A 57,671-nucleotide genomic window follows, 5' to 3' on the forward strand; every position below is an offset into this window, starting at 1 on the left:
TTTTTGGCTCCTCCTGCTGGGCTCGAACCAGCGACCCTCTGATTAACAGTCAGATGCTCTAACCAACTGAGCTAAGGAGGAATGTCCTTTGTTTTAAGTGGTGCAAATATAAAAGTAATATTAATATCAGTCAAGTTTTATCGCCTCTTCTCAATCATTTTAAACTAAATGTATTGAAATTCAATAAGAAATATTTTCAATATTTTTTTTGATAAATGAGAATTGCTCCCCAAAATATCAGCAAAGGGGTACTTAGAAAAGCCGAAAGCCTTTCCTTACCATATATAAATGCATCCTTCCAGTAACCGAACTGATGAATCTTTTGAGGCTGCCTCTTACTGTGCATCTAATAGTTTGTAATGTAATACCCTATAAGGAGTGTTGCTGTTATCGTCAAAAAAATTTTCTTTGTATGGGATCTTTAGATGATCTAATAACCGTAACATATTAAAACCTGTTGAGTAAAAATAACGGACAGAACTGCTTTGATACATCCATGGCTTATCTTCCAGCTTAAACGCTTTTAATAGGGATGGATCATAATAGCGGTCGGTTTCAGCAAGTTCTTTGTCGACTGGGATATTTTTGAATGCAAGATAAAGCTGGTACTCTATATATCTCGCGCTGCCTTCCATTTTTTCCATAAATTCTTCCTGGTGGGTAAGGTCAAATTTTTCCTCCTGACTAAATCTTAACAGGCGTTGACTTCGCTTTAACGCATATTGAGCAAAAAGAGCCTTGATTTGGGGCAGTCTATTCTTGCTCAGACATTCCAATAAGAGCTGATTTTCTTGCTCAATACTTTCCCTGAACCAGGGATAGCGCTCATAATAGGATTGCAGTTTGGTGATGCTAAGCGTTATCGAATCGTTGGCGAATCGGATAAATTCCGGATGCCTGAACTGAAAGCCGTGAAAATATTCGTGAAGAATAACAGTTGCCCAGGTCTGGGTATCAGAGACCTCTTCAATATGTTGACGGGTGGACTCAAAATCACTGCAAAGTACAACGGGATACTGGTACCATAGCTTACTGCTGTCCGTGCTTTCGTAAGCGGTGGCCATATGAAATTCATCAGTATCCAGGCGTTGTGTTTCTTCAATGAGCAAACTTCCTTTTTTGTAAGTTTGCTTAGGTGACTTTTTTAAGGTTTTGGAAATAGGACGTCCTGTAATGAATGTGCTTGTAGGAGTGAAAAGGGCAATATCAGCAGCATACTTTTGTGAACTGAATTCCGGCCATGCCTTGTCAACATGCTTTTTAAGACTGTGAAGATATTCGATGCGCCGAACCTCAAGATTGTTGTTTTGGGCATGAAAATATGATGTAAATGTGAATAGAGTGCTAAAGAGCAGTATCCTGAATAATGGTATCTCCATGCCTTTTTTTGCTAATATAATAAAGATATAGTGAATCAAGTGCAAAAGTTGTGGATTAAGGATTCAATTATGGAGGAACAGGTAGGAAAACTAGTAGTGCATATCTTTTTAGCGTCTGGTCCTTTACAATTTTGTCTAATTGCAGTACTGCTAAATAACAGAAATAAAAAAAGACCTACATTTCTGTAAGTCTTTTTTGGCTCCTCCTGCTGGGCTCGAACCAGCGACCCTCTGATTAACAGTCAGATGCTCTAACCAACTGAGCTAAGGAGGAATGTCCTTTGTTTTAAGTGGTGCAAATATAGGACGAATATTTATACCCTACAAATATTTTTTAGAAAATTATCGAAAAAATTATAATTTCCCTGCAAAGATCTTGAAAATATCACTTCCGAAAATCAGTAACATCAAACCTAACAGGAAGATAACTCCAATCATCTGTGCGTTTTCCAGCACCTTTTGCGGCACCGGTTTTCCTACAATTATTTCATATAATGTAAACAATACGTGTCCACCATCAAGTCCCGGGATTGGTATAAGGTTAAGGAAAGCCAACCATACCGAGAACATTGCTGTAAAGCTCCAGAAAGCTGTCCAGTCAATAGAAACATTACCTTTTGCGTCTTTACTCACGGGCATGTTTTTAACAATGGCGATAGGTCCCCCCACATTTTTATATCCCTGGATTTTGGAGTTAAACATGATCTTGAACTGTTTTACCTGTGTAGTCAGTGCATCGATAGATCTTGTAAACCCTCTTGGAATAGCCTCTCCGAACGAATATTTCTTAGTCGTTACAATAGATTTCGCGATACCCTTAGCATCAATAGCTACACCTAGTTTTCCGTTTTTATCTACTGAAACTGAAGGTAAAGTCTGTACAGTGCCATTTCTCTCGACATCTACAGTAATTGTTTTTCCTTTATTTTCACCTAAAAGTGTACTTACCTCATCAAAGAATGCTGCTTTTTTTCCATTGATTCCAATAATTTTATCTCCTTTAGCCAATCCTGAAGACTGGGAAGCCGGAGTGGCTAGCGAGTCAATCACCATTGGAACTCTCGGAGTAATATATAGTCTGGCTTCCTTCTGCTTAAGAACATCTGCAACACCGTCTGCATTTACCGGGAATGTTACTTCCTGACCATTTCTCATTACAGTAACGTTATCGCCCAAAAGGATGTTGATGGATGTGCTTTCTAACCGTTCTGCCGGTTTTCCGTCGACACTGATGACTTTGTCTCCATTCTGAAAGCCCATTTTCTTTCCTGCATCTGTCGCTTCAATTCCATTGTTGAATTTGGTGATGTCGGTATAGGTCTCCCCATTGAAGAATGACAAGCCACTATAGATTAACCATGCCAGAAAAAAGTTCACAGTAACACCTCCCAGCATAATAATCAATCTTTGCCATGCCGGTTTTGATCTGAATTCCCATGGTTCTGCCGGTTTTTTCATTTGAGCAGTGTCCATGCTTTCATCTACCATTCCTGCAATTTTTACATAGCCTCCAAAAGGAAGCCATCCGATGCCGTATTTGGTTTGTTCTGGATGTTTTCTCCAATCACTGTCCGGAAGTTTAGATATATCGATAGGCACTTCTTCTTTCTTTCCATTGACCTCTATCACTTTAGAATCCGGCAGATTTGGGGAGAAAAACTTATATTCCCATTTTCCATTGATTTTTTTCATTGAAAAAATGGAAAACCATGGATCAAAAAACAGGAAAAATTTCTCTGCTCTGGTCTTAAACCATTTTGCCGGTAAAAAGTGCCCTAGCTCATGAAGAAGCACAAGTATAGAGATGCTCAGAATGAACTGAAAGAGTTTGATTGCTATTTCCATTAATAAATTTTAGATTTTAATTTGCAAAGGTAACAATTATCAAAACTATGCCAAACAAAAAAGCCTCCCGATACGAGAAGCTTTGTCATATTTAAAGACGATTTGATCATAAATTGAAAGAAACTCCAAGGCTTCCGTTATTCCCTACCTCAGCAAATACTCCAATTTTTTCAGTGAAAAAGTATCTTGCACCGATATGGGCTCCAATCCCGAAATCTTTTCCCAGAACACCCAGATCGACTCCTGGATAAATATCCCATTTTGCCGGTAGATTCAGAGCTTCCTGTAAATGGAAATTCAGCCTTCCAAAAATGAAAACACGATTATCCTTATCGTTGTCTTTATAATTGCTGAAATAGGCATTCAGACCGGCACCTACCGATATAAGCTTGTTAAGGCCATAATCATAAGTTCCCGTAACTCCTGTTCCGTATCCCCATGCACTCAGACCAAGCTGCACTTTCTGATCTCCCTTTCCTGTCCATGCCTGCGCATTGGCCATGCTTCCGAAAAAGAATATCATCACCATAAAAACCAGTTTCTTCATAAATTTTTTAAATTTTTAGTGATCGTAATAAAAAGTATCTGTATCAAAAATGAAACCGAAAGATATTCATTTCTACAAAAATAAAATACTTTAGTAAAACATTATGAAAATAAGTCGTCAGAGAAAACCTGTTCAGCTGCCGGGTTTTCTTTTTTGCAGATAAAGGTGTATTTTTATATGATAATTTTAAAAAAAGAGAAGATGAAAGTTGTAGGACTTAATTTGGATATCATCTGGAAAAATAAGACTGAGAATTTTAAAATAATTGAGCATGAGCTCCGGGATGTGGAAGCAGATCTGATTGTACTGCCTGAAATGTTTTCCACAGGCTTCTGTATGGATGCTTCTGAAGTCTCTGACCGCCATGATGAATCGCTGGATTTTTTAAAAAAGATCGCTAAAGAAAAAAATGCAGCTCTCTGTGGAAGTGCTCCGGTAGAGCAGAATGAACACTTTTATAACAGGATGTATTTCGTGCAACCGGATGGTGAAACATTATTCTATGACAAAAGGCATTTGTTCTCTTTTTCAGGAGAAGATAAGGTATATACGCCGGGTAAAGACCGGGTGATTGTGGAATACAAAGGGCTGCGATTTCTGCTTCAGGTTTGCTATGATCTACGCTTTCCGGTCTTTGCAAGAAATAATAATGATTATGATGCCGTTTTGTATGTTGCCAACTGGCCTGAGAAGAGGGTGGGTGCCTGGGAGCATCTTCTAAAAGCAAGAGCGATTGAAAATCTGGCTTATGTTTTTGGCTTAAACAGAATAGGGACCGACGGAAATAATCTGTTGTATCAGGAAAGCTCTCACTGCTTCTTTGCGGACGGAACAGAAATCTCTCAAAAACAAGGAAACCTTGTATCTGCAGAATTGAATAGAGATGAATTGAAAGATTTCAGAACCCATTTTCAGTTTTTGAATGACAGAGATTCTTTTTCAATTGAATTTTAGGTTTTTCCCACAGATTTCGCAGATTTTCACAGATGTTTAATTTTTATACAAAAAAATAGGTGCAGTTATCTGTGGAAATTCGTGTGATCTGTGGGGATGTAAAAACAAAAAAAACTGTGAAAAATCACAGTTTTAAGCATATTCTTGTAAAAGTTGTGTGAGGGTATTCACATCATGCACACCACTTTCTTTCCATAACAGTTCTCCTTTTTTGAAAACCGCCAGTGTAGGGACTCCGCGCACTCCATATTGAGCGGCCAGTGCAGGATATTGATCTACATCTACCTTAATGATTCTGGCTCCCTCACCAATATTTTCTTTTACAGTATTTAAAACCGAAGACTGTACTTTACATGGTTGGCACCATGTGGCAAAAAAGTCAATAAGTACCGGTCTGTCAGAATCAATGATTTCCTGAAATTTTTGTGACATAATTGTGGTTTTACAGTTTATTTTTTATCCGTTTCTTCCTGAATGGCTTTTACATTTTTCCAGCTGGTCCCATCGTAAGCCTCCACTCCGTTTTTCTTTAAGATTTCCATTGCCTGGTCTGCCTGTACGCCTTTATTGCAGAAAACAACCACTTTCTTTCCTTTTAGGGATTCCATATTGCTTTTAAGCTCTGCCAAAGGAATATTGACAGCATTCCTTGCAGAACCTGCTGCATATTGTTCGGGGATTCTTACATCTACAAGCATTGTTTCGCTATTGTTGACGGTCTCTCTGATAGAATGTGCAGGAATATCTGCAGTATGCGCCGTTTTACAGGCGTTGATGATCAGCATTGAAGCTAAGAGGCCACCTAAAAGTTTAACTTTCATGGTTTTAAGAAGTTTTAGATTGGCATACAAAATCCGTTGTTGGAAGTTTTTCTGTCTTTTTTATTCCGTTGAAACCGCCTTCTATTTCGGTGAAATTTCTGATACCGTGTGAGTTAAGGATACTTGCGGCAATCATGCTTCTGTATCCTCCTGCACAGTGAAGGAAAAAGTGTTCGGAGTTATCAATTGTACGGGCCCAGTCACTGATAGCATCCAACGGCTTGTTGTAGGCATTATCAATATGTTCTGCTGAATATTCGGTCAGTTTCCTTACATCAATTACTTTAGCCTCTTTTGTAAATTGCTCTGCAAATTCAGCAGGAGAAATTCTTTTGATTTCGTCTGTTTCTTTACCAGCGTTTTTCCATGCGGCGAAACTTCCTTTAAGATAGCCAACCACATGATCAAAACCTACGCGGCTTAATCGGGTAATCACTTCTTCTTCTGTCCCTTCGTCTGCTATCAGTAATAAAGGATGCTTTACATCTACAATAAGAGTTCCTACCCAAGGGGCGAAATCTCCTTTCAGTCCTATATTGATCGAATTTGGAACAAAACCTTTGTGAAAGTCGGCAGCCCCACGGGTATCTAAGATCAATGCGCCGGTTTCTTCTGCCAGAGCTTCAAAATCTTCTGGAGCAACTGGGTGTAACCCTTTATCCATCACAACATCAAGGCTTTCATAGCCTCCTTTGTTCAGGGCTACATTCATTCCGAAATATTTCGGTGGTGCCGTAAGCCCGTCAAGAACTTCTCTGATGAAAGATTCTTTGTCAGGTTGGTTCAATGCATAATTTGTTCTTTTCTGATTTCCTAAAATATCCACGGTCTCTTTCTGCATATTTTTTCCGCATGCCGAACCGGCACCGTGAGCCGGATAAACGGTAAGACTGTCATCTAAAGGCATTATTTTATTCTGAAGACTGTCGTACAGGATGCCGGCAAGATCTTCCTGCGTAAGATCGGTGGCTTTTTGTGCCAGATCCGGTCTCCCAACATCTCCAAGAAATAAAGTGTCTCCTGTGAAAATTGCAGTTTCAGTGCCGTTTTCATCAATCAGAAGGTAAGTGCTGCTTTCCATGGTATGTCCCGGAGTGTGCAGTACTTTTATCTTTACTTTTCCAATGTCAAAGATTTGATGGTCTTCCGCAATGATTGTTTCAAATTCGGGAGCAGCGGTGGGTCCGTAAACAATCGGAGCACCGGTTTTCTTGCTAAGGTCCAGATGTCCTGAAACGAAATCAGCATGGAAATGGGTTTCAAAAATATATTTTAAAGTGACATTGTCTTTCTCCAGACGATCCAGGTAAGGTTTTACCTCTCTCAAAGGATCAATAATAGCCGCTTCATTTTCTGATACAATATAATAGGCTCCCTGAGCCAGACAGCCCGTATATATTTGTTCAATTTTCATTGGGTCTTTTTTTAATGAGTTAAAGATACAAAGTATTAGATGAAATCTAAATGAAATGTTAAATCCCATTGATAGTTTCTTTCAATACTTTGCTAAACGATTGTTTAGTGTTTTTTACTTTGAGCAAAAAGAATGCCTTGCCAAAAATGAATTTGCAATTGCTGTTTTTTATCATGTTTGGTAGCGTGAATAGAGGTTACAGGCGTCATATATAATATCGGATAAGTGGTTTGAAATTTGCAGGTGCTGTTCCAGAGTCCTTTCACAGGATAATGTAAGAAGTTCTGTGGGATATCATTAAATATTTTATAAAAACCTTTATATTTATCAGGTAAAAATCAATCAGATGGCAGATAAAACACAATTTATTGAAGAACTAAATGCAAGATACACTCCTAAGGGAGATCATATTATATTAGGAAAGGGAATGCTGGATGGGGAGGTAGTTCCGGAAGTTAATGTAACCATTCCTCTAAAAACAATCAACCGCCACGGCCTTATTGCCGGTGCCACCGGAACCGGAAAGACCAAAACATTACAGGTCTTTGCAGAGCAGCTTTCACACGCCGGAATTCCCTCTCTTGTGCTGGATATCAAGGGAGACTTCTCCGGAATTGCAGAGGCAGGACAGATGAATGCCATTATTGAAGAGCGGTATGCAAAAACACAGCTTCCTTACAATCCACAAGGATTTCCGGTAGAGCTGATGAGCATTTCCGGAGGAAAAGGGGTAAAGCTAAGAGCAACAGTTACAGAATTCGGACCTGTTTTATTAAGTAAAATTCTTGGGCTTAATGATACCCAGCAAAGCATCATGTCCATTGTTTTCAAATATTGTGATGATAAAGGCTTACCACTGATTGATCTGAACGATTTGAAAAAAGTCCTGCAATATGTAACAGATAACGCTCAGGGAAAAGCAGAACTTGCAGCCAATTACGGATCTATAGCCCCGGCTTCTTTGGGAGCTATCTTAAGATCTATTGTGGCTTTGGAACAGCAGGGAGCGGCCGATTTTTTCGGAGAACTGAGCTTTGACGTTCAGGACCTTCTGGAAACCAGGGACGGAAAAGGAGTGGTCAATATATTAAGAGTATCGGATATTCAGAATAAGCCACAGCTGTTCTCCACATTTATGCTTTCACTTTTTGCTGAAATTTATATGACGTTTCCGGAAGAAGGAGACAGTGGAAAACCGAAAATGGTCCTGTTCATTGATGAGGCTCACCTGATTTTTGATGAAGCTTCGAAGGCACTGCTCTCCCAGATCGAAACCATGGTAAAGCTGATTCGTTCTAAAGGAGTGGGGATCTATTTCATCACACAGATTCCCGGGGATGTCCCTGAAAATGTACTTTCCCAGCTAGGACTGAAAATTCAGCATGCCCTTAGAGGTTTTACAGCAAAAGATAAAAAGGAAATTTCCAAAGCCGTGGAAAACTATCCGACTACGGAATATTATAATGCTTCCAGCCTTATTCAGAATCTGGGAATCGGAGAGGCTTTTGTAACGGCGCTGGACGAAAAAGGAATTCCAACACCGTTGGTACATACCTATCTGATCTCTCCCGAATCGAGAATGGATGTTTTGAATGAAACGGAGATTTCAGAACTAACCGGTAAATCTGCTTTAGTAGCAAAATATGAAAATGCTGTGGATAAAGAATCTGCGTATGAAATTCTGACCAGCAGAATGGAACAGGCGGCACAAAACCCGACAGCTGCTCAAAAGACAAGACCGGTAAAGCAAGAACCTGGAATGTTTGAGCAGGTTTTGCAGAGCAAAGCAGGTCGAACTTTTACGTCTACATTAATGAGAGAAGGAGCGAAAGCAATTCTCGGAATGTTCGGACTGGGAGGAAGAAGAAGATAACTCTGAAGGTAAACTAAAGGAATCTGCTATGCTTTTTTTATTTTTTTTATTATTTTAGCAGGTTATCTTTACCGGCAGAGGAAAATAGGGTTAGATTTTTCGAGCGAAAGTTTCGGGAAAGAAAAAACAAATACAATTAAAAAAACAGCAGTTAACGGGAAATCAATGTATTCAATTATAGATATAGAAAGTAATGGTGCAGGTTATAGACATGAATGCATTATCGATATTGCCATCTACAGGTATGATGGTCAGAAAATTACTGACCAGTTTATATCTCTTGTCAACCCAGAGGGTGATATTACCCCTTTTGTACAAAAACTGACCAGTATCACCCCGAAAATGGTTAAAACGGCTCCTAAATTTCATGAAATAGCCAAGAGGGTCATCGAAATCACACAAAATACAACTCTTGTGGGGCATAATATTGATTTTGATTACAGAATGCTCCGCCAGTCCTTTAAAAGGCTTGGCTATGATTTCAAGATCAATACTTTAGATACAATTCCGTTAGCGAAAAAGCTGATCCCTGATGAGGTTAGCTATTCATTGGGTAAGCTGGTGAAATCACTGGGGATCCCGCTTACCAATCATCACAGGGCTGATGGTGATGCAAGGGCGACACTGGAGCTGTTCAAACTATTGGTGATCAAGGATACTGAAAATGAAATTATTCAGAAACAACATGATGAATCTAATGCGAAAACCTATATCAATAAAATAAAGGAACTCACGCAGGATCTTCCGAATGACAAAGGATTTGTCTATTTTCAGGACGAAGCAGGACGTATTCTTTTCTCCGATTATGTACAGGATATCAATAAATTTTCGAAAAAAGTATTCAATTCAAAATCCCAGAAATGGGAAAGCGTTCAGAAAGGTGTGACGCAGATTAATTTCGAGCTTACAGGTACGGATACCATTGCCAAACTGATTCTTAACTCGAAAAATATTAAAAAGAAAGAGGTTCTGCCTTTCGGGCTTTATTTCAGAAACGGCAAATATATTGTTGAAAAGAATAATCTCAACAAGACGGAAAAACCTGCTTTGAAATTCAGATCTTTTACCCAGGGTACAAAAGCGGTGCAATTTATCAGTGCATTGGAGGAGTTTAAAGATTTTACAGTCCTGAAACAGAAAATAGACTTCAAAAAGAGAAATGAGCTCTGGCTGGGAACAGGAAGGAAATTAGGAGAAAAACTGTTCTTAATTATTGATAATGGAAAGGTGGTTTCGTTTGGTTTTTATGAATTGTTTACGCAGATTCAGACTATGAGCAAGCTGGCAAAACTTAAAATTGATCTACCTATGTCCTCAACTGATTTGAATAACGAATTGCAGCTGGCCCTGCTTCGCGGTGATTTTGAGACTTTACCCTTACCAAAATAAAGGAAAAATATAGAGATTGGGTTGTGATACGCAGGAAGGTGCGTTTCAAATCAATTTTTCTGGAATAAAAAATAAATAGTACTTTTGCAAAAAATAAATAGAAGCAATGCAAAATTTTAAACAAATTAAAACTGGTAAAAAGGGAGCTGTAAAGTTCTCTAAGGTTTGGAATATTTAAAAGACTTGTCTTGCATAAAAAATAATTAATGTGGCAGGCTCTTTTTCGAAGAATCTGCCTTTTTTTATGTTAAAATGAAATTATGAATTCAAAAGAATTATTAAAGATTGCCCAAGAGTTTGGCACACCGGTGTACGTTTATGATGCTGAATCCATCAAAGTTCAATACGAAAAACTTACATCCTCTTTTTTAAAACACACAAAGTTTTTCTATGCGGCAAAGGCGTTGACGAACATCAATATCCTTAAATATGTAAAGAACTTGGGTGCCTCTTTGGATTGTGTATCTATTAATGAAGTTAAACTTGGATTAAAGGCAGGATTTCCGAAGGAAAAGATTTTGTTTACTCCCAATTGTGTTGACTTGGCAGAAATAGAGGAAGCAATGACTTTTGGAGTTCATATAAACATTGATAACATTTCTATTCTTGAGCAATTCGGGAACAAATACGGAAATTCGTACCCGATTTTTGTAAGAATCAATCCACATATTTTTGCCGGAGGAAACTATAAGATTTCAACGGGGCATATCGACAGCAAGTTTGGGATTTCTATCCACCAGCTTCGTCACATTGAAAGAGTGATGAAAAGTACAAACGTTAATGTTGAAGGACTTCACATGCATACCGGAAGTGAAATCAAAGATCCTGAGGTATTCCTTCAGGCTTTGGATATCATGCTGGAGCTTTCAGAGCATTTCCCGAATCTGAAATATCTGGATATGGGAAGCGGCTTCAAAATCCCTTATCAGGATAATGAAGAGGAAACAGACGTGAAAACTCTGGGAAAAAAAGTAGAAAGAGTCTTGGGAGAATTCTCAAAATCGACAGGAAGAAAATTTGAACTATGGTTCGAACCTGGAAAATTCCTCGTAGGGAAAAGCGGCTATTTGTTGGTGAAAGCCAATGTGATTAAGCAGACAACCGCAACAGTTTTTGTAGGGGTAAACTCTGGTTTCAACCATCTGATCCGTCCGATGTTCTACGATTCTTATCACATGATTGAAAACTTGTCCAATCCGAAAGGAGCGGAGAGAATTTATACTGTAGTGGGGAATATATGTGAAACGGATACGTTTGCATGGGACAGAAAGCTGAATGAAGTAAGAGAGGGTGATATCCTGGCCTTCCATAATGCAGGAGCTTATGGTTTTGAAATGAGTTCAAACTTCAACTCCAGATTAAAACCTGCAGAAGTTTTATTCCTGGATGGAAAAGCTCACCTGATCCGTAAGAGAGACGAATTTGAAGATCTTCTGCGAAATCAGATCGAAGTCATCAACTAATCAGAGATAAAGTATCAATAAGCAGCCGCCTTTTGGGTGGCTGTTTTGTTTCAGTGATGAAGATACTGCAGATTCAGAATTAAAATAAAGGAGAATTTTGTTGCTAAACCAAACAGGTTTTCAAAACCTTTTAGGTTTAATCATTATAAAATAACAGATTTTTAACATTGAAATCCTAGGAAGGGTTCAGTTTAATTAGTTAATTTTGATAGAAAGACAGCTTTTGAACACTGTTGTCTGATCCTAAATAAATATCAAATCAATTAATTATGGCCCAAAATATAGCAGAGCAGATTGTTGAGATGCTCGAAAATGCCGATGTGAAAAGAATTTATGCAGTAACAGGAGATAGTCTTAATCATCTTAATATTGCAGTTAAAAAGAGCAGTATAGAATGGATTCATGTGCGACACGAGGAGGTGGGAGCTTATGCCGCTGCAGCGGAAGCCGAACTGGATGGTCTTGCAGTATGTGCAGGTAGTTGTGGTCCTGGTCACGTTCATCTTATCAATGGAGTGTATGAAGCACACCGGTCACACGTACCCATGCTGGTTATTGCTTCTACCATCCCTAGTGATGAAATGGGTATGGATTACTTTCAGGAAACAAATACGATAAAGCTGTTTGATGACTGCAGCTATTACAATCAAATGATTACACGTCCTGAACAGGTACAGCGAACGGTACAGACTGCTATTCAGCATGCGATTTCTAAAAAAGGAGTTGCGGTCATCGGGCTGCCGGGAGATGTTTCTGAGTTGGATGCTGAAGAAACAACCACATCCACTCAGATCTTTAAAACGAATCCAGTTATCCGGCCTTCGGATGATGAGCTCGAAAAACTGGCGACGCTGATTAACGACAGTAAGAAGGTAACCCTGTATTGCGGAATCGGAGCAGCAGCAGCCAGTGCGGAAATTATAGAGCTCTCCAGACATCTTAAAGCACCTGTAGGATATTCTTTCCGTGGGAAAATGGCTATTCAGCCCAACAACCCTAATGAAGTGGGCCTTACAGGCTTACTGGGTCTTCCGTCGGCATACCATGCAATGCACGAGGCTGATCTGGTTATCCTTCTGGGAACAGATTTTCCGTATCAGAAATTCATGCCTGTAAAAAATAAAATCGTACAGATTGATGAAGGTCCGGAACGGCTTGGAAGAAGAGCCCGGCTGGAACTGGGGCTGGCAGGAGATGTCAGGGAGACCGTGAAGGCAGTATTACCTCTGCTCAGGGAAAAAACGGATATACACTTTCTGAATGAACAACTGGAATTTTATGGAAAGGTGAAGGAAAATCAACTCGAATATGTAAAAGATTTTGGTAAGGAAAATGCAATTCAGCCCGAATATGTAGCCCATACCTTAGACCGGCTAGCTAAAAAAGATGCGATCTTCACTGTGGATACGGGAATGTGTTGCGTATGGGGAGCCAGGTTTATTACCGGAACCGGAGAAAGGAAAATGTTGGGTTCATTTAATCACGGTTCAATGGCTAATGCGATGCCAATGGCTATAGGAGCTTCTCTTGCACACCCCGAAAAGCAGGTTATTGCGATGTGTGGTGACGGTGGGTTGTCTATGCTTTTGGGTGATATGGCTACAATCTTTCAGTATAAGCTTCCTGTAAAGCTGATCGTGTTCAACAACAGAACGCTGGGAATGGTGAAGCTGGAAATGGAAGTGGGAGGAATGCCGGATAATGAGACTGATCTTATCAATCCGGATTTTGCAATGGTTGCCCAGGCCATGGGGTATCCTGGGAAAAATGTGCACCGGCCTGAAGAAGTGGAAAGCGCTATAAGAGAATGTCTGGATTATAACGGACCTTATCTTCTGAATATATTTACGAATCCAAACGCACTGGCTCTTCCTCCGAAAATCGAATTTGATCAGGTATTGGGAATGACTAAATCTATGGCTCAGCTGATGCTTGGCGGAAAAATGGATGAGGTTCTTGATACAGTAAAAACCAATTATAAACATATCAAAGGACTGCTGTGATCACAGAATAGAATGTACTATAATACAGGCAAAACTTCACAATACGTGAAGTTTTTCTGTTTGAAAAGCCTGGTAAATATTTACCTTTGCTTATTCAATACGATCAAATTATGAAAACTGTACTTTTGCTTTTGGCTTTTTTTGCTGCTCATTTTTCATTGGCACAAGACCTTGAAGACAGGGATGATTCATTTTTAGCAGAAAATAATAAAAACCTTTTTAAAATAGATATTAAAGAGCCTTTTATGCAGGTGGCGGTAAAATGCGATGACTTCAAACCTGCCGCTTTTGAAGGTGGAGCTGCGGCATACAGAGAGCTGTTGGGTAAATTTATGTACACCTACCTGAATGCTGATTTTTATACTTTGAGTGGAGACTTTACCTTCACCCTGACCATCGATGCAACAGGAAAAATAATCAATATTGTAGGTATTCCAAAAGTGTTGAACAGTGAAGTTTTTTTTGATGATATGAAATATGTAGTGAGGAGAATCAAGAAAGACTGGACCCCGGCGACATGTAACGGACAACCGGTGAAATCGGAAATGAGACTCAGAATGAATTTCTCTTCCTTATCCGTAGATATGTAATGTGGACCGTGTATTAATTATTAAAGAAGATATCGTAGCAGAACTTTCTGCAGTAAAGGGAGGTTGGTTTCCTTCTACTTTCAACGGAATCCCTACAATCATGAAGGTACGTGTCCCATTGACCGTGGACTCTGATTAATCTCACGAAGCAAATATGATATTATACTTTTTTTAAACAGGTTTCAGAGATCCGGGCAATAGTCCTGCCATTCTGTCACAATATTTTGTATCTTTGCAGACTTATCTGTTCGTAATTTATATTCAGAAATTAAACCTGAAATGTAGGCTGCGGACCTTAAATTGACTATTGTGCAGGAAAAATATATAGACGAAACAAAACAGGGAGAAGCTTTTGCTATTGCTGAAAGGCCTGAGAATTCTAAAAAACTTTTTTTAGAAAGCTATGGCTGTCAGATGAATTTCTCTGATTCTGAAATTGTTGCATCCATTCTTAACGAACAAGGGTATAATACAACAATGAAGGTGGAAGAAGCAGACCTGATCCTGTTAAATACCTGTTCCATCCGGGAAAAAGCTGAGCAAACTGTTAGAATGCGGCTTTCTCAGTTTAAAAATCTTAAGAAGGAAAAGCCGAACATGACGGTAGGAGTTCTGGGTTGCATGGCGGAAAGACTGAAAACTAAATTTCTGGAAGAAGAACAGCTTGTTGATCTTGTGGTGGGACCGGATGCTTACAGAGATTTACCCAACCTTCTGAAGGAGACGGATGATGGTAGGGATGCCATTAATGTTATTCTTTCTAAAGAAGAAACCTATGCTGATATTAATCCTGTACGTTTGGGTGGAAACGGCGTTACTGCTTTTGTTACCATTACAAGAGGCTGTGATAATATGTGTACTTTCTGCGTCGTTCCATTCACCAGAGGAAGAGAAAGAAGCCGCGATCCGCACTCTATTATAGAAGAATGTAAAGACCTTGCCAAGAATGGTTATAAAGAAATTACCCTTTTAGGGCAAAACGTTGACTCTTACCTTTGGTATGGAGGAGGCCCTAAAAAAGACTTTGCCAAGGCTTCTGAAATGCAAAAAGCTACGGCAGTTAATTTTGCACAACTGCTGGATGTAGTCGCTAAGGCAGTTCCTGAACTGAGAATAAGGTTTTCTACTTCAAATCCTCAGGATATGAGCCTGGATGTATTCAGAATGATGGCCAAACATGACAACATCTGTAAATATGTACATCTTCCTGTACAAAGCGGAAGCAACAATATGCTGGAAGCGATGAACAGGCAACATACTCGTGAAGAATATCTTGAGCTGATCAAAAAAGCTAAGGAAATCGTTCCTGAAGTAGCTTTCTCCCAGGACATGATTGTCGGTTTCTGCAATGAATCAGAAGAAGACCACCAGGATACATTAAGTCTGATGAGAGAAGTAGAGTATGATTACGGATATATGTTTGCTTATTCTGAAAGACCCGGTACACCAGCTCATAAAAAAATGCAAGATAATATTCCTGCCGATGTGAAGCAGAGACGTCTCGCAGAAGTAATTGCGCTGCAGGGTGAACTGTCCAGAAAAAGAATGAAATCGTATGTGGGAAGAATACACCGCATTTTAATTGAAGGAACTTCCAGAAAGAACGAAAACCAATGGAAGGGGAGAAATTCTCAGAATGCAGTATGTGTCTTTGATAAACTTGAAGGACAGAAAATAGGTGACATTGTGAGCGTTTTTGTTGATGACAATACCCAAGGCACACTTTTAGGGAGAACAGCTGAATTAAATTAAGCTGGGTGAAAACGTTTTATCTTTTTTTCCTGTTTACCTGCGTTTTGATGTCATGCCAGACAGAAAAAAGGCTAAGCAGATATTCTGATACCGTAGGAGATATTCAGTTTGATGAAAAACTGGATGACCCTGATTTCCAAAAATGTGGAGCTGCTAAGGATACTCCTTTTAGTTTTCAGTATTACCAGGGCGTCCGGGGATTTAATTACAAAGGAGAAAAGATTGAAATTGTTGAAAAGCTTGGAAAAGAAAATATATATTCTGAAAAGAATGTAAACGGCTATATTACCGTCAGATTTTTAGTAAATTGTGAAGGGAAAACAGGCTTGTTCAGGCTGCAACCTATGAGCCCGGATCTGAAAGATACGGTTTTGGATGTGGAGTTGGAAGATAAACTCCTGAAGTTCACAAAATCACTGAATGGCTGGATGCCGAATGAAATAAAAGGTTTTAAAGTAGATTATTATCAGTATTTAACCTATAAAATTGAAAATGGAAAAGTTTCAGAGGTATTACCTTAGCTTTTTGTTACTTATCGTTTATACCAATACTATTGCACAGGTCAACTGTAATGCAGTAGAGGGAGAGGATTGCAAAAAAGCTTGTGAGTTGTACAACTGGGCTTCGGACCTGCAGGGCTCCAGAGAGTCTCAGGAAGGGTTTGATAAAGCTATTGAGCTCTGTCCGGGTTTCTCCAATGCTTATATGGAGAAAGCGGTTCCTTATCTCAAAAACGGAGATTTTGTAACCTGGAAAACTTTAATTGATAAGGCTGTTGCTGCAGATCCCAGAATGCATCTCGGATATAGAGGATGGTGCAAATTCGAGTTTTTGAGGGACTATAAAGGATCCATCCTGGATCTGGAGGAATTAAGAAAATATTATCCTGAAGATTTAGGAAGATCCTTAAACGGAGATTATCACCTGGATGTTGTAAGAGCTATGTCTTACAGCGCATTGGGACAGAAAGAAAAGGCTACGAAAATTATTGAAACCCTTCTGGTAACCAGAGGATATGTAAAAGGACTTTACGATCATTATCAGCTGGGAGTTACCTATTTTGAGCTGGGCAAATATGATAAAGCCCTTGAAAATTTTGAAAAACAAAGCAAAGAATACGACTTTGCCGACAATATATACTTTAAAAGTAAAGTTTCTAAGATCAGAAACAAAGATTATTTGGATTTAAAAATGTTAGCATTGAAAACCTACGATGAAGGCAAACACATGAAGGATGTTTACACTCATCATTTTAATAAGGTTTACAGAAAGCAAATGGAAAAGCTGTAGACCATTAACATTAGATCAATAATCAAAAATTTACTTATGAGCAACGAGTTACAAAACATAAAAAATCGCTTTGGAATTATCGGAAACTTTCCGGCCCTCAACAGGGCATTGGAAAAATCAATCCAGGTAGCCCCTACCGATATTTCTGTACTGGTGATTGGAGAAAGTGGGGTGGGAAAAGAATTTATCCCGAAAATCATCCATTCGGAATCCCGAAGAAAACATCAGCCCTATATTGTCGTCAACTGTGGAGCTATTCCCGAAGGAACGATAGACTCCGAACTGTTCGGGCACGAAAAAGGAGCCTTTACAGGAGCCACAGCAACCCGAAAAGGGTATTTTGAAGTGGCAGACGGTGGAACTATTTTTCTGGATGAGGTGGGAGAGCTTCCGTTACAGACACAGGTACGTCTTTTAAGAGTGCTGGAAAGTGGCGAATTTATGAAGGTAGGTTCTTCACAGGTCCAGAAAACCAATGTGAGAATTGTGGCGGCAACCAATGTCAATATGATGAAAGCTATTCATGACGGAAGATTCAGGGAAGACTTATATTACCGTTTGAATACCGTTCAGATTGATATGCCTCCTTTGAGAGAAAGAAAGGGCGATATCCACTTGCTGTTTAGAAAATTCGCGATAGACTTTGCCGAAAAATATAGAATGCCTGAGCTTGAACTTGAGTCAAGTGCCGTGCATTATATTGAAAACTATTCTTTCCCCGGGAATGTCCGCCAGCTGAGAAACCTGGTTGAGCAAATGACCGTTGTGGAAAGAAACAGAAACGTTACCGCAGAAAAGCTTGCAGAATATATTCCTATGGAAACCCACCTTCCTATGGTGGTCAATACCCAGAATACACCCAAGCAGAGTGATTTTGGAAGCGAAAGAGAAATTATGTACAAAATTCTCTTTGATATGAGGAATGATATTAATGATTTAAAATCCTTAACTTCGGAACTGATCAAGAACAGAGGTGCCGGTGATCTCAGCAGTCATGAAAAAAATCTGATCAACAGAATTTACACTCCTGAAAGCCAGCCGCAGGTAAACTCAGGTTCCCTGCTGTATTTTGAAAATAATAATGAAGTGCCTGCCGTTCAGACTCCAACGATTATTTCTAATTCTGATGACCGTTATGAAGATTTTGAAGACATTGAGGTAGAAGAAAACAGACCGGAATCTCTTTCTCTTCAGAATAATGAAAAAGATTTGATTATCAAAGCTTTGGAAAAGCATAAAGGCCGCAGAAACAGAGCAGCGGATGAGCTGGGAATATCACAGCGAACTTTGTACAGAAAAATAAAACAATATAATCTGGAAGATTAGAATCCGGATCTTCCACAGAAGATGTGGGGATGTAATCCTATGAAATACATAAAAAATGAATTGTAAGATCAAAAATATTAGTCTGAAACAGCCATTATGGGTAGGAGTGCTTTTTATCCTGCTGGGAGTATTACACTCGTGCTACAGCTTTACCGGATCATCACTTACCGATGAAAAAACGGTTCAGATTAATGAGTTCCCAAACAATGCTGCTCTGGTAAACCCTGCCCTGTCGCAGCAGTTTTCAACAGACATACAGAACAGATTTCTACAAAGAACTACACTGAAGGGAACTAAAGAAAATCCTGATATTCTGATAGAAGGAGAAATCACAGATTACAGCATTACTCCTACTACAATCAGCTCCAATACACAGACTAACCCATCAGGAGGTGTGATACAGCAGGCCCAGAACAAACTTACCATTACTGTGAAGGTACATTATGAAAATAAGATACATCCGGATTCAAGTTTTGACAGGACCTATAGTGACGAAGCTGCTTTTAACAGCAACCTATCACAAAGTGACATCGAAAGCTCACAAGTGAAAATTGTAACCGAGAGAATTATTAATAAGATATTTAACGATATTGTAGCGAATTGGTAAGATGAATCCAAGAGTTTTAGAATTAATAAAAGATCCGAAGAATATTAAGGTAGAAGACCTCAGTCTTTTACAGGAAGAGATTCAGACTTTTCCTTATATCCAGAATATAAGGGCACTTCATCTGTATGGGGTACACCTGTATCAGAAAGAGAATTATCAGAAAGAGCTTTCTACGACTGCAGCTTATACTACTGATAAAAAGATTCTTTACCAGCTGATTAACGGAAAGATCAGACAGGAAACAAAGCCTGTGATTGCTGAGAATAAAGAAACGCCGGCAAAAGCTGCGGAAAAAACAATTCTCCATCCATATAAAGGAAAAGGGTTCCCAATCAGAAGAGAGGAAGGACAACTATCTCCTTCTGAAAAAACTAACGAAGACATGCCGGAAAGCTGTTCTTTGCTCCCATCTCAGGATAGTACTCCTATTTACGTGAATGGCGAAAGGAACAGAATCCTCTTTGAAGGGGAAGAAAATTTCCTTGAAGAACACAATGCTGAAACCATCGACCTGGAATCTACAATGGAGTCAGGGACCCTGGTTGTCCAAAAGTCTGAACCTGCAATACAACCTGCTCAGGAAGATACAGAACCGGTATATTCTGAAGAAAATGAAAATACAGGAGAGAATTTTACTCCTGAAACTGTTATTGATGAAGAGCAAATCTCTTCAGAAGAACAAGAGGAAAAAATTACTGACGAAGAAAATATAAGTTTCCAGGAAACAGAACCTTTCCTGCCGGAAGTTAATATAGAAGTAGAAGAGAACGTAGGTGAAACGCCGGATGATCCTGCAAAATCTGTTGAAAATCAAGTTTCTGAGTCTGCTGAAGAACATGCCGCTGAACATTCCGATGCAGAAGTAAGTTTCCATGGAATGGAAGCGTTTTTACCGGAAATAAAGATTCAGGCGAATAGTGAAGACCTTACCCAGGAAGCAGAAATTTCCCAACCTCATGTAAATAAGCATGAAGAAGAAATGAGACGTCTTATTGAGGAGGTTGAGAAAAAAATGAAGGCTAAAGGGGCTCCGCAAGAAGAAAAAGAAGAACCGGAGGTCATTGATGATCATAAAATTAGTTTTGCAGAGACCCAAAACTTCCATTTCTGGTCTACCGGTCAGGAATCTGAGCCCGGAAATGTAAAAGAAGAAGCAATACAGGAAAAGGAAATACAGATAGATGATCCTGTAAATGAAGAAGCAACAAAAGAAGAGATCAGCGAAGAGGTAGTGGAAGAAAAAGCTCCTGAAGAACAGGGAGCCTGGAAGCCCATGAGTGTTGAATCTCATAAACCGGATTCTCTCATCAGCAAATCATCTCAAACTCCTGTATCTGAAACGAAGGTTCCCGTACAGAAGGAAAGCCTTGTGGCTCCGGAAAAAAAGGACTCCGAAATGAATAATTCAGAACCTGCTGACGGACCTGAAAATGCTCATGTAGAAGAATCTCCAAACAATATTGCAGTTGCTGAAGTTGAACATAATGAAATGGAAGAAGACCAACCGGAGCAAAATCCAGATGAGCATACATCCGCCTCTGAGCCTGCAACAACAAAAGACGAAGAAGTTCCGGTAATGAATGTTTCATTCTTTGGTTCAGATATTTCAACCCTGAAGGTTGAAGAAAAGCAGAAAGAGAGTAAAGAAGAACCTGTAGATATAGAAACAGTACAGGAGGTCACCATGAAGAATACGCAATCCCCGGCGGACAGTAACGTCCCAGGCTTTATCAATACCTGGCAAAGCTGGCTTAAAATCGACAGGACAGAAGAAGTTGAAAAGGAAAAATCCGAAATTAAAGAAAAGGCAATTGAAACCTTTATCGAAAAAAATCCAAGAATCAGTCAACTGAAGGAAGAAAGTTCCTATGTCGTGAAAGAAAAGAATGACGACATTTCACACCTGATGACCGAGACGCTGGCCAATCTTTATTTCGAACAGAAACTCTATACTAAAGCCATTAAGGCATTTGAAATACTGAGTAGGAAAAATCCTGAAAAGAAAGAATACTTTGAATCCAGAATTCAGGAAATAAAAGATTTCAGAAGTAAAAACTAAAAAAAGGTACAGCTTTATGACGCTGTACCTTTTTTTATCAATTTTAGGGGACATTTTTGCTGCCCCGCAATTTTTTCCAGGCTTTCCGTCCGTAGATAACCACTACAAATACTAAGATAATTGCCAGAATAGCGGCAATGATCGGTGCTGCCATCGCCAGAACAGACATAATGCCTGCACCAGCTGTTTCGGTAGAGCCTACCACAGAATTTCCCAACCCACCGGTTGTTGCTGTAGACGCAGCCCGTATTCCGGCGAATCCGGAACTTATTGTTGCTGCAGTACCTCCACCTGCAACCAGAGCCAATGCCCACTGCGGGAAAGTACCCAGATCTGCAAACTGGCTGGCAAATAATATAGAACCTGCTACCGTTGCCATAGGAATGGATAATGTATCCAGCAGATGATCTATAAAAGGGATATAATAGGCCAGGATTTCAGCTATGGTAGCAATTCCTGTAGTAATAAGCGTGGGCATGCCCGCCAGCCATTCAAACTGCTCATTCATTGGGATCCAGTGAAAATATGACGCCAGGCTTACCATAAACATCGGAAGAAATACTCTGAAACCGGTAGCCGCGGCCAAACCGATACCAATGAATGCGCTTAGGACGTAGGAAAGGTAGGGAACATGATCTAACATATTAATTTTCAGATTTTTTGTTTTTCCTAAAATTACAAAAACTATCTGAAATGAAAAGTATGGTTGATTTTTGAACCTCTGGATACGAGTTTCTAACTGTAGAAAAAAAATGCCTACGTAATAATCAGCATAAATTTGTATGATTCGTGGGAAAATAAAAAATCTGCATGGTTAGCATAATCCGTGAGATAAAATACATCACAGATCTCCTATTCTAACGAGAAATTATTTTTTCTGTGCTTCACAAAGCTTTATAAACTGAGCCTCCACATCCTGAAACTTTGGTGGCATTTCAGAAGAAACCCAAAATAACATAGCCATTGTTTTTTCTCCGAAAGCCTGCTGAAATAATTCCTTATTCAGACGGTAACATTCTCTCAGCAGTCTTTTGATACGATTTCTGTGGACCGCTTTTTTAAAATATCTCTTAGAAACAGAAACTCCAAATCTCGCAGATTCTATAGAAAGGGAGGGCTTATCTTTCAAAATGATGATTCTCAGATTGCCATTGGATCTCCATTTGCCTTTGTCAAAAAGCAAACTGATTTCCGCGTTTTTTTTGAGCTTTTCCGCCCGGGGATATTGAGAATTTGTCATTTACGAAGTATACATATGGGGTTTTTATTTTTTTTCGCAGTTCAGAAACTCCTAAAGTAATACATGAATTGTTTTGTAAATCTGCGAAATGGGGTAAGTATATTTTAGTCCTGATCTAATAAATGGTTAATCACTTCTGAAGCGGTGTACAAACCAAAAATGGCTGGCATATAGCTTATTGTTCCATAAAAAGATCTTTTATAATTGGTGCCGTCAGTCATTTTCAAGCTTTCTTCATCCTGGATGTCATTGGCAAAAACACAACGCACTCCTTTGTCAATTTTTACTTTTTTGAGTCTTTTTCTTACCTGTCTTGCGAGGTGGCAATGTTCGGTTTTGCTGATATCTCTAACCAATACTTTGCTTGGATCGGTTTTTCCGCCGGCTCCCATTGAGCTTACAATTTTTATTCTTCTTCTTTTGGCAGCAATAATCAAACAAAGTTTTGGAGTAACACTGTCAATACAGTCCAAAACATAATCAAATTTGGCAGAATCTAAAACCTCCTCCATTCTTTCAGGGTTTAGAAACTCATTGATTTTGCTTAAATTAAGCGCTGGATTAATATCAAGAAGCCTTTCTGCAACAACTTCTACTTTGTGTTTTCCAATGGTGGAATGTAAAGCAGGAAGCTGTCTGTTGATATTTGTAATATCTACGGTATCACCATCCACAATGGTCATGTTTCCTATTCCTGCTCTCGCAAGGAACTCAGCGGCAAAAGAACCTACTCCGCCCAGGCCTACAACAAGCACATTCGCTTGGTTCAGCTTTTCCAATCCATCTTCCTTTATCAAAAGTTCAGTTCTTTCCAGCCAGTGTTTATCCATTTTTTATTGTATATAAATTTTCTAAAATTTGTTCATTGAGTTGTTCCAGAGAAATTCCTTTTAATTCTGAAACTTTCAGATAGAGTTCTTCAATCTTAAAATCCTCATTGTCCGTTTCTAAAAAGATTTTGCCTATTGGGGTCGTTTTCACAATATCCTGCAAAGATAAATTATACAAAACAGCTTTTCCAAAACTCAGATAAAAATTATGGGTAAGAAGATCTTCTGCAACCTGTCTTTTTTTATTGAAACCATGGATCACCATGGCCTGTTCAGCCTTCTTTTTAAAAGAGATAACCTCATAAAACTTTCGTACACAATGCACGATAATAGGTTTTTTTACCTCGTTGGCGATTATGATCTGCCGTAAAAATACTTCTTCCTGAATTTTATGATCAGCGGCCACCAAAGAATCCAGGCCACATTCACCAATGGCAAAACAGTTTTGAAATATCATCTGTTCCATCCAGTTAAATTGCTCTTCTATATTTTTAGGATCAATATCTTGAGGATGGATGCCGATGGAATACGGGAAATCCGGTGGAATACGTTCAATATCCAAATTGTAAATTCCGTTCGGGACCGATTTTTTATGATGGTGAAAATCAAAAAATTCCATTTTCAAAAATACGATTATTTGGAATTAACGTAAAATTATTAAACAAACGTTTATAAATGTGTTAAAAATTTCTTAACTTTACTCAAAGTACACTTCATGAAAAAAAAATTTACCGAAAAACAGATTCATATCCTGGATATTGCGGAAGAGCTGATCGCGAAAAAAGGCTATGAGGGAACTTCTGTAAGAGATATTTGCTCCAAAGCCAATATCAACGTCGCCATGATTTCCTATTATTTTGGTTCCAAAGAAAAAATGATGTCTTATCTGTATCAGTACCGGGTATTGAAGACCAGGGAGAATTTTTCAGAATTTGCAGATACCATTAAAGAAGGGAAACCTGAAATGCAGATGCGCGAAATGATTAAATATATTGTTTCACAGCTGTTCAAATACAACTATTTTCATGGCTTTGTCACTCAGGAATTACGCCATACGGAAAACCTGAAAGATGAGTTGCTGGATTTTTACCAGCTGTTTGTAAAAAAACTGGATGAAGTCATTAAAAAGGGTGTGGCATCTGGCGTTTTTACCTTTACTCCGAAACCTGAAGATATCCTTACCATGATTATCGGGTCTACTTTATTTGTGATCAGGAATAAGAATTTCTATGAGCTGTATGTTCCGAGCAAAAACGAAGAAGCGTATAGCAAAGAAGCCGAAAAAAAAGTAAGAATGAATCTTTTACTAAGTGTTTTTGCTATTTTGGGATACGCTGCAGACTAAAATTACGTTAAATATTCATAAAAAAAAATCTATTGACAAAAAAGTTATATTTTTGCAAATTAGTAAATCGGCTGTGTAATCCGAAAACTGTTGAATTTTTTATATGAAAAAATATATTTTAGGTCTTTTTGCTGTAGTGGTGGTTGCCTCTTGTGTCAGCCAGCAGGAAAGAGCAATGAAGAGTGCTGATAAAGAGTTTATCCTGAAGGCAGCTAATGAAAACTTCGCGAAGAAAAAGTGGAAAAATGCATTAGCTCTTTATGACAGACTTGCCAATCTTGTGGCAGGGACAGATGATTTTCCTAATGTAGGCTTCAATACTGCGTATGCCAATTATTACGATAAGAGTTATAAGCTGGCAGGTCATCAGTTTAAAAATTTCGCAGTTAACTTTCCAAAAGATCCTAGAGCAGAAGAGGCCGCGTATATGTCTGCCCTGTGTTACTATGAAGGATCTATGGATTATAACCTCGATCAGTCTAGTACAGAATTGGCGATCAACGAACTTCAGGACTTCCTGAACAACTATCCGAATTCTGAAAGATCAAAAAATATCAGTCAGCTGATTGACGAATTGTCTTATAAGCTTGAATTCAAAGCCTATGAAAATGGGAGACAGTATTTCAAAATAGGAGAATACAAAGCAGCCAACATAGCGTTGGAAAATGTACTGGAAGATTTTCCAAGTACAAAACTTCGTCCGAAAATTTATGACTATATCATGAAGTCACGCTACGAACTGGCTACAAAATCAATTTATGAATTGAAAGCAGAGCGTATAGAAAGTGCCATCACCTATACAAAACTGGTAGAAAAAGAACTTCCGAATACAGAATATTCCAAAACGGCAGTAGATCTTCGTGCAAAACTGGACAAAGAAAAGCAGAACTTTGCGGTCGTTAAAAAACAAACAGAAGCCAGAATTGCAGCTTTAAATGCAAGACAGAAAAAAGAGATCGAAAAGCTTGCTGAAAGGAGTAAAACAGAACAGCAAATAAAAGATCAGATCAGCAATGAAAAGAAAGCAATGCAGATACAGAGGGACAGTGCAGCACTTAAGACCCCTCCTCCGGCAGCGACTTTCAAAATTCAAAGATAATTCGTAAATTTGCCATCTTAAAATAAAAATAATTTTCTCAAAATGAGTGTAAAAGATACAAAAGCAGAAGTAAATACGATTACTTACGATAAAGATAAGATTGAAGATAAAGTAGGTTCAATCTATGAAGCTATTGTTATCATGGGAAAGAGAGCAGAGCAAATCAATGCGGAGATCCGTACAGAACTTCACAACAAATTGGATGAGTTTGCCGTTCACAATTCTACATTAGAAGAGGTTTTCGAAAACAGAGAACAGATTGAGATCTCTAAACATTACGAAAAGCTTCCAAAGCCTACATCAATCGCTATTGAAGAGTGGTTGAACGAGGATATCTATTTCAGAAAAACAGAAGACAGAAAGTAATTATCTGTGCTTTTTATACTATAAGGTCATAAAAGAATTCGGTTCTTTTATGACCTTTGTTGTTTTAAACCCTGATTGTGTGGGAAAAAATAAGTATTTTAGTATTTCAAAAATTTAAACTAAATGAGTGTTTCCGGTAAAAAGATCCTGATCGCCGTTTCTGGAGGAATTGCAGCCTATAAAATTCATTTTCTCATAAGGGATTTTGTAAAAAATGGTGCTGAAGTACAGGTAATCATGACGCCTGATGCTGAACATTTTGTGACTAAACTCAGCATATCCACCTTATCTAGAAAGCCTGTGTATTCAGATTTTTATGGCGACAACGGAACCTGGAACAGCCATGTAGAGATGGCATTATGGGCAGATGTGATGCTTATTGCTCCCTGTACCGCCAATACCCTGTCTAAAATGGTTCATGGGATGTGTGATAACCTGGTCATTGCGACTTATATGTCGGCAAAATGCCCGGTTTTTATTGCGCCTGCAATGGATTTGGACATGTATGCACACCCATCCACCAAGAAAAACCTGGAGCGAGCAGAAAGCTTTGGACATACGGTTATTCCGGCGGAAAGCGGCGAACTGGCGAGCGGACTCATCGGGCAGGGAAGAATGGCAGAGCCGGGAACTGTTTTTGAAGTCATTAACAACTATTTTGAAGGAGAGGGCATTCCAAAAAGTCTTGAAGGGAAAACCGTTTTAATTACGGCAGGGCCCACGTATGAAGCCATAGATCCCGTTAGGTTCATCGGAAATCATTCCTCGGGGAAAATGGGATTTTCTTTAGCTGAAGAAGCTTCAAAAAGAGGAGCAAAAGTGATTCTTATCTCAGGACCCAGCTCACAAACCATTCATGATAAAAATGTGGAACTCCATAAAGTTACTTCGGCCAGGGAGATGCTGGCAAAAGTTTTTGAATTTTATGAGAAAATTGACATCGGTATTGCCAGTGCTGCGGTAGCAGATTATGCACCCAAAGAGGTCGCTGCAGAGAAGATCAAGAAGAACGATGAAAATCTGACGATTGAACTTGTTAAAAATCCTGATATCCTGAAAACAATGGGCGAAAAGAAAACGCACCAGTTTCTGGTTGGTTTTGCGCTGGAAACCCAAAATGAAGAGGAAAATGCAAAAGGGAAGCTGGAAAAGAAAAACCTGGATATGATTGTCCTGAATTCATTGCGGGATGAGGGGGCAGGTTTTAAAAATGATACCAATAAAATAAAAATATTTACCAAAACGGAAAAGAAAGAATTTGATCTCAAATCAAAGGACGAGGTAGCCGTTGACATTCTCAACTTTGTGGAGTCTCAGCTTTTAAAATAATTTTAATAAATTTCCGTTCTCAATTATTAATAAGACAATGAAAAAAATTATAAGTTTATTTTTTCTGTTTTTCATATATACCTTTAGCTTTTCCCAGGAACTTCTGGCTACGGTTCAGGTCAATTCCCAGCAGCTTGGCGGAAGTAACCAGCAGGCGTATAAAGCACTGGAGAAAAGCCTCAGAGACTTTATCAATAATACAAGCTGGACGGGTAAAAAGCTTCAGAATTTTGAAAAGATCAAATGTGGATTCTCTGTTGTCGTTGCTGAAAGGGACGGAAACAGATTCAAAGGGTCCATTGTAGTGCAGGCCGTCCGTCCTGTATATAATACGCTCTATGAGTCTCCGCTGATCAATCTTCAGGATCAGAGGTTTAGTTTTGAATATATTGAAAATGAAAATCTTATTTTTAATGAGAGACAGTTTTCAGGCAAAAACCTTACTGATGTCATCAGCTTTTACATCTATCTCATTCTGGGTTACGATGCAGACAGTTTCCAGTCTATGGGAGGATCTCAATGGTTTGCCAAAGCACAACAGATTGCACAGAATTCTCAAAACAGAAACTATGACGGCTGGAATACCATCAATGAACCGAGAAGCCGCACCATATTGATTAATGAAATTCTTAATCCCAACTGGACCCAGTTGCGTTCCTCCATGTACACCTATTACCGGTCAGGATTGGATAATCTTTTTAATCAGGATCAGACCGCAGCAAAAAAAGTGATCTTTGACGCCCTTATGCAGTTGAAGATGTACGAAAACTCTTTTCAGCAAGGATTTTTCTTCAACCTTTTTATGGATAATAAAAGCGATGAGATTTTCAATATTTTCAATTCCGGGAATAATGGTGGGATTGTTCTTAATGATCTGAAACAGACGATGATCATTTTATCTCCGAAATATATTGATGGTAAATGGAATAAATGGAAATCATAGGCCTTTTTTTTCCAGGTCTTGAATCCTGAATTCTAAAATTTTATATTTGCACTACTTAAAGTAACCCGTGATCCATGCTTTCGAGAATTTACATTAAAAACTTTGCCCTGATTGATACCCTGGATGTATCGTTGAAAAACGGTTTACAGGTCATCACAGGTGAAACCGGAGCTGGAAAGTCTATTATTTTGGGAGCGCTCAGACTTATTCTGGGCGAAAGGGCAGATGTAAAATCCATTTCAAAAACCGAGGAAAAAAGTGTTGTTGAAACAGAATTTTCATTGAATAATCAGTTTAAGAAGTTCTTTATTGAAAATGATCTGGATTACGAACTTCAGACCATTATCAGAAGAGAAATTCTTCCCTCCGGAAAATCAAGAGCATTCATCAATGATGTTCCGGTAACGCTGGATGTTCTTAGAGAACTTTCCTCCAAACTGATCGATATACATTCTCAGTTTGAAACGTCCAACCTTTTTACATCGGAATATCAGTTTAAAATCATCGATGGACTGTCTGAGAATAAAAAGACGATTGAAGACTACCAACAGAACTTTTCAGACTTCCAAAGCCTGAAAATCCACCTTAAAAAACTGAAGACACAGCTCTCAGATGCCAATAAAGAAAGTGATTATAAAGAGTTCTTACTGAATGAGCTGGAAGAATTAAAACTGGATGACGTAGATTACGAAGAGATCCGGAACCAGCTTTCTATTCAGGAAAATGCGGGGATGATTTCTGAAAATGTAGGCCAGATTCTGTCCAGATTCTATCAGGAGGAAATTGGAATCCTCTCTTTCTTTACTGAAGCCAAAAATAAACTGTCGAAGATTGCAGAAGTTTCCACAGGATTCGCCGAACTTAACGAAAGACTGGAAACCTCATTTGTCGAGCTGAAAGATATGATTTCAGAGCTTGAAAACGAAGCCGAAAAAGTAGAGATCAATCCTGAAAATCTGATCTACCTTACAGAATTGAACAATAAGATCAATATGCTGTTCCTCAAGCATAATGTTTCAGACCTTACCGAGCTTATAGACATCAGAAACCAGCTGGCAGGTGATCAGAAAGGAGCTTCAGAACTGGAAGAGCAAATTGCTGACACCGAAGACAGTATTGCCCAAAAGGAAAAAACACTGCAGGCACTTGCTGAAAAGCTCTCAAAAAACAGGAAGAAAAATATTCCGGTATTTATCAGGAAAGCGGAAAGCCTTCTGAAAAAACTGGGTCTTGAAAAAGCTAAAGTAGATATTGAACTGGTAGATATTCAGGAATTTACTGCGTTTGGTAAAGAGAATATCCAGCTATTATTTCAAGCCAATTCAGGGTTTCCTTTAAAACCTATCCAGACTGCTATTTCCGGAGGAGAAAGATCCAGAGTGATGCTCGCTGTAAAGAAAATTATAGCGGAAAGTGACGAACTGCCTACGCTTATTCTGGATGAAATAGATACAGGAGTTTCAGGGAAAGTAGCTGAAGAAATCGGAAATCTCATGCGCGAAATGTCAGAAGACATGCAGCTGATTGTCATTTCTCACCTTGCACAGGTAGCGGCCAAAGGAAACGATAATTATAAAGTGGTGAAACAGGATATCTCGGGCAGAACACAATCTACCATTATTCCTTTGAGTAATGAGGAAAAGCTGAATGAAATTGCCCAGCTGCTTTCAGGCAGTAAAATTACCGAGGCTGCCTTAGCACAGGCCAAAGAGCTTATTGGATCACAATAGAAAGATACTTTCCTTAAAGAGGTGTAACATATTTTACATTATATTTACTAATGTATAAAAACTAAAATATGTTTCTAAAGTTCCTTAAGCTTGAAATCAAAAGCTTCTTTCGTGGTACATCTTTAGGGATTAATCTGACCATGAAAATACTCAGATTTTTCGGAATTCTTTACTTCATGGGATGTCTCGTAGGCGGAGCCTTTCTTGCTTTTTTTTACATACATAAGGAAATGCATCAGGATCCGTTAAAAGTAATTTCAAAATTCATGATTGTTGCCTGGATGATAGACCTGATCATCAAATATCTTTGGCAGGACATTCCTACACAGAATATTAAGCCATTTCTAACCATGAATATCAGAAAGAATACACTGGTCAATTATATGCTGGCCAAAACCTTTCTTTCCGTATTTAGCTGGCTGAGTTCTTTATTCTTTATAACATTTTCAATAGTTGCTTTGTTCAACGGATACAGTATTTTGGGAATACTGGGATGGTTTATCGGAGTAGTTGCATTGCTCTATCTGAATAACTTTATCAATATTTTTTTCAATGGCAAAGAAACTCTGGCTATTGTCATCGGTGTATGTTTTGTGATTATCGGAGCTTTGGGATACTATCAAGTAGTTCCTGTCCTTTCTTATTCTGAGTCAGTTTTTTTCAGTTTCTACGAAAAACCGTACCTGGCCTTCATCCCTGTCATTTTGTTCGTGGTATTATGGTGGGTATGCTTCCGTTATCTGCGTCAGGAGTTTTATCTGGATCAGGGTCTCGAAACGAAAAAAGACATCGGGAAAACAGAGAATATTGCTTTCCTCAATCAATACGGCGTTATTGGAACCTTTATCAATAATGATGTTAAAATGCTGAGGCGTAATAAGGTAACCAAAGGAATTTTGTTCGGTAGTTTTATGTTCCTGTTCTATGGATTGCTGATGTTTACCTCTTCAATCTACAAAACCCCGGCGATGATGATGTTTGTAGGGCTTTTTGTAACAGGAGGGTTTCAGTTCCTTTTTGGGCAAAGAGTACCGGCTTTCGACAGTTCCTATTATCCATTGATGATGACTCTGAATGTTCCATACAAAGAATATTTAAAAGCAAAATGGTGGCTGATGAATATCGTAACGGGGATTTCTATAATAATAGCCCTTTGCTATGCTTATTTTGGCTGGGAGGTGTACATCACATTTTTTGCAGCAGGGTTATACAATATCGGAGTAAACTCTCAATTTACCCTGTGGTCCGGAGCTTTCAACAAAACACAGATTGATCTTAATTCAAAGGAGAAAAGATTGGGACAGAAAGGAAGTTTTAATATGATCGCTATGCTTTTATTGATTCCTAAAATGCTTCTTCCCATGGGAGTATTTGCTTTGGCAAAATATTTCACAGGAATTACAGGAGGAGTGATAAGTATTGCTATCATTGGTGTTATCGGGTTTTTACTAAGAGAGAAGATTTTCGATATCATTGTAAAGCATTATAAAAAAGAAAAATACAGCACAATTGATGCCTTTAAAAAATAGAGATTAAGCCATGATTACAATACAAAATTTATCCAAAACCTATGGAACAGCAAGTGTTCTTAATATCGAACATCTGAAAATTCAAAACGGAGAAACATTTGGCCTGGTAGGAAATAACGGGGCAGGAAAAACAACTCTTTTCAGTCTGATGCTGGATTTGATTCAGGCTACAACAGGCTCTGTAAGCATCGATGGAATCAAAGTCAATGAATCCGAAGTCTGGAAAAATAAAGTGTCAGCCTTTGTAGACGATACTTTTCTTATCGGCTATCTTACTCCCGAAGAATATTTTTACTTTATTGGAGAATTGAGAGGCCAGAATAAAGCTTCTGTAGATGAGTTTCTAAAGCCTTTTCATGACCTTTTCAACGGCGAGATCCTAAAGTCAGGAAAATATATCCGGGACCTTTCAAAAGGAAATCAGAAAAAGGTAGGAATTGTAGGGGCTATTATTGGAAATCCCGAAATTATTATTCTTGATGAGCCTTTTGCGAACCTTGATCCCTCTACACAGATTAAACTTAAAAACCTGATCAAAGAATTGTCAAAACAGGAAGGTGTAACATTTCTGATATCCAGCCATGACCTTTCGCACACCACGGAAGTTTGCAACAGAATTGTAGTCGTCAATAAAGGTCTTTTGGTAAAAGATATTCAGACCAATCCGGAAACATTGAAGGAACTTGAGCAATATTTTGCAGATCAGGTTTCAATTTCGGATATTTAATACGTTAAAAAAACACGTATGAATACGATAGAATCACAGAATGTAACAGACTATCCTAACAGCAATACCATTTTTATGGTTTGGAAGCTTCATGACGACCCGCAACTGAAAAATGTTTTCCAACAGCTCTGTGCCCTGGTTTTAAATCTTAATAATTCTGTTTTCAACAGATTCCCGGACAGCCGGGCAAGCTGTGTGATGGGAATTGGCCCGGATGCGTGGAAAAAACTGGGACTGCCGATACCAATGCCAAAAGAGCTGGCTCATTTTGAGGAGATAAAGGGAGTAAAGCATACCGCAGTATCTACCCCTGGAGACTTACACTTTCATTTAAGAGCGGATAACAAAAGCGTCATTTTTGATATGGCCATTGAAATATCAAAACTGTTGAACGCTGTGGCCGAAAGTGTGTTAGAAGTGCACGGATTTAAATATTGGGATGCGAGGTCGATTCTTGGCTTTGTGGATGGAACTGAAAATCCCCATGGTGAAGACCGGGATTATTTTGCAAAAATCGGCGATGAAGATCTCCAGTATAAAGGCGGAAGCTATCTCTTCGTGCAGAAATACCTTCACAATATGGACGCCTGGAAAAGCTTGTCTACCGAAGATCAGGAGAAAGTAATCGGCAGATCAAAGGAAAATGATATTGAAATGTCCGATGAAGTAAAACCATCGAATTCCCATATTGCTCTGGCCAATATTGAAGGAGAAAACGGTGAAGAGCTGAAAATCGTCAGAGACAATATGCCTTTTGGCAATCCTTCCACCAATGAATTCGGAACGTATTTTATTGCATATTCGAGCACATTTACCACAACAAAGAGGATGCTCACCAATATGTTTATAGGAGATCCGCCGGGTAATTATGACAGAATTCTGGATTTCAGCACTGCGGTTACCGGAACCCTTTTCTTTGTTCCGACCAGAAATATGCTGGACGAATTTTCCGGATAGATGGGCAGGCAGCTCATGTGAAATAAAAAAACCTTGGAAATCCCAAGGTTTTTGCTATACGGTGTAGTTCATTTACTTCAGACTTCCTACCATATCTTCCGGCTTTACCCATTCATCAAACTGCTCTGCAGTTAAAAAACCGAGGTTAACGGCTTCCTCTTTCAGTGTTGTACCGTTTTTGTGAGCGGTTTTGGCAATTTTGGCTGCATTCTCGTAGCCGATGTGCGTATTAAGGGCGGTGACAAGCATTAAAGATTTGTCAACAAGTTCTTTGATTCTCTCATGGTTAGGTTCAATACCTACTGCACAATGGTCATTGAATGAAATACAGGCGTCTGCAATAAGCTGGGCAGACTGTAAAAAATTATACGCCATAACCGGTTTGAAAACATTCAGCTCATAATTTCCCTGTGTTCCTGCAAAAGAAATGGTGGTGTCGTTTCCGAGAACCTGAGCGCATACCATTGTAAGTGCTTCATTTTGAGTAGGATTTACTTTTCCAGGCATAATGGATGATCCGGGTTCGTTTTCAGGAATATAGATTTCTCCGATCCCGGAACGTGGGCCGGAAGCCAACAGTCTGATATCCTGAGCAATCTTGAATAAAGAAACGGCAAGCTGCTTTAATGCACCGTGAGATTCAACAATAGCATCATGAGCCGCCAGAGCTTCAAACTTATTTTCTGCAGTGATGAAAGGAAGGTTTGTAAAGGAAGCAATATATTCTGCTACTTTTACATCATATCCGTTAGGGGTATTCAGTCCGGTTCCTACTGCAGTTCCTCCCAGTGCAAGCTCGGAAAGGTGAGGTAAGGTATTCTTTAAAGCGCGTAAACCAAATTCGAGCTGTGCTACATAGCCTGAAAACTCCTGTCCCAAAGTAAGGGGAGTGGCATCCATAAGGTGGGTTCTCCCTATTTTTACGACATCCTTAAATGCTGCCGATTTCTTAGCAAGTGTATCTTTTAATTTTTCAACAGCCGGAATGGTAACTTCCACTACTTTTTTATAGGCTGCGATGTGCATAGCCGTTGGGTAAGTATCGTTGGAGGACTGTGATTTATTGACATCATCATTCGGGTGAATTTCAGACTTTTCTCCTAAAGTTCCCCCATTATTCACGTGCGCCCTGTTGGAAACCACTTCGTTAACATTCATGTTGGACTGTGTGCCGGACCCTGTCTGCCAGATAACCAAAGGAAACTGGTCGTTCAGCTTTCCTTCCAGGATCTCATCACAAACTCTGGCGATCATATCTCTTTTCTCAGCAGGCAGCACGCCCAGATCCGCATTGGTATAAGCAGCTGCCTTTTTCAGATAAGCAAAAGCTTCAATGATCTCATGCGGCATTGAACCTTCAGGTCCGATTTTAAAATTGTTTCTTGAACGCTCCGTCTGTGCACCCCAAAGTTTATCTGCAGGTACCTGCACTTCCCCCATGGTGTCTTTTTCTATTCTGTAATTCATATTATTTTACTTTACTTGATTTTTCTTTTGTTAATAAAATATCATTCAAATCCCCAGTATCTACTGATACATCGTCCATTATCCAACACGTGGGACCAACCGATTTTAAATTTAATACCTTATGATTCTCATCAGAATTGACAATTGTAATAGTTCCTGTAGAAAAAACACAATTTTCAAAGCGTAATGAGGAAAATTTTGCTTCTTTTATATGGATAACAATTTCATTTTTTTCATTTGTTATCACATCTGATTTTTTTATAATGAACTTTTGATTTTGAAAATTAATAATTGAAAATGTAAAAGAGTTTTTTCCATTTTGTACAACTTGAAATTTAATCGGGTTGTCTCCGGCTTTTCCTAACCAAGTTCCTGAAAGCTTAGAAATATTATCTAATGTTTTTTGGGCAAAACTAATGTTGTAAACAGTAAGTGAGAAAAGTATGGTTAAAATATTTTTCATTAAACTTAAAAAATTGTTGCTTTTAAAAACTTTTTCATAAAATTAATCATTAACTCGGAAACCCACAATTTATAATCATTATAAATATCAATTCAAACTACTGATTTTACTCATGATTTTTGTGGTAAGCCGTATTTTTGCACAAACAAAAAAATTGAATGGATTTTAGATATCAGGATCCGTATCCGATTCAGAAAGATGATACGGTGTATAAAAAACTTACATCAGACTACGTAAAGGTTGAGAAACTGGGTGACAGAGAAATTCTGACCGTTGATCCAAAAGGATTGGAGCTTCTGGCCGAAGAAGCAATGGCAGATGTTTCTTTTATGTTGCGTTCTTCCCATCTGGCAAGCCTTAAAAGAATTATTGATGATCCTGAAGCTACAGATAATGACAGATTTGTTGCTTATAACCTGTTGCAGAATGCTGCTGTGGCAGCAGAAGGTGCCTTACCTTCATGCCAGGATACCGGAACAGCCATAGTGATGGGTAAAAAAGGAGAAAATGTATACACGGGAGTGGAGGATGGTGAATACCTGAGCAAAGGAATCTACAATACCTATCAAAAAAGAAATTTAAGATATTCGCAGGTTGTGCCTTTAACGATGTTTGATGAGAAAAACTCAGGATCAAACCTTCCGGCACAGATCGATATCTACGCTAAAAAAGGAGATTATTATGAATTCCTGTTTTTGACAAAAGGAGGAGGTTCTGCTAATAAAACATTCTTATATCAAAAAACAAAATCTTTATTGAATGAAAAATCTCTTGAAGAGTTCATCAAAGAAAAGATTTCGGACCTTGGAACTGCTGCCTGCCCGCCCTATCACTTAGCATTGGTAATTGGGGGAACTTCGGCAGAAGCCAACCTTGCCGCAGTGAAAAAAGCGTCGGCCAAATATTATGATCATCTTCCTACTGAAGGTAACGAAGCCGGACAGGCATTCAGAGATCTTGAATGGGAGGCTAAAGTGCAGAAAATCTGCCAGGAAAGTGCGATCGGAGCTCAGTTTGGAGGGAAATATCTTACCCATGATGTAAGAGTGATCAGATTGCCAAGACACGCCGCCTCATGTCCCGTAGGGATGGGCGTTTCTTGTTCGGCAGATAGAAATATCAAAGGGAAGATTACCAGAGAAGGTATTTTCCTCGAGCAGCTGGAGCAGGATCCGAAGAGATTTTTACCAGATACGCCTCCACACCTGGAAGAGGCTATTGAAGTTAATCTTAATAAACCGATGCCTGAAATTCTGGCAGAGCTCTCGAAATATCCGATCAAAACGAGACTGAAATTGAACGGAACCCTAATTGTGGCAAGAGATATTGCTCACGCAAAGATCAAAGAACTGCTGGACAGTGGTAAACCAATGCCGGAATATTTTAAAAATCATCCGATCTATTATGCAGGACCTGCAAAAACTCCGGAAGGAATGGCTTCAGGAAGTTTCGGGCCTACCACAGCCGGAAGAATGGATGTGTATGTAGATGAGTTCCAGAGTCATGGCGGAAGCATGATTATGCTGGCAAAAGGAAACAGAAGTAAGGATGTTACCGATGCCTGCAAAAAATACGGAGGATTCTATATCGGATCTATCGGAGGTCCTGCTGCGATCCTGGCCAAAGACAATATCGTAGCTGTAGATATAGTGGATTTCCCGGAATTGGGAATGGAGGCTGTAAGAAAAATTGAGGTCAAAGACTTTCCGGCATTCATTATTACAGATGACAAAGGAAACGACTTCTTCGCAGACCTGGCCCATTAATTAATTTAAAATTAAAATAAATTATAAAATAGGGGTGGTATCTTTTGTGTAAAAAAGAAAAAAGCCCTATTTTTGCCTAAAATCTTTAAGAGAATGATAACGATTTTATCAGCATTTTGGCCGTTCTACCAGTTCCTTTGGACTGTATTCTTCATAATTATGTTCTTAGTGGGGTTCTGGTGTATTTTTATGTTCTTCGGATTGGTAATCCCAATGTGGTTAACTGAAGGCTTGAAAGAATACTTTGGAAAAGTAAAACCTTTCGATCCTGAAGATATCAGAAGAAAGAACCTTTATGAGCAGGAAGGAGTAGAAGTAATCTACAACGATCCTAAAGGGAACGGACCTTTCATTCACGATCACGGACATCATTAATTGATTGTCATTGCTTTTTCACCTGAATTCTGAAAAAGTAATATCAAAGCAAAACAACATATATAAACCGCTTATTTTTGTAAGCGGTTTTTCTATTTACTGTCTTCTCAGCTGATCCGGTGAGATTCCAAATTTCTTTTTAAAAGCTCTCGTAAAATTCTGTAAGTATTCATATCCGCACTCTATCGCAATTTCTTTGATCATAATATCACTATTGATGATCATTTTCTTAGCTTTCAGCATCCGCAGTTCAGAGGCATACTCGGAAATAGTAGTCTGATATTGTGCTTTGAACTCCTTCCGTACGGTATTCTGATTGATTCCTATTTGCTTTCCGATTTCTTCGGCGCTTATATTTCTGTGGTAATTCTCATCCACGAGTTGTCTGATGATTTCAGGGGTTCTGTCCGTAGGATGTGAGGTGTTTTTCTCGTTAAATTGTTCGAAAATAAGAATCAGGAGTTTGATGATCTCGGCTTCTACAAACAGTTTCTGAAGAACTCCTTTCCTGGAGTAGGTCATGATTTCCTTTAGAATCATGTGCATTTCAACAGTCATGGTAGGAGGAGTTTGGTTATAGAGAAATATAAAATTGTTATGGATCATATTTTCTAAGATATCAGCACTTTCCAAATTCTCTTCAGGATTGATGAGGTTGAAAATATATTGGTAGTTGATCTGAATCTGCAGATATTGTAAAATTTCCTTGCTGTCTGTCCACAGTTCAGCAACCTGCTCTTCAGGCGAATAATGCAGTATATATTGGTTTTTTTCAAATGAGAACTGACGTTCGCAGTTATGAGCCGCCAGATGAATGTGGGGACTCAGTAAAAAAAGAAGATTAAAACTGGATTTCCCCTCAATCATATGAGACCTGGAAGAGCGTCCGGAATATGAATCTTCCTGCATCACAATTTTGATGTCCTCGGATCTGAAAACGAGTCCGTTTTTCGATGAATTCCTCATGCGACACATTTTTACTGCTATGGTACAATTACTTAGACAAAAGTTCCACCCAGGATAACCAAAAGTTCAGGAATGATAAGTCCGGAATAATAGGTTGAAGTACTTTTGCGCAAAATTAAATTAAATTTAGAATAAATAAAAATAATGTTGACTATGTTTGAAAATTTACATTATGCAGTGAGGAAAATGAAGACTGGATTGATGCTGTTTATGATCGCTGGAAGTGGCTTATATGCCCAACAATTGGAACATCTTGATGATGTACAAAATGTATCCGCACGAGGAAATAGTGTTGGTCATATGATTCTTGGCAACACAGTAAATTATAGCCCTTCCTCTTCATTGTTAGGAAATAATCAGCCATGTAACAATACCGATCCGGGAGGAAATCCTGGAGATGTGGGATGTGTAAACTTTACATACCAGGGCCAGCAGGTTTCCTATACAACAGTAAGAGGAGGAGACGGAAAAATATGGCTGCAGCAGAATCTTGGAAGTGCAAACGTAGCAATAGCTGTAGGGGATGAGGATTCATTCGGTGACCTTTTCCAATGGGGAAGATGGGATGACGGACACCAGCTGAGGAACTCTCCACTTACTGCTGCTCCAGGTCCGAACAATCCTTCCGGGTTATCAACAGTACAGGGGGCTTTTATTACAGGATCTCCGGCCTGGTGGGCAGGGTTTTTGGCCACCGACACATGGAATGCCACCAACATCATGGATGCAAAAGATGAAACCAGCGTGGATCCTTGCAAAGCAATAGGTCCCGACTGGAAAATGCCTTCCCAGTCCGAATGGGCAGGTATTGTAAGTGCAGAAGGTATTTCAAACCCGGCCACAGCTTACAGCAGTCATTTGAAGTTACCGGCGGGCGGTTCCAGAGGATCAGGAAATGGAGATTTTTCATTTGTTGGTCAGAGAGGATATTTCTGGAGTTCCGATACCTCCGGACTGGGGGGCAAGTATCTGTATATCGGTAATACGATCGCCAATGCATCGGCAGGAGCACCAAGGGGACAGGGAGCATCAGTACGATGCATCAAGCCCTCTTCCTCGTTAGGAATTTCAGAAACCAAACCGGGCAACAGTATAGCAGGCCTATATCCTAATCCCACCAACGGGACTCTTTACATAAAAGCAGGGAGCAATATCGAGAATGTACAGGTGACCAATACACTTGGGCAAAAAGTCAATATCTTATTTTCAAACGATCAGATTGATATGACTGCTTTGCCAGATGGAATTTATTTAGTAGAATTAACATTAAAGAACGGACAGTCAGTTTCTAAAAAAGTGATAAAAAAATAAGAGATCAGTTAGTCTTACCGAAGAGAAAAAGGAGATTATATCGGTCGCTGACTGGCTGCTAAACAGATAATAGTTCATTTCAATTACAATTACTTTTATTGAGAGGCTCATGTTTTCATGGGTCTTTTTTAGGCTTATCCCTTCATCACAAAAACTGAAATAATGACGGAAGAATAAAAATTTGTACTATCTTGGGTAAAAATAAAGATATGAAAAAGTTTTATTCTGTTGTTGCAGTGTTCATTGCAGTATTTGTATTCGGGCAGATTAACTATACCGTCACTCCTCATCCTTTTAATGAAACGGATGCTGTGACCCTTACCATCCCAGGTGATCAGATTGATGAATCTGCGTGGGGAGTCACCAATCATGCCGTGTACATCTGGTCTTGGTCTTTTGATATTCATTATCAGAACAGCCAGGACTGTCCTTCCAATGGAAGCTGGAATGATTCCAGTGAGTTGAACAGGTTTGTTTACAATGCAGGAACCGATTCTTATTCTTTAACCTTCACCCCAACTACTTTCTTCGGCAGAACAGGAATAGGACGCTTTGGATTTTTAATAAAAGATAAAACAGGAGCTCACCAAACCTCACCCGATATTTTTGTGAATGTAGGGACATTGAATCTTGATTTAACCAATCCTCTGGCTAATAGTCTGACGTCAGTTCCTGCAGGAAACTCTATCAATATTACTGCTGCAACCAACGCAAACGCTACTTTTCAGCTGAAAGCAAACGGAACTGTAGTACACTCCACCAGCAGCCCTTCGCAATCATATGCTCACCCGTACACCGTGACCCAGGATGCTGAAATGGAACTGGTGGCCACACAGGGTTCTAGTGTAAAAAAAGCAGTTTTTACGTTACAGGTCCCACGCAATGTGACTTCTGAAGCAATTCCGAACTGGATCAAACAGGGGATCAATGATCATCCCACAGACCAGACCAAGGTAGGATTGGCACTGTACGCCCCCGGTAAAAATTTCGTGCATGTAATCGGAAGTTTCAACAACTGGACCGTAAATGATGCTTATCTGATGAAAAGAGATACGGTAAACCCTGACCTGTACTGGATTGAGCTCACCGGAATAACCCCACAGCAGCTTTACACTTTCCAGTACCGGACCAATGACCTCAAAAAGGTAGCAGATCCTTATTCTCCACAAATCCTTTCTCCCTATGATGATCCGTGGATTTCAGCCTCTACTTATCCCAATTTACCTTCATTTCCTATAGGACAGAATTTCGAAGTTTCTACATTCAGAACAGGAAAGACTCCCTACAGCTGGCAGGTTACCAATTTCCAGAGGCCCCCAAAGGAGGATCTGGTGGTATATGAACTGCTGTTAAGAGATTTTACGCAGGAAAAGAACTGGCAGTCACTGATCAATAAAATTTCTTATTTAAAAAATTTACACATCAACGCGATCGAGCTTCTTCCGATCATGGAATTTGACGGGAATCTGTCATGGGGCTATAATACGTCTTTCCATTATGCATTGGATAAAGCGTATGGCACCCCGGAGAAATTTAAGGAATTTGTAGATCTGTGCCATCAGAATGGGATTGCTGTTATTCTGGATGTTGCTTTTAACCATGCTACAGGCCGATCTCCGCTCGTGAGATTATGGAATGTAGATCCCGACGGAGACGGCTATGGAGAGGTAGCCGCCAATAACCCGTATTTCAATCAGGTTCCGAAGCACTCGTATAATGTATTTAATGATTTCAACCATTCGAGTCTTTATACTCAATATTACGTCGAAAGATGTCTCCAGCAGTGGCTTACAGAATATCATATCGATGGTTTCCGTTGGGATCTTACTAAAGGATTTACTCAAAACTGCTCTGAAAACGACGAGGCCTGTACCAATGCCTACCAACAGGATCGGGTAGATATTATGAAACAATATGCTGACAAACAATGGGCAATTGATCCCAATTCCTACATGATCTTCGAACATCTTGGTACTGATGCAGAAGAACAGCAGTGGGCAAATTACAGGGTGGCAGAAGGAAAAGGTGTGTTGATGTGGAATAAACAGACTGAGCCTTACAACCAAAATACAATGGGATACAAGGAGAACAGTAATTATGATAGGATGAATCATAACCTACACGGTTTTACTGAAATGCGTGCTGTGGGCTATGGAGAAAGCCATGATGAAGAGCGGTTAATGTTTAAAAACCTTGCTTACGGAGCTGTCAATGGTAGCTACAGCGTTAAAAATCTAACAACAGCACTTGACAGAATGAAAACTTTTGGAGCGACGTTCTTTACGATTCCCGGTCCGAAAATGATCTGGCAGTTTGGAGAGCTTGGGTATGAGTTCAGTATCAACAGATGTGCAAATGGCACCATTGATCCGGGATGCAGAACTGATGAGAAACCTGTTGCCTTTTCGTTAGGATATGATACGGACATTAACAGGAAAGCGGTATACGATACCTGGGCAAAAATTATCGATATCAGAAATACCAATGCCGTTTTCAGATCAAAAACCTATACGCTGGAGTCCAATAACCTTGCTAATGATCCCGAGGGACTGATTACAAGGCTCTATGTATATGACGATACCCTGAACGGTATTAAAAATGTGGTGGTCATAGCCAACTACTCCACTTCTGTACAGCAGGTAGTTCCTTACTTTCCGTATACAGGCCATTGGCAGAATCTGATGGATGCATCGTTGGTATCCGTTGTTTCCACTACTGCACCCATTTCGTTACAGCCTGGGGAATTCAGAATCTTCGGAAATGATCCGGGAACACTTTCCACAGCAGATGAAAATGCTGCCCATAAGCTGTCGTTGCAAATAGCAGATAACCCGGTAAAAAATGGGGTGACACAGTTGATCTTCAATAAGGCTAAAAACGGTGAGATCCGGATTTTTGATAGGTCTGGTAAAATGCTGGATATGTTCAGGCTGAATAAAGAAAGTGGAAGTCATGAACTGAAAATCAGTTATCCTCCGGGAATTTACTTGGTTCAGCTGAAAACTGAGACCGGGATCGCGATTCAGAAAATGATTATACACTAAGAAAAATTAAAAAGGCAAGCCTGCATAGCAGATTTGCCTTTTTAATTGAAGGACCATTTCTTTTTTTGTCTATTAGAAAAAATAGTCTACTTTTGCAGTAGATTTATCAAGAAAGGTGGAGGGATTTGGCCCAATGAAACCTTAGCAACCTGCACGGTTCCAGAAGTGTAAAGGTGCTAATTCCAACCCGGAGGGGGAGATAAGTGAAGTCAATATTCTTATATGAATTCCATTTCTTGAAGTCTTGTGTATCTGCGGAGCGATCCGGCAGAATCGTATTATTAATTGCAAGAGGAAAAGATGAAAAAATTAAGCATCACAATTTTATTACTCACGGCAGGTTGGGCAACTGCTCAGGAGGAAGTGGACAAAGGAAAACAGATCGAAGACATTGTCATTGTTGGAAACCGGAATGTGAAGAGGACAAAACTGGAAACTCCGGTTCCTGTAGATGTGATCAGTATTGAAAAAATACAAAAAGCTTCACCTCAGACGACGGTTCAGGATCTGCTCAATTATGTAGTTCCTTCCTTTAATTCTGTGAGGCAGTCGGCATCGGATGGTACCGAGCATATTGATCCTGTAACGTTAAGAGGAATGGGGCCGGATCAGGTTCTGGTACTGGTGAATGGTAAAAGAAGGCATACCACTTCGCTGGTGAATTACCAGAATACGGTAGGAAATGGCTCCGTAGGGACAGATCTCAGCACAATTCCTGTCATAGCAATTGACAGAATAGAGGTGTTGAGGGATGGAGCTGCCGCTCAATATGGTTCTGACGCGATTGCCGGTGTGATTAATATTATCCTTAAAAAGAATGCAGGGGCCTCAGCCAGCCTCACGTACGGCCTCAGCGGAAGAAATGACGGGGATACTTACCAGGCTGGAGCAAACTACGGAACGTCTTTAGGTAAGGAAGAAAGTTATATCAACCTTTCATTACAATTGAGCCACAGAGGAAAAACAACAAGAACCCAAAATCATGATCTTGATATTTTTGGAGATAACTTTGCCTACGAATTTGCACCGAATCCTGTTCAGGCAAGAAAAGATGATGACGACGAAATAAGAGCAAGAGGGCTTACCCGGGACTATTTTAACTTCCAGATAGGAGATGCTCAGATCCGACAGGCGCAGCTGGCCTTCAATGCAGAATATCCCTTTAATGATCGCCTGAAACTGTACTCTTTCGGAGGTTTTAGTATCAAAGAAGGAGAGGGTTTTGGTTTCAGAAGACTGCCCAATGAAACCTCCAATGTGGTTTCATCCATTTATCCTAATGGTTTTCAGGCGGTCTTGGGATCTCAGATTTATGATTTTTCTTATGCTGTAGGAGCAAAATATAATATCAACAATTGGTTGTTTGATCTCAGCAATACATTGGGGAGCAACACATTCAATTACAAGGTAAGCAATACCAATAATGCTTCTTTAGGTGTAAAATCCCCTACCAGCTTCTACGCAGGAGCCCATCGCTTTTTACAGAATACTGTAAATCTTGACGTTTCTAAAAATATCAACCGGTTCAATATAGCTTTTGGTGGGGAATTCAGGTTTGAACAATATGAGATCAAAGCCGGTGAAGAAGCCTCTTATGCCCAGTATGATGTGAATGGAAACATTGCAGTGGGCGGATCAGAGGTGCTGGGAGTGGGTGGATCACAATCCTTTATAGGGTTTTCACCCCGCAATGCGCTGAAAAAAGACAGGCATTCAACAGCAGTGTATGCAGATGTATCCTATGACCTGGATAAAAAGCTGAATATAGATGCTGCCGCAAGATTTGAAAACTACTCAGACTTTGGAAATACACTGAACGGGAAGCTTTCCGTAAGATATGAATTCATAAAAAATTATGCAGTACGGGCAGCTGTTGGTACGGGCTTCAGAGCGCCATCGCTTCAGCAGCAGTATTTTAACAACTCTTACGCTGATATTTCCACAACAGGATCTAAAATTGTAACGAAAGGAATTTTCAATAATGATAGCAACGCATCGCAGATTCTTGGATTCGACCGTCTGAAACAGGAAACCTCTTTGAATGGAAGCGCAGGATTTACCCTGAGACCAGCTAAAGGATTATTTATTACATTAGATGGATATATTATTAAAGTGAAAGATAGAATTGTCATTACCGGTAATATTACGGATGCCAGATTATCTGATCCCGGTGTCGTAGGTAATGGAAACGAAGTGGAAAGCGGAAGGTTCTTTGCCAACGCCATCGATACAGAGACAAAAGGAGTTGATCTGGTGGTTTCCTATGACTGGAAGCTGGGTAATGGAAACCTGAATGTAAATCTTGCCGGAAACTACACGGAAACGAAGATTACGGACTTTCATTTTCCTGAAAATATAGATACGCCCCGTGAGCAGTATTTCGGCCCCGATCAGGTTAATATCATTGAAACCCTCTCCCCGAAGACAAAAGCGTCTTTAGGATTGAATTATGGAGCCGGTAAATTAGTTTTCTTGTAAGAAATACCTATTTTGGTAAGGTGATAAGAGACGGATTTCCTTTTGGAGAGGTTCAGGGATTTTCTCCGAAGGTGGTTACAGATATCAGTATTGGATATGATATCACAAAGAATATCAATTTTACAGTGGGAGCGAACAATGTATTTGATGTTTTTCCTGACCTTCAGATTTACAAAAATTCATACTATGGAGTATTTAAATATGCCCCGGTTCAGATGGGAACACTGGGAAGTTATTTCTTCGGAAGACTTAATTTTAATTTTTAACCGTTAATGAGTACCGTTTCACATCAGATCGGCTGGAAAACAGCGGCTGCCATTGTAGTCTCCAATATGATTGGGACTGGGATTTTTACCACTCTCGGGTTTCAGCTGTCCGATATAACCAATACATTCAGTATTTTTCTGCTTTGGGCTATTGGTGGTGTCCTCGCGTTGTTTGGAGCTTTTTGTTATGCCGAATTAGGCTCACATTTTAAAGGAAACGGAGGTGATTTTATCTATCTTAAAGAGACTTATCATCCGTTATTCGGATATCTTATCAGCTGGATTTCGTTAATCATTGGATTTTCTTCACCTGTGGCACTGGCTGCACTCGCGATGTCAAAATACCTTTCAGTATTTGAGTTTTCCTTTGGGAATGGGTTTGCCATTGCTGCTATTTGCCTGGTTGCTGCTGCCTTGTCATTCAGTTTAAAAACCTCAAGCAGATTTCATAATTTTTTCACCTTTATCAAAGTAGCTTTTATTATCGTTTTGGTGATTTTAGGCGTTGGTCTTTCGGGAAACCCACAGGTTGGAAATAGCCTGAATTTCAGTAACAGTTGGAAAGATGAGCTGTTACTTCCAGCCTTTGCTACTTCATTGGTTTTTGTGACCTATTCCTACACCGGCTGGAATTCTGCGTCTTATATTGCAGGGGAAATAAAAGATGTACAGAAAAACCTTCCCAAATCCCTGATTATAGGAACTGTTTTTGTAACCGTAAGCTATATTCTTGTGAATTACATTATGCTGAAACACGCTCCGGCAGATCAGCTGGCAGGCAAAGAAGATGTAATGGGTGAAGCCGCTGTCAATATGCTGGGGCCTGCCTTTGGGAAAATAGTCAATATATTCATTGCATTACAGCTTATCGCTACCATCAGTGGCTATCTTTGGGTTGGGTCAAGGCTTACGCAGGCTTTTGCAAAAGAGACCTATATCTGGAAGCCTCTTTCTACAGGCAATAAAAAAGGAATTCCGGTAAGGGCTATTTTTGCCCACGCAGTTATTGCTTCCATTATTATCCTGACCGGAAGCTTTAAAGAAATATTTGTGTATACCGCCTTTATCCTTCAGCTGTTTGCGAGTCTGGCCATTTCTACCATATATTTTCTTAAAAAAGAAGACCGGAAAATATTTAAGTCCAATAGTTTCTATATTTTCCCCACTGTTTTTCTACTATTCAGTGTATATATTCTCTATTTTACTTTGATCCATAATCCTAAAGAAAGCATGATCGGACTGGGAATTGTAGGAGTAGGAATTCTTTTGTATATACTCGACAGAAAACTTTCCCGTAATACGAAGAAGGAAACAGATGGTTCTGAAGAGGGCTAGGCAAATCTAAAATTTTTCTTTTTTTATGATTTTACCCCTAATGCTCAAAAATTTATACTTTAATTTTGAATTAATAATCCTTATCTTTGCACCCACAAAATTTCCACAATGTCTAAATCATTAATTCCAAAATTAGAAGCTATAAAACAAAGATATAATGAGGTTGCAGACCTTATTATACAGCCTGATGTCATTTCAGACCAAAAAAGATACTCTTCTTTGAATAAAGAATACAGTGATTTGGGAAAAATTGTTAGAGTTTATGACCAATATAAAGGAGCACTGGACAGTATTGCAGAATCTGATGAGATCATTGCAGATGGCTCAGACAGGGATCTTGTAGATCTGGCGAAAGAAGAAAAGCTGGAAGCACAAGCCAGAATTCCCGGATTAGAAGAAGATCTTAAAGTATTGCTGATCCCTAAAGATCCGGCAGATGATAAAAATGTTATCGTAGAATTGCGTGCCGGAACCGGTGGTGATGAGGCGGCGATTTTCGTTGAGGATGTTTACAGAATGTATACCATGTATTTTAAAACAAAGGGGTGGAGACATGAAGTGACAGATTCCAATGAAGCTGCAAAAGGCTACAAGGAATTGATTATGAAAGTGGAGGGAGAAGGAGTATACGGAATCATGAAATTTGAATCAGGAGTTCATCGTGTACAACGGGTACCGGAGACAGAATCTCAGGGAAGAGTTCACACCTCAGCGATTACGATTGCTGTTTTACCGGAGGCAGAAGAAGTGGATTTCGAACTGAATCCTGCAGATATTGAGATGCAGACCTCACGTTCAGGAGGAGCTGGAGGTCAGAACGTGAACAAGGTTGAAACAAAAGTTCAGCTGACGCATAAGCCTTCAGGGCTGGTAGTTGTTTGCCAGCAGGCCCGTTCTCAGCTGGCAAACCGTGAATTGGCGATGGAGATGCTAAGAACAAAATTGTATGATATCGAACTGCAAAAAGTACAGGGCGATATTGCTGCGCAACGTAAATCTATGGTTTCCACAGGAGACCGTTCTGCAAAGATTAAAACCTACAATTACCCACAGGGTAGAGTAACGGATCATAGAATCAATAAATCGATGTATAATCTTGATGCTTATATGAACGGGGATATTGCTGAAATGATTGATGCGGTCATTATGGCGGAGAATGCGGAGAAAATGAAAGGAGAAGAAGAAAACTATTAATGTTTTTTATCATACAGCACAAAGCCTCTGATTTTTTCGGGGGCTTTTCTTTTTTAAATAATTAAATCCAATATAAACCATGAAAAATTACAAAATTATTTTAATGCTTTTGCTTACCGTAATGGGACAATATGTTGCCGCCCAGACTGAAGTAAAGAAACCTAACGAAGCTTTTGAACTGTTCTTTGGAACCTTTGTGAATAATGATGAAGCAATATTGAAAACACTTAATGAGTATCTGAGACCTACCGTAGAAGGACAGGACGCCTATCAGGTCAATTTTAAAGAAACTTCTGAAGAGGTGAAGAACAGCAGTGTAGATCATTTTCTGGAAGCGTTTCCAAAATCTGCAGCATCAGCGTGTAAAAAAGAAGCCAGGGAGTATTTCACGGCAATGTTCGCCAATTTTAAAGCCGCAAAGCTCACCATTAAAGAGGTTAAAGTTGTACCCAATGAATATGTGGAAGGCAGCAAAATTGCTGAGATCACTTATTCCGCAAGCTTTAAAGTACCAGCCAAATTAACGTCCGGACCTGCGGGAGACCCTAAAAAAATAAAAACTGAGGATCTGAAAAAATATTTGATTCAGGCAACTCAGGATTTTAAAAATGCGGATAAAACAGTGACAACGGATCAGAATTTCAGTTTATATGAACTCAAAGAAGGGGACAAAATATATTATTGGAACGGAAGTCCGGACGAGATTGTGACAAACCTTACCGATTTCTACTTCGAAAGTTTTGGCTCAAATGAATGATGGATAACGATCAAATAAAAATATAAGTTCCGCTTTCCGGGACTTTTTTTATTTCACTTACTTTACGTATTTTTGAGAAAAACCGTTCACTATGAATTTTAAACCAATATTGTTAACTGCTGGAGTACTTTTTTCAGCATCTTTTTATTCTCAGAAAATGAACTATCCTAAAGCATTAAAAGGAAATCAGTCCGATACCTATTTTGGAAATGCGGTTTCCGACCCTTTCAGAGACCTGGAGAACGATTCTGAAGCAACCAGAAAATGGGTGGATGAAGAAGTTGCTTACAGCCAGAATTATCTTTCAAAAATCCCGTTCAGAGATAAAATTAAAAATCAGCTAAAGGAGATCTGGAATTATGAAAAAATTTCAGCCCCGTTCAAAGAAGGAGATTATACCTACTATTCAAAAAATGACGGTTTGCAGGCACAATCTGTTTTATACAGAACCCATAACAAAACCAAGACTACGGAAGTTTTTTTAGATCCTAATAAATTCTCAGATAAAGGAACAACTTCACTTTCTAACCTTTCGTTCAATAAAAAAGGAAATCTTGCCGCTTATTCTATTTCTGAAGGCGGAAGTGACTGGAATAAAATAATCATCATAGATGCTGTCACCAAAAAACAGATTGATGACACATTACTGGATGTAAAATTCAGTGGAATTTCATGGCAGGGAGATGAAGGTTTCTATTATTCAAGCTATGATAAACCCAAAGAAGGTACCGTGCTTTCTGGAATGACAGACAAGCACAAGGTATATTTTCATAAGCTGGGAACGAAACAGTCTGAAGACAAGCTGATTTTCGGAGGGGATAAAACTCCGCGAAGATATCTGAGTGCCGGGGTTTCTGAAGACCAGAGATACCTGATCATTTCTGCAGCCAATGCAACCAATGGAAACGAACTGTATGTAAAAGACCTGAAAAAAGGCGGGGACTTTGTACAGATGGTCAAAGGATTTGATATCAACGCAAGTATCGTAGATACGCAAGGTGACGATCTTTTTATTTTTACAGATAAAGATGCTCCGAATATGAAGCTTGTGAAAACCACAATCAGCAATCCCGCTCCTGAAACCTGGAAAGATGTGATTCCACAGACGGAAAATGTATTGGGCATTACTTCGGGTGGTGGATATTTCTTTGCAACTTACATGATCGATGCCATTGATCAGGTAAAGCAGTTTGATAAAACAGGAAAACTGATCAGGGAAATTACACTTCCAGGGAAGGGGAATATTTCCGGATTTGGAGGTAAAGAAAAGGAGAAAGATGTTTATTATTCTTTCAGCAACTATATTACTCCGGGAACTACTTATAAATTTAATGCAGATTCTGGGAAGTCAGAGATTTATCAGAAGCCGAAAGTGAAATTTAATCCTGAGGATTATGTTTCCGAGCAGGTGTTCTATACTTCAAAAGATGGAACGAGAGTTCCTATGATGATCAATTATAAAAAAGGAACGAAGATGGATGGTAAAAATCCTACCATTTTGTATTCCTATGGAGGGTTCAACATCAGCTTGCAGCCTTCGTTCTCTGTCGTGAATGCCATCTGGATGGAAAATGGAGGAATCTATGCTGTTCCCAACATCCGCGGGGGTGGTGAATATGGTAAAAAATGGCATGATGCCGGCACAAAGCAACAGAAGAAAAATGTTTTTGACGACTTTATCGCAGCCGGAGAATATCTGCAAAGCAAAGGATATACGTCTAAAGAGTATATGGCTCTTTCAGGAAGATCAAATGGAGGTTTGCTGGTAGGAGCAACAATGACGATACGTCCGGATCTTGCAAAAGTGGCATTTCCGGGTGTAGGGGTACTTGATATGTTGAGGTATAATAAATTTACTGCAGGAGCAGGGTGGTCTTATGATTATGGGACTGCAGAAGACAGCAAAGAGATGTTTGAGTATCTTAAATCATACTCTCCGGTACACAACGTGAAAGCAGGAACATGTTATCCGTCTACGATGATTATCACCAGTGACCATGATGACAGGGTAGTTCCGGCCCACTCATTCAAATTCGGAGCAGAGCTTCAGGAAAAGCAGGCATGTAAAAATCCTGTTCTATTGAGAATTGAAAAGAATGCAGGTCATGGTGCCGGTAGAGCTACAGATCAAGTGATTAGCGAGAACGCGGACTTAATATCTTTTGCATTATATGAAATGGGAATTATGAAATAACCTATCGATATTAATACATTAAATGTAATGGCTGATTTTTTAAAATCAGCCATTATTTTTTTATGTAATGATGAAAATGTTTTATTGGCTTACGCATTGGCTGATTGATGATCAGGCTACACTGCACAAGGGGAGAATTTACCTCGCAAAGAACTTTTTTATCCCTTAAACTCCAGAAAAGGCTGTATGTTAACAGATGTTTTGTGTTTCATTCAAAAAAATTAACTTTACGGAGATAAAAATTATTGGAATGCGAAAGACAATTTCTGTGAAAAAGCCTGATTTTAAAGTATCCCCTCAGGAAAGAGAGGTTTACAATTTTGAAAAAGACGGGCTGGAGCTTACATCTTCTTATGAAAAAAAAGATGTTAAAAACGAATCACTAACACAGACTTCTCCAGGAATTGAACCGTATCTGAGAGGGCCGTATTCTACCATGTATGTTCAGAAGCCTTGGACAATCCGCCAGTACGCAGGTTTTTCTACCGCAGAAGAATCCAATGCATTCTACAGAAGAAACCTTGCAGCAGGCCAAAAAGGACTTTCCGTAGCATTTGACCTTGCCACCCACAGAGGATATGACTCGGATCATACAAGGGTGGTAGGAGATGTAGGAAAGGCAGGTGTTGCCATTGATTCTGTGGAAGATATGAAAATTCTTTTCAATGAAATTCCGCTGGATCAGATCTCGGTGTCCATGACGATGAATGGTGCTGTGCTTCCAATTTTGTCTTTCTATATTGTTGCTGCTGAAGAGCAGGGAGTAAAGCAGGAACTGCTTTCAGGAACCATTCAGAACGATATTCTGAAAGAGTTTATGGTAAGAAATACCTATATTTATCCGCCTGCCCCTTCGATGAAGATCATTGCCGATATCTTTGAATATACCTCGCAAAATATTCCGAAATTCAATTCCATATCTATTTCAGGATACCATATGCAGGAAGCAGGAGCTACTCCGGTCCTGGAAATGGCGTATACCCTTGCTGACGGCCTGGAATATGTAAGAACGGGGATCAAAGCTGGTATGAAAGTAGACGATTTTGCTCCCAGATTATCATTCTTCTGGGCAATTGGGATGAATCACTTTATGGAGATTGCTAAAATGCGTGCCGCAAGATATATCTGGGCGACGCTTCTGAAGCAGTTTAATCCCCAAAACCCTAAATCTCTTGCCTTAAGAACCCATTCCCAGACTTCTGGATGGTCACTCACAGAGCAGGAGCCTTTCAATAATATTACGAGAACAGCCATCGAAGCGCTGTCATCAGCATTGGGTGGAACCCAGTCGCTGCATACCAATGCTCTGGACGAGGCTATTGCCCTTCCCACAGATTATTCTGCAAAAATTGCAAGAAATACACAGATCATTCTCCAGCAGGAAAGTGGAATTTGTGACGTAGTCGATCCAATGGGAGGAAGCAATCTTGTGGAAAGCCTTACCCAGCAGATGATTGAAGAAGCAATGAGGTATATTGATGAGGTAGAACAGGAAGGAGGAATGACTAAAGCCATTGAAGCAGGAATTCCTAAAATGAGAATTGAAGAGGCTGCAGCCAAAAAACAGGCTAAAATTGACAGTGGAGAAGAATTCATCATCGGGGTCAATTCATTCAGATCAGCTTTAAAGCAGGACCAGATAGAAATCCTCGATATTGATAATACAGAGGTGAGAAGAAAACAGATCGAAAGACTGAACAGTATTAAAGCAGGGAGAAATGCAGAGGCTGTTGCAGAAATTTTGAATGAGATCCGTGAAAGTGCCAAAACAGGAAAAGGAAATCTTTTGGCTCTATGTATTGAGGCTGCAAGAAGAAGAGTGACTCTTGGTGAAATGAGTGATGCCATGGAGGAAACTTTCGGAAGATATAAAGCAAATATTAAAACAATTTCAGGAGTATATGCCATGAATGCCGGTAAAAACGAATACTTTGAAAAAGCACTTCATCTGACACAGAAGTTTGAAGAAGAAGAAGGACGCCGCCCAAGAATTATGGTCGCTAAAATGGGACAGGACGGGCATGATAGGGGAGCTAAAGTGGTAGCCACAGCATTTGCAGATATGGGGTTTGACGTGGATGTAGCTCCGTTATTTCAGACTCCCGAAGAAGTAGCCAAGCAGGCTGTTGAAAATGATATTCATATTCTTGGAGTATCCTCACTGGCGGCAGGGCACAAAACATTGGTGCCACAAGTGGTGGAAGAGCTTGCAAAGTTGGGAGCAGATGATGTTACCATTGTTGTAGGAGGGGTGATTCCGCAGCAAGATTACGAATTCCTTTACGCTAATGGTGCTGATTTTATTTTCGGCCCGGGAACTAACCTACCAAAATGTGCCGTAGAGATTCTCGATATGTTTTTAAATAAAAGTTAAATAACTGGGCCTGGGCTTTTTTTGTATGGTTTTTGTACTTTTAAACAGAAATTTACGATATGGCTTATACAGTAATTTCAATATTTCCTGCAAACGCAGATGCAGAAGGAGTAAAAAGAGAACTACAAAATCAAGGTTTTAACGAAGCGGATATCATTGTTTCAAAATCAAAATTGGAAACTGAATCATCCCCGGATGATTATGAGGATGATGTGAAAACAAAAAGCTTTTGGGGATATGTTTTTGCAAATGATTCTGAAATGCTAGATGCTTATAGCAAGCATAGCGTCGGAAAGCATGATGTCATTGTCTATGCTGAAGATTTTGAGAAAGCGCAAAAAGCAAAAAAAATTCTGAATGAAAAAGGGGCTCTTGAAGTATTCAAGAAGGACACGGAAAGTGAAGTGAAAAAAGATACGGCAGGTCTTCCGGAAGATGTTTATAATGGAATTATCGCAAAAGCAAGACACAATGTATACTTCCTTGATCCGGAAAGAACCTATCGACCGAATAGCAGAGGAATGGGAGATACAATGGATGATCTTGGATCAAAAGATTAAACCATCCTAAATTCCTGATGATATAAATATAACCTGAACGATAATGTTCAGGTTTTTTTTTGTTTTTGAGAAAAATTTATATATTTGCACCTGAAAATCAAGTTTAACCATTTAAAACAACGAAGCAATGTTCAGAACTAATCAGAATTCTACAGTTGGATTGCCCCTTATGGTGGTAAGGCTTCGTGGTATGGTACATTCATAGAATAACAGTACAATGAAATATCAAAACCCGAAGTCGTAGAGATTTCGGGTTTTTTATTGCGCAATATTTCAAACTCTAGTTTCCCCGAAATCTTTTAGTGTCGTTAAGGACAAAAATAGGATGAGGTTTTAATCTTATAACTATACATGTCCATCATTATCAATATATCAACTAATTTTTTAGTTGGATAAAGGAAAAGATGCAAAATACATCAGTAATTACGGATGTTGTGTCTGATACCCTATGTCTTAACATGGAAAATGATAACCTTCTGCTATACCGTCTTAGAAGCGTGCGAAGCAGAAAAAGAACTATAAGAAAAGATGTAATAAAGCAGATAAGAAAAAAGGAAAAACGTAGTAATGAACTTTGGAACACCAGAAGAAATATTCCGTGGATTCCTCTGGATAAACCCTATCAGAGAGGATTTGTAAGATTTTTTGTGGTCCGCGAAGATGTCCTGAGAACAGAGGATGGCGAATTCTTCGAAGGAATTTTGAAGAAAATAAATACCTATATGTATTCCGAAAGCCGCCATTTTCTGAAAAAGAAAAAGAAATACGGCAGAAGAATCTATGTAGAAAGAGAGCAGAAAATAAAATCTATTTCTGCCTGGTCCTGGAATGATCCCAATTTTTTTCTCACTCACAAGGAAAGACAATATTTTGTGAAACAGGAAGAATACTGCGTTTTCAGGAAAATGTACCAGCCTTACTATGAATTCACAGAGCCGTGGAGATTTATCCTGAGAATAAGACCTCATATGATTACCCACTATAAGCCTGTAGACTTTGAACTTGAAAAAGAGTATGCAGAACTGGAATCCTATCTGGGGCAGCATAAAATTACAGGAATTGTCCACAAAACTATGGGTGGAAAATCAAGGTCATGGCGAACAAAAAAAGAAGACCAAAATCTTATCAGAAGCAGGAAATATATTACCTGCAGAATGTCTGCAACAGAGATTGCAGAAAGCTTTATGGATAATGATGTCCAACAATTTTAAAACAAAAACAATGGGAAATTTAAAACTAAAAGGAAAAGATATATTAAAACTGGGTTATCCCAATAACCAAAGCGTAAATGTAGCACTGGAGGTCATGAAAAGAAATTTTGCAACGAAAAATATTCACCACGTAAAATCTCTTTTAAAGGAAATCCTGCTGAATCCGGAAGAATTTGAAAAAGATCTGACTTTCGGACAAATCGCAGAAACCCTGCTTTCATCCAAAAAAACTGAAAAAAGAATGTTGAATTCGCAGCGTTCTTCATTTCAGATTTTTGGTAACAATATCTCAGAAGAGGCAAAAAATCAGTTGTATACTGCTTTGAAACTGCCTGTTTCTACTCAGGGAGCATTAATGCCTGATGCCCACAGCGGGTATGGACTTCCAATAGGAGGAGTTCTGGCAGTGGAAAATGCGGTAATCCCTTACGGAGTAGGAATGGATATTGGCTGTAGAATGAGCCTTAGTATTTTGGATACACCGGTTTCATATCTTGACGGAGCAAGAGATAAATATGAAAAAGCTCTTGCCGAACATACAAAATTCGGGATGTATGAAACCCATAAATCGCACATAGATCATGAGATCTTTGAAAGAGATACTTTTGATCTGATTCCGATCCTCAGAAGATTAAAAGGAAAGGCTGTCAAACAAATGGGATCGTCGGGTGGCGGGAATCACTTTGTAGAATTCGGTGAAGTTGAAATTACTGAAGAAGATGAACAGATTGGGTTACCCAAAGGAAAATACCTTGGTATTCTTTCTCATAGTGGCTCAAGAGGGCTGGGAGCAGAAATTGCACAGTATTATTCAAGAGCGGCAACAGAGCAGTGCCCATTACCAAAGGAAGCGCAGCAGTTTGCATGGCTAGATCTAAGCACTCATCTTGGTTTGGAATACTGGACTGCTATGAATCTTGCGGGTGACTATGCTTCAGCTTGCCATGATGATATTCACAGGAGGCTTGTAAAAGCAGTCGGTGGAAGAGTCAAAGCCAGAATTGAAAATCATCACAACTTTGCCTGGAAAGAAATCCATAACGGTAAAGAAGTGATTGTTCACCGCAAAGGAGCAACACCTGCCAATGAAAATGAGTTGGGGATGATTCCAGGGTCTATGACAGCGAAAGGATTTATTGTTCGCGGAAAAGGAAATCCGGAATCCCTTAATTCAGCATCACATGGCGCAGGAAGAGCCTATTCAAGAGGAGAATGCAGAAGCCTTTTTACTCAGTATGATATCAAAAAAGAGCTGAAACTGAAAAATGTTACACTCATGGGCGGAAATGCAGAAGAAGCGCCAATGGCTTACAAAGACATTCATGAAGTAATGAATGCACAGAGTGAATTGGTAGACATCCTGGGAACATTCCAGCCGAGAATTGTGAGAATGGATAGATAAACAATGTAATACTTTACAACCTTATAGGTTTCTAAAACCTATAAGGTTTTGAATGTTCAATTTAAAAAAATAAAAAAAATGGGAGCACCCCACAATATAAAAAGATACGGTGAAGTCTGGCCGGACTACAGAATTCGGTGCGGACTTGAAATATTAGAAAAACTAAAACGTAAAGTCATACTATCAGGAGGCTGGGCATGGCATTTTATGTCAGAAAAAGGGCATACAGAATACAAGCATGCTCATGACCACAAGGATATTGATGTTTTTGTAAAGAAAGAGAATATAGCAGAGGTGGTTATCATTCTTCAGCAGGAAGGGTTTCAGAAAGTATGGACCCGATATGATCATCTGCCGAGTGAAGAAAACTTTCGCAGGTATGAGAAAACGGTAGAATTGGAAAGCGAAAAATTCCACAGAATTACGATTGATTTCTTTGAAAGGGATGATCTTGAAACTATAGAAGCTAATGGTTTTGCCGTTGTGAAACCTGACATTTTACTTTCATTTTACAGGAATATTCACTCCAGTGACAAATGCTGGGCAGTAATGGCTGCAAAAGATTTATTACAAAAGGGAATAGATCCTGTTGGACACCCTTTATTAAGCAAAATGCCAACATAAAATGGAAAAATTAATACAGATCACTTCAGGGAGAGGGCCTTTAGAATGTCAATGGGTTGTAGCCAAGGTTCTGAAGACCTTTCTTGAAGAGGCAAAACAAAATACAATAGAATACGAAATCATTCATCGTGAAAACGGTGATGAAAACCTGACATTAAAATCAGTGACTTTACTTTTAAAAGGAGAAGAAGTAAACCTGTTTTTAAAAAACTGGCTGGGAAGCGTGTGCTGGATAGGAAAAAGTACATTCAGAAAACTACATAAAAGAAGCAATTGGTTTATCGGAATTTTTGAATTGGAAAATATAAAAATGATAGATTTCAATGAAAAAGATATCCGGTTTCAGAGCGCGAGAAGCCAGGGGAGCGGAGGTCAAAATGTAAACAAAGTGAATACGGCTGTTCGTGCTACTCACATTCTTTCTAAAGAAACAGTGTTTGTGCAGGATTCCCGGTCACAGCTGGAAAATAAGAAACT

At 39.3% G+C, this 57,671-nt stretch carries 51 protein-coding genes, 2 tRNA genes and 1 riboswitch (1 of these 54 running past the window's edge); of the genes, 38 read left to right on the forward strand and 15 right to left on the reverse strand.

Going from position 1 to position 57,671, the window contains the following annotated elements:
• Positions 1–4 precede the first annotated feature (4 nt).
• The 5 genes from DRF67_RS07455 to DRF67_RS07475 form a co-directional block, all read right to left on the reverse strand.
• A tRNA-Asn gene (locus DRF67_RS07455) sits at positions 5–81 on the reverse strand.
• A gap of 254 nt (positions 82–335) precedes the next feature.
• A complete protein-coding gene (locus DRF67_RS07460) occupies positions 336–1,379 on the reverse strand; it encodes a hypothetical protein (RefSeq protein ID WP_123912715.1) in 1,044 nt (347 codons plus the stop codon).
• Positions 1,380–1,576: 197 nt separating this feature from the next.
• A tRNA-Asn gene (locus tag DRF67_RS07465) sits at positions 1,577–1,653 on the reverse strand.
• Between the two features lie 80 nt (positions 1,654–1,733).
• Positions 1,734–3,224: an RIP metalloprotease RseP gene (gene rseP, locus DRF67_RS07470; RefSeq protein ID WP_115927677.1), complete on the reverse strand. Its 1,491-nt coding sequence runs from the start codon at positions 3,222–3,224 to the stop codon at positions 1,734–1,736.
• A gap of 106 nt (positions 3,225–3,330) precedes the next feature.
• Entirely contained in the window at positions 3,331–3,771 is a 441-nt protein-coding gene (locus DRF67_RS07475; RefSeq protein WP_115927678.1) for a DUF6646 family protein, read from the reverse strand.
• A gap of 201 nt (positions 3,772–3,972) precedes the next feature.
• Between DRF67_RS07475 and DRF67_RS07480 the strand changes: the two genes are divergently transcribed.
• Positions 3,973–4,725, forward strand: a complete 753-nt coding sequence (locus DRF67_RS07480; protein ID WP_115927855.1) for a nitrilase-related carbon-nitrogen hydrolase — start codon at positions 3,973–3,975, stop codon at positions 4,723–4,725.
• Positions 4,726–4,857: 132 nt separating this feature from the next.
• Here DRF67_RS07480 and DRF67_RS07485 read toward each other — a convergent pair whose 3' ends face one another.
• From DRF67_RS07485 to DRF67_RS07495, 3 genes are read right to left on the reverse strand one after another with little or no spacing between them, the layout of a single operon-like run.
• Positions 4,858–5,157 carry a thioredoxin family protein gene (locus DRF67_RS07485; RefSeq protein ID WP_115927679.1) on the reverse strand — a complete coding sequence of 100 codons (300 nt, stop codon included), beginning with the start codon at positions 5,155–5,157 and terminating at the stop codon, positions 4,858–4,860.
• A gap of 17 nt (positions 5,158–5,174) precedes the next feature.
• A complete protein-coding gene (locus DRF67_RS07490; RefSeq protein WP_115927680.1) occupies positions 5,175–5,546 on the reverse strand; it encodes a rhodanese-like domain-containing protein in 372 nt (123 codons plus the stop codon).
• Positions 5,547–5,550: 4 nt separating this feature from the next.
• The gene (locus DRF67_RS07495) at positions 5,551–6,960 is read right to left on the reverse strand and encodes an MBL fold metallo-hydrolase (protein WP_115927681.1); all 1,410 of its coding nucleotides are present in this window, start codon (positions 6,958–6,960) and stop codon (positions 5,551–5,553) included.
• Between the two features lie 346 nt (positions 6,961–7,306).
• On the opposite strand from DRF67_RS07495, the gene DRF67_RS07500 reads away from it, so the two are divergent.
• The 12 genes from DRF67_RS07500 (at position 7,307) to DRF67_RS07550 (ending at position 21,312) form a co-directional block, all read left to right on the forward strand.
• Positions 7,307–8,833, forward strand: coding sequence for a helicase HerA-like domain-containing protein (locus DRF67_RS07500; RefSeq protein ID WP_115927682.1), 1,527 nt, complete (start codon positions 7,307–7,309; stop codon positions 8,831–8,833).
• A gap of 165 nt (positions 8,834–8,998) precedes the next feature.
• The gene (locus DRF67_RS07505) at positions 8,999–10,222 is read left to right on the forward strand and encodes a 3'-5' exonuclease (protein ID WP_115927683.1); all 1,224 of its coding nucleotides are present in this window, start codon (positions 8,999–9,001) and stop codon (positions 10,220–10,222) included.
• A 260-nt stretch (positions 10,223–10,482) separates the two neighbouring features.
• Entirely contained in the window at positions 10,483–11,685 is a 1,203-nt protein-coding gene (gene lysA / locus DRF67_RS07510) for a diaminopimelate decarboxylase (protein ID WP_185142076.1), read from the forward strand.
• A 269-nt stretch (positions 11,686–11,954) separates the two neighbouring features.
• Positions 11,955–13,688 carry a thiamine pyrophosphate-dependent enzyme gene (locus DRF67_RS07515; RefSeq protein ID WP_115927685.1) on the forward strand — a complete coding sequence of 578 codons (1,734 nt, stop codon included), beginning with the start codon at positions 11,955–11,957 and terminating at the stop codon, positions 13,686–13,688.
• Between the two features lie 110 nt (positions 13,689–13,798).
• The gene (locus DRF67_RS07520) at positions 13,799–14,278 is read left to right on the forward strand and encodes an energy transducer TonB (RefSeq protein ID WP_115927686.1); all 480 of its coding nucleotides are present in this window, start codon (positions 13,799–13,801) and stop codon (positions 14,276–14,278) included.
• A gap of 1 nt (position 14,279) precedes the next feature.
• Positions 14,280–14,417 carry a hypothetical protein gene (locus DRF67_RS21490; protein WP_165851758.1) on the forward strand — a complete coding sequence of 46 codons (138 nt, stop codon included), beginning with the start codon at positions 14,280–14,282 and terminating at the stop codon, positions 14,415–14,417.
• A 170-nt stretch (positions 14,418–14,587) separates the two neighbouring features.
• Positions 14,588–16,030, forward strand: a complete 1,443-nt coding sequence (miaB, locus tag DRF67_RS07525; protein ID WP_115927687.1) for a tRNA (N6-isopentenyl adenosine(37)-C2)-methylthiotransferase MiaB — start codon at positions 14,588–14,590, stop codon at positions 16,028–16,030.
• A gap of 47 nt (positions 16,031–16,077) precedes the next feature.
• Positions 16,078–16,551, forward strand: a complete 474-nt coding sequence (locus tag DRF67_RS07530) for a hypothetical protein (protein WP_115927688.1) — start codon at positions 16,078–16,080, stop codon at positions 16,549–16,551.
• Complete coding sequence (locus tag DRF67_RS07535; RefSeq protein WP_115927689.1) at positions 16,523–17,320, forward strand: tetratricopeptide repeat protein; 798 nt, start codon at positions 16,523–16,525, stop codon at positions 17,318–17,320. Before DRF67_RS07530 ends, DRF67_RS07535 begins: the two co-directional genes overlap by 29 nt.
• 36 nt (positions 17,321–17,356) lie before the next feature.
• Positions 17,357–18,646, forward strand: a complete 1,290-nt coding sequence (locus DRF67_RS07540) for a sigma-54 interaction domain-containing protein (RefSeq protein ID WP_115927690.1) — start codon at positions 17,357–17,359, stop codon at positions 18,644–18,646.
• A 55-nt stretch (positions 18,647–18,701) separates the two neighbouring features.
• A complete protein-coding gene (locus DRF67_RS07545; RefSeq protein ID WP_115927691.1) occupies positions 18,702–19,253 on the forward strand; it encodes an LptE family protein in 552 nt (183 codons plus the stop codon).
• A 1-nt stretch (position 19,254) separates the two neighbouring features.
• Complete coding sequence (locus DRF67_RS07550; protein WP_115927692.1) at positions 19,255–21,312, forward strand: hypothetical protein; 2,058 nt, start codon at positions 19,255–19,257, stop codon at positions 21,310–21,312.
• A 43-nt stretch (positions 21,313–21,355) separates the two neighbouring features.
• Here DRF67_RS07550 and DRF67_RS07555 read toward each other — a convergent pair whose 3' ends face one another.
• The 4 genes from DRF67_RS07555 to DRF67_RS07570 form a co-directional block, all read right to left on the reverse strand.
• A complete protein-coding gene (locus tag DRF67_RS07555) occupies positions 21,356–21,955 on the reverse strand; it encodes a DUF4126 domain-containing protein (protein WP_115927693.1) in 600 nt (199 codons plus the stop codon).
• Positions 21,956–22,180: 225 nt separating this feature from the next.
• Positions 22,181–22,552, reverse strand: coding sequence for a ribonuclease P protein component (rnpA, locus tag DRF67_RS07560; protein ID WP_115927694.1), 372 nt, complete (start codon positions 22,550–22,552; stop codon positions 22,181–22,183).
• A gap of 104 nt (positions 22,553–22,656) precedes the next feature.
• Positions 22,657–23,382: a tRNA threonylcarbamoyladenosine dehydratase gene (locus DRF67_RS07565; RefSeq protein WP_115927695.1), complete on the reverse strand. Its 726-nt coding sequence runs from the start codon at positions 23,380–23,382 to the stop codon at positions 22,657–22,659.
• Positions 23,375–24,001, reverse strand: a complete 627-nt coding sequence (locus DRF67_RS07570) for a TatD family hydrolase (RefSeq protein WP_115927696.1) — start codon at positions 23,999–24,001, stop codon at positions 23,375–23,377. The genes DRF67_RS07565 and DRF67_RS07570 overlap by 8 nt, the downstream gene beginning before the upstream one ends.
• 96 nt (positions 24,002–24,097) lie before the next feature.
• Here DRF67_RS07570 and DRF67_RS07575 point away from each other — a divergent pair, with 96 nt between their 5' ends.
• From DRF67_RS07575 to DRF67_RS07615, 9 genes are all read left to right on the forward strand, one after another.
• Positions 24,098–24,727, forward strand: coding sequence for a TetR/AcrR family transcriptional regulator (locus tag DRF67_RS07575; RefSeq protein ID WP_076357089.1), 630 nt, complete (start codon positions 24,098–24,100; stop codon positions 24,725–24,727).
• A 103-nt stretch (positions 24,728–24,830) separates the two neighbouring features.
• A complete protein-coding gene (locus tag DRF67_RS07580) occupies positions 24,831–25,826 on the forward strand; it encodes an outer membrane protein assembly factor BamD (protein ID WP_115927697.1) in 996 nt (331 codons plus the stop codon).
• 42 nt (positions 25,827–25,868) lie between these two features.
• Positions 25,869–26,192, forward strand: a complete 324-nt coding sequence (locus DRF67_RS07585) for a DNA-directed RNA polymerase subunit omega (protein WP_027372958.1) — start codon at positions 25,869–25,871, stop codon at positions 26,190–26,192.
• Between the two features lie 123 nt (positions 26,193–26,315).
• Complete coding sequence (gene coaBC, locus DRF67_RS07590; protein ID WP_115927698.1) at positions 26,316–27,521, forward strand: bifunctional phosphopantothenoylcysteine decarboxylase/phosphopantothenate--cysteine ligase CoaBC; 1,206 nt, start codon at positions 26,316–26,318, stop codon at positions 27,519–27,521.
• Between the two features lie 37 nt (positions 27,522–27,558).
• Positions 27,559–28,464 carry a type IX secretion system protein PorD gene (gene porD / locus DRF67_RS07595; RefSeq protein ID WP_115927699.1) on the forward strand — a complete coding sequence of 302 codons (906 nt, stop codon included), beginning with the start codon at positions 27,559–27,561 and terminating at the stop codon, positions 28,462–28,464.
• Positions 28,465–28,538: 74 nt separating this feature from the next.
• Positions 28,539–30,194, forward strand: a complete 1,656-nt coding sequence (locus DRF67_RS07600) for a DNA repair protein RecN (RefSeq protein WP_115927700.1) — start codon at positions 28,539–28,541, stop codon at positions 30,192–30,194.
• A gap of 68 nt (positions 30,195–30,262) precedes the next feature.
• A complete protein-coding gene (locus DRF67_RS07605; RefSeq protein ID WP_115927701.1) occupies positions 30,263–31,723 on the forward strand; it encodes a DUF5687 family protein in 1,461 nt (486 codons plus the stop codon).
• A gap of 10 nt (positions 31,724–31,733) precedes the next feature.
• Positions 31,734–32,450 (forward strand): ABC transporter ATP-binding protein, encoded by a 717-nt coding sequence (locus DRF67_RS07610; protein ID WP_115927702.1) that lies wholly within the window; start codon positions 31,734–31,736, stop codon positions 32,448–32,450.
• A gap of 18 nt (positions 32,451–32,468) precedes the next feature.
• Positions 32,469–33,407: a Dyp-type peroxidase gene (locus DRF67_RS07615; protein ID WP_115927703.1), complete on the forward strand. Its 939-nt coding sequence runs from the start codon at positions 32,469–32,471 to the stop codon at positions 33,405–33,407.
• Between the two features lie 72 nt (positions 33,408–33,479).
• Here DRF67_RS07615 and fumC read toward each other — a convergent pair whose 3' ends face one another.
• Both fumC and DRF67_RS07625 read right to left on the reverse strand, forming a co-directional pair.
• Positions 33,480–34,874: a class II fumarate hydratase gene (fumC, locus tag DRF67_RS07620; protein ID WP_115927704.1), complete on the reverse strand. Its 1,395-nt coding sequence runs from the start codon at positions 34,872–34,874 to the stop codon at positions 33,480–33,482.
• Between the two features lies 1 nt (position 34,875).
• Positions 34,876–35,337: a hypothetical protein gene (locus tag DRF67_RS07625; protein ID WP_115927705.1), complete on the reverse strand. Its 462-nt coding sequence runs from the start codon at positions 35,335–35,337 to the stop codon at positions 34,876–34,878.
• A 158-nt stretch (positions 35,338–35,495) separates the two neighbouring features.
• Here DRF67_RS07625 and DRF67_RS07630 point away from each other — a divergent pair, with 158 nt between their 5' ends.
• Together DRF67_RS07630 and DRF67_RS07635 are read left to right on the forward strand one after the other, a co-directional pair.
• A complete protein-coding gene (locus DRF67_RS07630) occupies positions 35,496–37,103 on the forward strand; it encodes a fumarate hydratase (RefSeq protein WP_115927706.1) in 1,608 nt (535 codons plus the stop codon).
• Between the two features lie 93 nt (positions 37,104–37,196).
• Positions 37,197–37,478: a hypothetical protein gene (locus tag DRF67_RS07635; RefSeq protein ID WP_185142078.1), complete on the forward strand. Its 282-nt coding sequence runs from the start codon at positions 37,197–37,199 to the stop codon at positions 37,476–37,478.
• A gap of 96 nt (positions 37,479–37,574) precedes the next feature.
• On the opposite strand, the gene DRF67_RS07640 is transcribed toward DRF67_RS07635, so the two are convergent.
• Entirely contained in the window at positions 37,575–38,444 is an 870-nt protein-coding gene (locus DRF67_RS07640) for a helix-turn-helix transcriptional regulator (RefSeq protein WP_165851759.1), read from the reverse strand.
• A 153-nt stretch (positions 38,445–38,597) separates the two neighbouring features.
• Here DRF67_RS07640 and DRF67_RS07645 point away from each other — a divergent pair, with 153 nt between their 5' ends.
• The 14 genes from DRF67_RS07645 to prfH all read left to right on the forward strand — a co-directional run.
• The gene (locus DRF67_RS07645; RefSeq protein ID WP_165851760.1) at positions 38,598–39,755 is read left to right on the forward strand and encodes a T9SS type A sorting domain-containing protein; all 1,158 of its coding nucleotides are present in this window, start codon (positions 38,598–38,600) and stop codon (positions 39,753–39,755) included.
• A 209-nt stretch (positions 39,756–39,964) separates the two neighbouring features.
• Positions 39,965–42,799, forward strand: coding sequence for an alpha-amylase family glycosyl hydrolase (locus DRF67_RS07650; protein ID WP_115927709.1), 2,835 nt, complete (start codon positions 39,965–39,967; stop codon positions 42,797–42,799).
• A 100-nt stretch (positions 42,800–42,899) separates the two neighbouring features.
• Positions 42,900–43,005, forward strand: a riboswitch (SAM riboswitch).
• 94 nt (positions 43,006–43,099) lie between these two features.
• Positions 43,100–45,277: a TonB-dependent receptor plug domain-containing protein gene (locus tag DRF67_RS07655; RefSeq protein ID WP_262511401.1), complete on the forward strand. Its 2,178-nt coding sequence runs from the start codon at positions 43,100–43,102 to the stop codon at positions 45,275–45,277.
• A gap of 20 nt (positions 45,278–45,297) precedes the next feature.
• Positions 45,298–45,543, forward strand: a complete 246-nt coding sequence (locus DRF67_RS21920) for a TonB-dependent receptor (protein WP_262511402.1) — start codon at positions 45,298–45,300, stop codon at positions 45,541–45,543.
• Positions 45,544–45,549: 6 nt separating this feature from the next.
• Entirely contained in the window at positions 45,550–46,878 is a 1,329-nt protein-coding gene (locus DRF67_RS07660; protein ID WP_115927710.1) for an APC family permease, read from the forward strand.
• A gap of 108 nt (positions 46,879–46,986) precedes the next feature.
• On the forward strand, positions 46,987–48,072 hold the full coding sequence (prfA, locus tag DRF67_RS07665) for a peptide chain release factor 1 (protein WP_115927711.1): 1,086 nt from the start codon (positions 46,987–46,989) through the stop codon (positions 48,070–48,072).
• 79 nt (positions 48,073–48,151) lie between these two features.
• Entirely contained in the window at positions 48,152–48,829 is a 678-nt protein-coding gene (locus tag DRF67_RS07670) for a hypothetical protein (RefSeq protein ID WP_115927712.1), read from the forward strand.
• A 91-nt stretch (positions 48,830–48,920) separates the two neighbouring features.
• On the forward strand, positions 48,921–51,023 hold the full coding sequence (locus DRF67_RS07675) for a prolyl oligopeptidase family serine peptidase (RefSeq protein ID WP_115927713.1): 2,103 nt from the start codon (positions 48,921–48,923) through the stop codon (positions 51,021–51,023).
• Positions 51,024–51,273: 250 nt separating this feature from the next.
• On the forward strand, positions 51,274–53,397 hold the full coding sequence (scpA, locus tag DRF67_RS07680) for a methylmalonyl-CoA mutase (RefSeq protein ID WP_115927857.1): 2,124 nt from the start codon (positions 51,274–51,276) through the stop codon (positions 53,395–53,397).
• A gap of 59 nt (positions 53,398–53,456) precedes the next feature.
• Positions 53,457–53,957 (forward strand): hypothetical protein, encoded by a 501-nt coding sequence (locus DRF67_RS07685; protein WP_115927714.1) that lies wholly within the window; start codon positions 53,457–53,459, stop codon positions 53,955–53,957.
• Positions 53,958–54,361: 404 nt separating this feature from the next.
• Complete coding sequence (locus DRF67_RS07690; RefSeq protein WP_115927715.1) at positions 54,362–55,168, forward strand: hypothetical protein; 807 nt, start codon at positions 54,362–54,364, stop codon at positions 55,166–55,168.
• A 10-nt stretch (positions 55,169–55,178) separates the two neighbouring features.
• On the forward strand, positions 55,179–56,570 hold the full coding sequence (locus DRF67_RS07695; protein WP_115927858.1) for an RtcB family protein: 1,392 nt from the start codon (positions 55,179–55,181) through the stop codon (positions 56,568–56,570).
• A gap of 78 nt (positions 56,571–56,648) precedes the next feature.
• Positions 56,649–57,194, forward strand: coding sequence for a nucleotidyltransferase family protein (locus DRF67_RS07700; RefSeq protein ID WP_115927716.1), 546 nt, complete (start codon positions 56,649–56,651; stop codon positions 57,192–57,194).
• Between the two features lies 1 nt (position 57,195).
• Positions 57,196–57,671, forward strand: partial view of a peptide chain release factor H gene (prfH, locus tag DRF67_RS07705; protein ID WP_115927717.1) — the 5' portion only. It continues 223 nt past the right edge of the window; only the first 476 of its 699 coding nucleotides appear in the window; the start codon lies at positions 57,196–57,198; the stop codon falls past the right edge of the window.

The organism is Chryseobacterium pennipullorum, from assembly GCF_003384725.1.
In the GTDB taxonomy this organism is placed as follows: Bacteria; Bacteroidota; Bacteroidia; order Flavobacteriales; family Weeksellaceae; genus Chryseobacterium; species Chryseobacterium pennipullorum.

Excerpts from the sequence above, each read along its gene's own strand:
- DRF67_RS07460 (WP_123912715.1), bottom strand. The coding sequence starts at position 1,379 with ATGGAGATACCATTATTCAGGATACTGCTCTTTAGCACTCTATTCACA.
- rseP (WP_115927677.1), bottom strand. The coding sequence starts at position 3,224 with ATGGAAATAGCAATCAAACTCTTTCAGTTCATTCTGAGCATCTCTATA.
- DRF67_RS07475 (WP_115927678.1), bottom strand. The coding sequence starts at position 3,771 with ATGAAGAAACTGGTTTTTATGGTGATGATATTCTTTTTCGGAAGCATG.
- DRF67_RS07480 (WP_115927855.1), top strand. The coding sequence starts at position 3,973 with ATGAAAGTTGTAGGACTTAATTTGGATATCATCTGGAAAAATAAGACT.
- DRF67_RS07485 (WP_115927679.1), bottom strand. The coding sequence starts at position 5,157 with ATGTCACAAAAATTTCAGGAAATCATTGATTCTGACAGACCGGTACTT.
- DRF67_RS07490 (WP_115927680.1), bottom strand. The coding sequence starts at position 5,546 with ATGAAAGTTAAACTTTTAGGTGGCCTCTTAGCTTCAATGCTGATCATC.
- DRF67_RS07495 (WP_115927681.1), bottom strand. The coding sequence starts at position 6,960 with ATGAAAATTGAACAAATATATACGGGCTGTCTGGCTCAGGGAGCCTAT.
- DRF67_RS07500 (WP_115927682.1), top strand. The coding sequence starts at position 7,307 with ATGGCAGATAAAACACAATTTATTGAAGAACTAAATGCAAGATACACT.
- DRF67_RS07505 (WP_115927683.1), top strand. The coding sequence starts at position 8,999 with ATGTATTCAATTATAGATATAGAAAGTAATGGTGCAGGTTATAGACAT.
- lysA (WP_185142076.1), top strand. The coding sequence starts at position 10,483 with ATGAATTCAAAAGAATTATTAAAGATTGCCCAAGAGTTTGGCACACCG.
- DRF67_RS07515 (WP_115927685.1), top strand. The coding sequence starts at position 11,955 with ATGGCCCAAAATATAGCAGAGCAGATTGTTGAGATGCTCGAAAATGCC.
- DRF67_RS07520 (WP_115927686.1), top strand. The coding sequence starts at position 13,799 with ATGAAAACTGTACTTTTGCTTTTGGCTTTTTTTGCTGCTCATTTTTCA.
- DRF67_RS07530 (WP_115927688.1), top strand. The coding sequence starts at position 16,078 with ATGTCATGCCAGACAGAAAAAAGGCTAAGCAGATATTCTGATACCGTA.
- DRF67_RS07535 (WP_115927689.1), top strand. The coding sequence starts at position 16,523 with ATGGAAAAGTTTCAGAGGTATTACCTTAGCTTTTTGTTACTTATCGTT.
- DRF67_RS07540 (WP_115927690.1), top strand. The coding sequence starts at position 17,357 with ATGAGCAACGAGTTACAAAACATAAAAAATCGCTTTGGAATTATCGGA.
- DRF67_RS07545 (WP_115927691.1), top strand. The coding sequence starts at position 18,702 with ATGAATTGTAAGATCAAAAATATTAGTCTGAAACAGCCATTATGGGTA.
- DRF67_RS07550 (WP_115927692.1), top strand. The coding sequence starts at position 19,255 with ATGAATCCAAGAGTTTTAGAATTAATAAAAGATCCGAAGAATATTAAG.
- DRF67_RS07555 (WP_115927693.1), bottom strand. The coding sequence starts at position 21,955 with ATGTTAGATCATGTTCCCTACCTTTCCTACGTCCTAAGCGCATTCATT.
- rnpA (WP_115927694.1), bottom strand. The coding sequence starts at position 22,552 with ATGACAAATTCTCAATATCCCCGGGCGGAAAAGCTCAAAAAAAACGCG.
- DRF67_RS07565 (WP_115927695.1), bottom strand. The coding sequence starts at position 23,382 with ATGGATAAACACTGGCTGGAAAGAACTGAACTTTTGATAAAGGAAGAT.
- DRF67_RS07570 (WP_115927696.1), bottom strand. The coding sequence starts at position 24,001 with ATGGAATTTTTTGATTTTCACCATCATAAAAAATCGGTCCCGAACGGA.
- DRF67_RS07575 (WP_076357089.1), top strand. The coding sequence starts at position 24,098 with ATGAAAAAAAAATTTACCGAAAAACAGATTCATATCCTGGATATTGCG.
- DRF67_RS07580 (WP_115927697.1), top strand. The coding sequence starts at position 24,831 with ATGAAAAAATATATTTTAGGTCTTTTTGCTGTAGTGGTGGTTGCCTCT.
- DRF67_RS07585 (WP_027372958.1), top strand. The coding sequence starts at position 25,869 with ATGAGTGTAAAAGATACAAAAGCAGAAGTAAATACGATTACTTACGAT.
- coaBC (WP_115927698.1), top strand. The coding sequence starts at position 26,316 with ATGAGTGTTTCCGGTAAAAAGATCCTGATCGCCGTTTCTGGAGGAATT.
- porD (WP_115927699.1), top strand. The coding sequence starts at position 27,559 with ATGAAAAAAATTATAAGTTTATTTTTTCTGTTTTTCATATATACCTTT.
- DRF67_RS07600 (WP_115927700.1), top strand. The coding sequence starts at position 28,539 with ATGCTTTCGAGAATTTACATTAAAAACTTTGCCCTGATTGATACCCTG.
- DRF67_RS07605 (WP_115927701.1), top strand. The coding sequence starts at position 30,263 with ATGTTTCTAAAGTTCCTTAAGCTTGAAATCAAAAGCTTCTTTCGTGGT.
- DRF67_RS07610 (WP_115927702.1), top strand. The coding sequence starts at position 31,734 with ATGATTACAATACAAAATTTATCCAAAACCTATGGAACAGCAAGTGTT.
- DRF67_RS07615 (WP_115927703.1), top strand. The coding sequence starts at position 32,469 with ATGAATACGATAGAATCACAGAATGTAACAGACTATCCTAACAGCAAT.
- fumC (WP_115927704.1), bottom strand. The coding sequence starts at position 34,874 with ATGAATTACAGAATAGAAAAAGACACCATGGGGGAAGTGCAGGTACCT.
- DRF67_RS07625 (WP_115927705.1), bottom strand. The coding sequence starts at position 35,337 with ATGAAAAATATTTTAACCATACTTTTCTCACTTACTGTTTACAACATT.
- DRF67_RS07630 (WP_115927706.1), top strand. The coding sequence starts at position 35,496 with ATGGATTTTAGATATCAGGATCCGTATCCGATTCAGAAAGATGATACG.
- DRF67_RS07635 (WP_185142078.1), top strand. The coding sequence starts at position 37,197 with ATGATAACGATTTTATCAGCATTTTGGCCGTTCTACCAGTTCCTTTGG.
- DRF67_RS07640 (WP_165851759.1), bottom strand. The coding sequence starts at position 38,444 with ATGAGGAATTCATCGAAAAACGGACTCGTTTTCAGATCCGAGGACATC.
- DRF67_RS07645 (WP_165851760.1), top strand. The coding sequence starts at position 38,598 with ATGTTTGAAAATTTACATTATGCAGTGAGGAAAATGAAGACTGGATTG.
- DRF67_RS07650 (WP_115927709.1), top strand. The coding sequence starts at position 39,965 with ATGAAAAAGTTTTATTCTGTTGTTGCAGTGTTCATTGCAGTATTTGTA.
- DRF67_RS07655 (WP_262511401.1), top strand. The coding sequence starts at position 43,100 with ATGAAAAAATTAAGCATCACAATTTTATTACTCACGGCAGGTTGGGCA.
- DRF67_RS07660 (WP_115927710.1), top strand. The coding sequence starts at position 45,550 with ATGAGTACCGTTTCACATCAGATCGGCTGGAAAACAGCGGCTGCCATT.
- prfA (WP_115927711.1), top strand. The coding sequence starts at position 46,987 with ATGTCTAAATCATTAATTCCAAAATTAGAAGCTATAAAACAAAGATAT.
- DRF67_RS07670 (WP_115927712.1), top strand. The coding sequence starts at position 48,152 with ATGAAAAATTACAAAATTATTTTAATGCTTTTGCTTACCGTAATGGGA.
- DRF67_RS07675 (WP_115927713.1), top strand. The coding sequence starts at position 48,921 with ATGAATTTTAAACCAATATTGTTAACTGCTGGAGTACTTTTTTCAGCA.
- scpA (WP_115927857.1), top strand. The coding sequence starts at position 51,274 with ATGCGAAAGACAATTTCTGTGAAAAAGCCTGATTTTAAAGTATCCCCT.
- DRF67_RS07685 (WP_115927714.1), top strand. The coding sequence starts at position 53,457 with ATGGCTTATACAGTAATTTCAATATTTCCTGCAAACGCAGATGCAGAA.
- DRF67_RS07690 (WP_115927715.1), top strand. The coding sequence starts at position 54,362 with ATGCAAAATACATCAGTAATTACGGATGTTGTGTCTGATACCCTATGT.
- DRF67_RS07695 (WP_115927858.1), top strand. The coding sequence starts at position 55,179 with ATGGGAAATTTAAAACTAAAAGGAAAAGATATATTAAAACTGGGTTAT.
- DRF67_RS07700 (WP_115927716.1), top strand. The coding sequence starts at position 56,649 with ATGGGAGCACCCCACAATATAAAAAGATACGGTGAAGTCTGGCCGGAC.